The 55,708-nt window shown below is 63.8% G+C and carries 56 protein-coding genes and 1 tRNA gene (2 of these 57 only partly in view); 28 read left to right on the top strand and 29 right to left on the bottom strand.

What is annotated here, in order from left to right:
• A protein-coding gene (locus ADADO0_RS19475) for an ATP-binding protein (RefSeq protein WP_511306863.1) crosses the window boundary here: on the bottom strand, positions 1-696 show its 5' portion. It extends 201 nt beyond the left edge of the window; 696 of the gene's 897 nt are visible here — the first part of the coding sequence; its start codon is at positions 694-696; its stop codon lies beyond the left edge, outside the window.
• 244 nt (positions 697-940) lie between these two features.
• On the opposite strand from ADADO0_RS19475, the gene ADADO0_RS19470 reads away from it, so the two are divergent.
• Positions 941-1,807: a hypothetical protein gene (locus ADADO0_RS19470; RefSeq protein WP_511306862.1), complete on the top strand. Its 867-nt coding sequence runs from the start codon at positions 941-943 to the stop codon at positions 1,805-1,807.
• Between the two features lie 12 nt (positions 1,808-1,819).
• On the opposite strand, the gene ADADO0_RS19465 is transcribed toward ADADO0_RS19470, so the two are convergent.
• Positions 1,820-2,656 (bottom strand): sulfite exporter TauE/SafE family protein, encoded by an 837-nt coding sequence (locus tag ADADO0_RS19465; protein ID WP_511306861.1) that lies wholly within the window; start codon positions 2,654-2,656, stop codon positions 1,820-1,822.
• A gap of 119 nt (positions 2,657-2,775) precedes the next feature.
• Entirely contained in the window at positions 2,776-3,804 is a 1,029-nt protein-coding gene (gene dusA, locus ADADO0_RS19460; RefSeq protein WP_511306860.1) for a tRNA dihydrouridine(20/20a) synthase DusA, read from the bottom strand.
• A gap of 351 nt (positions 3,805-4,155) precedes the next feature.
• On the opposite strand from dusA, the gene ADADO0_RS19455 reads away from it, so the two are divergent.
• Both ADADO0_RS19455 and ADADO0_RS19450 read left to right on the top strand, forming a co-directional pair.
• Positions 4,156-6,285 (top strand): fibronectin type III domain-containing protein, encoded by a 2,130-nt coding sequence (locus ADADO0_RS19455; RefSeq protein ID WP_511306859.1) that lies wholly within the window; start codon positions 4,156-4,158, stop codon positions 6,283-6,285.
• Between the two features lie 119 nt (positions 6,286-6,404).
• On the top strand, positions 6,405-7,238 hold the full coding sequence (locus ADADO0_RS19450; RefSeq protein WP_511306858.1) for an aldo/keto reductase: 834 nt from the start codon (positions 6,405-6,407) through the stop codon (positions 7,236-7,238).
• A gap of 12 nt (positions 7,239-7,250) precedes the next feature.
• Here ADADO0_RS19450 and ADADO0_RS19445 read toward each other — a convergent pair whose 3' ends face one another.
• Genes ADADO0_RS19445 through cobS form a run of 3 tightly spaced genes read right to left on the bottom strand, consistent with a single transcriptional unit; the run spans position 7,251 to position 8,982 of the window.
• Positions 7,251-7,937 (bottom strand): TIGR02281 family clan AA aspartic protease, encoded by a 687-nt coding sequence (locus ADADO0_RS19445; RefSeq protein WP_511306857.1) that lies wholly within the window; start codon positions 7,935-7,937, stop codon positions 7,251-7,253.
• Positions 7,938-7,969: 32 nt separating this feature from the next.
• On the bottom strand, positions 7,970-8,176 hold the full coding sequence (locus tag ADADO0_RS19440) for a DUF1289 domain-containing protein (protein WP_511306856.1): 207 nt from the start codon (positions 8,174-8,176) through the stop codon (positions 7,970-7,972).
• 5 nt (positions 8,177-8,181) lie between these two features.
• Complete coding sequence (gene cobS / locus ADADO0_RS19435; RefSeq protein ID WP_511306855.1) at positions 8,182-8,982, bottom strand: adenosylcobinamide-GDP ribazoletransferase; 801 nt, start codon at positions 8,980-8,982, stop codon at positions 8,182-8,184.
• Between the two features lie 191 nt (positions 8,983-9,173).
• Between cobS and yajC the strand changes: the two genes are divergently transcribed.
• The 5 genes from yajC to ADADO0_RS19410 are packed head-to-tail and all read left to right on the top strand — an operon-like array spanning position 9,174 to position 13,498.
• Positions 9,174-9,518: a preprotein translocase subunit YajC gene (gene yajC, locus ADADO0_RS19430; protein WP_511306854.1), complete on the top strand. Its 345-nt coding sequence runs from the start codon at positions 9,174-9,176 to the stop codon at positions 9,516-9,518.
• 19 nt (positions 9,519-9,537) lie between these two features.
• The gene (gene secD, locus ADADO0_RS19425; protein ID WP_511306853.1) at positions 9,538-11,145 is read left to right on the top strand and encodes a protein translocase subunit SecD; all 1,608 of its coding nucleotides are present in this window, start codon (positions 9,538-9,540) and stop codon (positions 11,143-11,145) included.
• The gene (secF, locus tag ADADO0_RS19420; protein WP_511306852.1) at positions 11,106-12,215 is read left to right on the top strand and encodes a protein translocase subunit SecF; all 1,110 of its coding nucleotides are present in this window, start codon (positions 11,106-11,108) and stop codon (positions 12,213-12,215) included. Before secD ends, secF begins: the two co-directional genes overlap by 40 nt.
• A 9-nt stretch (positions 12,216-12,224) precedes the next feature.
• A complete protein-coding gene (locus tag ADADO0_RS19415) occupies positions 12,225-12,605 on the top strand; it encodes an Mth938-like domain-containing protein (RefSeq protein ID WP_511306851.1) in 381 nt (126 codons plus the stop codon).
• Entirely contained in the window at positions 12,605-13,498 is an 894-nt protein-coding gene (locus ADADO0_RS19410) for a phytoene/squalene synthase family protein (protein ID WP_511306850.1), read from the top strand. The genes ADADO0_RS19415 and ADADO0_RS19410 overlap by 1 nt, the downstream gene beginning before the upstream one ends.
• On the opposite strand, the gene ADADO0_RS19405 is transcribed toward ADADO0_RS19410, so the two are convergent.
• From ADADO0_RS19405 to uvrA, 4 genes are all read right to left on the bottom strand, one after another.
• Entirely contained in the window at positions 13,479-14,585 is a 1,107-nt protein-coding gene (locus tag ADADO0_RS19405; RefSeq protein WP_511306849.1) for a serine/threonine protein kinase, read from the bottom strand. The genes ADADO0_RS19410 and ADADO0_RS19405 overlap by 20 nt on opposite strands.
• Before the next feature lie 8 nt (positions 14,586-14,593).
• Positions 14,594-16,003 carry a methylenetetrahydrofolate--tRNA-(uracil(54)-C(5))-methyltransferase (FADH(2)-oxidizing) TrmFO gene (trmFO, locus tag ADADO0_RS19400; RefSeq protein WP_511306848.1) on the bottom strand — a complete coding sequence of 470 codons (1,410 nt, stop codon included), beginning with the start codon at positions 16,001-16,003 and terminating at the stop codon, positions 14,594-14,596.
• A gap of 174 nt (positions 16,004-16,177) precedes the next feature.
• Entirely contained in the window at positions 16,178-16,342 is a 165-nt protein-coding gene (locus ADADO0_RS19395; protein ID WP_511306847.1) for a DUF1127 domain-containing protein, read from the bottom strand.
• Between the two features lie 233 nt (positions 16,343-16,575).
• Complete coding sequence (gene uvrA, locus ADADO0_RS19390; protein WP_511306846.1) at positions 16,576-19,554, bottom strand: excinuclease ABC subunit UvrA; 2,979 nt, start codon at positions 19,552-19,554, stop codon at positions 16,576-16,578.
• Positions 19,555-19,942: 388 nt separating this feature from the next.
• Here uvrA and ssb point away from each other — a divergent pair, with 388 nt between their 5' ends.
• The 6 genes from ssb to ADADO0_RS19360 all read left to right on the top strand — a co-directional run bounded on the left by ssb (position 19,943) and on the right by ADADO0_RS19360 (position 26,224).
• A complete protein-coding gene (ssb, locus tag ADADO0_RS19385) occupies positions 19,943-20,488 on the top strand; it encodes a single-stranded DNA-binding protein (RefSeq protein WP_511306845.1) in 546 nt (181 codons plus the stop codon).
• A gap of 606 nt (positions 20,489-21,094) precedes the next feature.
• Positions 21,095-23,872: a DNA gyrase subunit A gene (gene gyrA / locus ADADO0_RS19380; RefSeq protein WP_511306844.1), complete on the top strand. Its 2,778-nt coding sequence runs from the start codon at positions 21,095-21,097 to the stop codon at positions 23,870-23,872.
• Positions 23,869-24,480: a LysE family translocator gene (locus ADADO0_RS19375; protein WP_511306843.1), complete on the top strand. Its 612-nt coding sequence runs from the start codon at positions 23,869-23,871 to the stop codon at positions 24,478-24,480. Before gyrA ends, ADADO0_RS19375 begins: the two co-directional genes overlap by 4 nt.
• Before the next feature lie 67 nt (positions 24,481-24,547).
• Positions 24,548-25,075, top strand: coding sequence for a pantetheine-phosphate adenylyltransferase (gene coaD, locus ADADO0_RS19370; RefSeq protein ID WP_511306842.1), 528 nt, complete (start codon positions 24,548-24,550; stop codon positions 25,073-25,075).
• Between the two features lie 64 nt (positions 25,076-25,139).
• Positions 25,140-25,715 (top strand): peptidylprolyl isomerase, encoded by a 576-nt coding sequence (locus tag ADADO0_RS19365; protein WP_511306841.1) that lies wholly within the window; start codon positions 25,140-25,142, stop codon positions 25,713-25,715.
• A 50-nt stretch (positions 25,716-25,765) separates the two neighbouring features.
• Positions 25,766-26,224, top strand: a complete 459-nt coding sequence (locus ADADO0_RS19360) for a peptidylprolyl isomerase (protein WP_511306840.1) — start codon at positions 25,766-25,768, stop codon at positions 26,222-26,224.
• A 100-nt stretch (positions 26,225-26,324) separates the two neighbouring features.
• Here the strand turns inward: ADADO0_RS19360 and lexA are convergent, their stop codons facing one another.
• The 7 genes from lexA to ADADO0_RS19325 all read right to left on the bottom strand — a co-directional run bounded on the left by lexA (position 26,325) and on the right by ADADO0_RS19325 (position 31,792).
• Entirely contained in the window at positions 26,325-27,029 is a 705-nt protein-coding gene (gene lexA, locus ADADO0_RS19355; protein ID WP_511306839.1) for a transcriptional repressor LexA, read from the bottom strand.
• Positions 27,030-27,165: 136 nt separating this feature from the next.
• The gene (locus ADADO0_RS19350; RefSeq protein ID WP_511306838.1) at positions 27,166-28,377 is read right to left on the bottom strand and encodes a molybdopterin molybdotransferase MoeA; all 1,212 of its coding nucleotides are present in this window, start codon (positions 28,375-28,377) and stop codon (positions 27,166-27,168) included.
• Between the two features lie 6 nt (positions 28,378-28,383).
• On the bottom strand, positions 28,384-28,863 hold the full coding sequence (moaC, locus tag ADADO0_RS19345) for a cyclic pyranopterin monophosphate synthase MoaC (protein WP_511306837.1): 480 nt from the start codon (positions 28,861-28,863) through the stop codon (positions 28,384-28,386).
• 2 nt (positions 28,864-28,865) lie between these two features.
• Entirely contained in the window at positions 28,866-29,282 is a 417-nt protein-coding gene (locus tag ADADO0_RS19340) for a DUF2147 domain-containing protein (protein WP_511306836.1), read from the bottom strand.
• A gap of 97 nt (positions 29,283-29,379) precedes the next feature.
• Positions 29,380-30,171, bottom strand: a complete 792-nt coding sequence (gene trpC / locus ADADO0_RS19335) for an indole-3-glycerol phosphate synthase TrpC (RefSeq protein WP_511306835.1) — start codon at positions 30,169-30,171, stop codon at positions 29,380-29,382.
• A complete protein-coding gene (gene trpD, locus ADADO0_RS19330) occupies positions 30,168-31,190 on the bottom strand; it encodes an anthranilate phosphoribosyltransferase (protein ID WP_511306834.1) in 1,023 nt (340 codons plus the stop codon). The genes trpC and trpD overlap by 4 nt, the downstream gene beginning before the upstream one ends.
• Before the next feature lie 2 nt (positions 31,191-31,192).
• Positions 31,193-31,792 (bottom strand): anthranilate synthase component II, encoded by a 600-nt coding sequence (locus tag ADADO0_RS19325; protein ID WP_511306833.1) that lies wholly within the window; start codon positions 31,790-31,792, stop codon positions 31,193-31,195.
• A 266-nt stretch (positions 31,793-32,058) separates the two neighbouring features.
• Here ADADO0_RS19325 and ADADO0_RS19320 point away from each other — a divergent pair, with 266 nt between their 5' ends.
• Positions 32,059-33,003: a LysR family transcriptional regulator gene (locus ADADO0_RS19320; protein ID WP_511306832.1), complete on the top strand. Its 945-nt coding sequence runs from the start codon at positions 32,059-32,061 to the stop codon at positions 33,001-33,003.
• 47 nt (positions 33,004-33,050) lie between these two features.
• On the opposite strand, the gene ADADO0_RS19315 is transcribed toward ADADO0_RS19320, so the two are convergent.
• The 5 genes from ADADO0_RS19315 to ADADO0_RS19295 form a co-directional block, all read right to left on the bottom strand.
• On the bottom strand, positions 33,051-33,440 hold the full coding sequence (locus ADADO0_RS19315) for a cupin domain-containing protein (RefSeq protein WP_511306831.1): 390 nt from the start codon (positions 33,438-33,440) through the stop codon (positions 33,051-33,053).
• Between the two features lie 85 nt (positions 33,441-33,525).
• Positions 33,526-33,948 carry a cupin domain-containing protein gene (locus tag ADADO0_RS19310; RefSeq protein ID WP_511306830.1) on the bottom strand — a complete coding sequence of 141 codons (423 nt, stop codon included), beginning with the start codon at positions 33,946-33,948 and terminating at the stop codon, positions 33,526-33,528.
• 62 nt (positions 33,949-34,010) lie between these two features.
• Positions 34,011-34,994, bottom strand: coding sequence for a Bug family tripartite tricarboxylate transporter substrate binding protein (locus ADADO0_RS19305; RefSeq protein ID WP_511306829.1), 984 nt, complete (start codon positions 34,992-34,994; stop codon positions 34,011-34,013).
• A 294-nt stretch (positions 34,995-35,288) separates the two neighbouring features.
• Positions 35,289-37,313 (bottom strand): DNA topoisomerase IV subunit B, encoded by a 2,025-nt coding sequence (parE, locus tag ADADO0_RS19300; RefSeq protein WP_511306828.1) that lies wholly within the window; start codon positions 37,311-37,313, stop codon positions 35,289-35,291.
• Between the two features lie 131 nt (positions 37,314-37,444).
• Entirely contained in the window at positions 37,445-38,488 is a 1,044-nt protein-coding gene (locus tag ADADO0_RS19295; protein ID WP_511306827.1) for a sensor domain-containing diguanylate cyclase, read from the bottom strand.
• A gap of 251 nt (positions 38,489-38,739) precedes the next feature.
• Here ADADO0_RS19295 and argC point away from each other — a divergent pair, with 251 nt between their 5' ends.
• From argC to ADADO0_RS19275, 4 genes are all read left to right on the top strand, one after another.
• On the top strand, positions 38,740-39,792 hold the full coding sequence (argC, locus tag ADADO0_RS19290; protein ID WP_511306826.1) for an N-acetyl-gamma-glutamyl-phosphate reductase: 1,053 nt from the start codon (positions 38,740-38,742) through the stop codon (positions 39,790-39,792).
• A gap of 312 nt (positions 39,793-40,104) precedes the next feature.
• On the top strand, positions 40,105-40,881 hold the full coding sequence (locus ADADO0_RS19285) for a TatD family hydrolase (protein ID WP_511306825.1): 777 nt from the start codon (positions 40,105-40,107) through the stop codon (positions 40,879-40,881).
• Positions 40,882-40,902: 21 nt separating this feature from the next.
• A complete protein-coding gene (locus tag ADADO0_RS19280; RefSeq protein ID WP_511306824.1) occupies positions 40,903-41,442 on the top strand; it encodes a CoA-binding protein in 540 nt (179 codons plus the stop codon).
• A gap of 25 nt (positions 41,443-41,467) precedes the next feature.
• The gene (locus ADADO0_RS19275) at positions 41,468-42,751 is read left to right on the top strand and encodes an O-acetylhomoserine aminocarboxypropyltransferase (RefSeq protein WP_511306823.1); all 1,284 of its coding nucleotides are present in this window, start codon (positions 41,468-41,470) and stop codon (positions 42,749-42,751) included.
• A 574-nt stretch (positions 42,752-43,325) separates the two neighbouring features.
• Here the strand turns inward: ADADO0_RS19275 and ADADO0_RS19270 are convergent.
• Positions 43,326-44,399 (bottom strand): COX15/CtaA family protein, encoded by a 1,074-nt coding sequence (locus ADADO0_RS19270; protein WP_511306822.1) that lies wholly within the window; start codon positions 44,397-44,399, stop codon positions 43,326-43,328.
• A gap of 140 nt (positions 44,400-44,539) precedes the next feature.
• Between ADADO0_RS19270 and ADADO0_RS19265 the strand changes: the two genes are divergently transcribed.
• Complete coding sequence (locus ADADO0_RS19265) at positions 44,540-44,770, top strand: DUF2842 domain-containing protein (protein ID WP_511306821.1); 231 nt, start codon at positions 44,540-44,542, stop codon at positions 44,768-44,770.
• A 33-nt stretch (positions 44,771-44,803) separates the two neighbouring features.
• Here ADADO0_RS19265 and ADADO0_RS19260 read toward each other — a convergent pair whose 3' ends face one another.
• Together ADADO0_RS19260 and ADADO0_RS19255 are read right to left on the bottom strand one after the other, a co-directional pair.
• On the bottom strand, positions 44,804-46,207 hold the full coding sequence (locus tag ADADO0_RS19260; protein WP_511306820.1) for a P-loop NTPase family protein: 1,404 nt from the start codon (positions 46,205-46,207) through the stop codon (positions 44,804-44,806).
• A gap of 84 nt (positions 46,208-46,291) precedes the next feature.
• On the bottom strand, positions 46,292-47,119 hold the full coding sequence (locus ADADO0_RS19255) for an enoyl-CoA hydratase (protein ID WP_511306819.1): 828 nt from the start codon (positions 47,117-47,119) through the stop codon (positions 46,292-46,294).
• A 92-nt stretch (positions 47,120-47,211) separates the two neighbouring features.
• Between ADADO0_RS19255 and ADADO0_RS19250 the strand changes: the two genes are divergently transcribed.
• The 3 genes from ADADO0_RS19250 to rpsI all read left to right on the top strand — a co-directional run bounded on the left by ADADO0_RS19250 (position 47,212) and on the right by rpsI (position 48,805).
• A complete protein-coding gene (locus ADADO0_RS19250) occupies positions 47,212-47,649 on the top strand; it encodes a PaaI family thioesterase (RefSeq protein ID WP_511306818.1) in 438 nt (145 codons plus the stop codon).
• A gap of 219 nt (positions 47,650-47,868) precedes the next feature.
• On the top strand, positions 47,869-48,330 hold the full coding sequence (rplM, locus tag ADADO0_RS19245) for a 50S ribosomal protein L13 (protein WP_511306817.1): 462 nt from the start codon (positions 47,869-47,871) through the stop codon (positions 48,328-48,330).
• A gap of 1 nt (position 48,331) precedes the next feature.
• Entirely contained in the window at positions 48,332-48,805 is a 474-nt protein-coding gene (gene rpsI, locus ADADO0_RS19240; RefSeq protein ID WP_511306816.1) for a 30S ribosomal protein S9, read from the top strand.
• A gap of 96 nt (positions 48,806-48,901) precedes the next feature.
• Here the strand turns inward: rpsI and ADADO0_RS19235 are convergent, their stop codons facing one another.
• Positions 48,902-49,240: a hypothetical protein gene (locus ADADO0_RS19235; RefSeq protein WP_511306815.1), complete on the bottom strand. Its 339-nt coding sequence runs from the start codon at positions 49,238-49,240 to the stop codon at positions 48,902-48,904.
• A gap of 256 nt (positions 49,241-49,496) precedes the next feature.
• Here ADADO0_RS19235 and ADADO0_RS19230 point away from each other — a divergent pair, with 256 nt between their 5' ends.
• Entirely contained in the window at positions 49,497-50,663 is a 1,167-nt protein-coding gene (locus tag ADADO0_RS19230; RefSeq protein ID WP_511306814.1) for a GGDEF domain-containing protein, read from the top strand.
• Between the two features lie 37 nt (positions 50,664-50,700).
• Complete coding sequence (locus ADADO0_RS19225; RefSeq protein WP_511306813.1) at positions 50,701-51,402, top strand: histidine phosphatase family protein; 702 nt, start codon at positions 50,701-50,703, stop codon at positions 51,400-51,402.
• A gap of 29 nt (positions 51,403-51,431) precedes the next feature.
• Here ADADO0_RS19225 and ADADO0_RS19220 read toward each other — a convergent pair whose 3' ends face one another.
• The gene (locus ADADO0_RS19220) at positions 51,432-51,650 is read right to left on the bottom strand and encodes a hypothetical protein (protein WP_511306812.1); all 219 of its coding nucleotides are present in this window, start codon (positions 51,648-51,650) and stop codon (positions 51,432-51,434) included.
• 357 nt (positions 51,651-52,007) lie between these two features.
• Here ADADO0_RS19220 and ADADO0_RS19215 point away from each other — a divergent pair.
• Together ADADO0_RS19215 and ADADO0_RS19210 are read left to right on the top strand one after the other, a co-directional pair.
• A tRNA-Lys gene (locus ADADO0_RS19215) sits at positions 52,008-52,083 on the top strand.
• 127 nt (positions 52,084-52,210) lie between these two features.
• Positions 52,211-53,377: a M20 aminoacylase family protein gene (locus tag ADADO0_RS19210; protein WP_511306811.1), complete on the top strand. Its 1,167-nt coding sequence runs from the start codon at positions 52,211-52,213 to the stop codon at positions 53,375-53,377.
• A 24-nt stretch (positions 53,378-53,401) separates the two neighbouring features.
• Here the strand turns inward: ADADO0_RS19210 and ADADO0_RS19205 are convergent, their stop codons facing one another.
• Together ADADO0_RS19205 and gltX are read right to left on the bottom strand one after the other, a co-directional pair.
• Complete coding sequence (locus ADADO0_RS19205) at positions 53,402-53,587, bottom strand: sulfurtransferase TusA family protein (RefSeq protein ID WP_511307227.1); 186 nt, start codon at positions 53,585-53,587, stop codon at positions 53,402-53,404.
• Positions 53,588-53,670: 83 nt separating this feature from the next.
• A complete protein-coding gene (gltX, locus tag ADADO0_RS19200; protein WP_511306810.1) occupies positions 53,671-55,086 on the bottom strand; it encodes a glutamate--tRNA ligase in 1,416 nt (471 codons plus the stop codon).
• Positions 55,087-55,234: 148 nt separating this feature from the next.
• Here gltX and ADADO0_RS19195 point away from each other — a divergent pair, with 148 nt between their 5' ends.
• On the top strand, positions 55,235-55,708 hold the start of the coding sequence (locus tag ADADO0_RS19195; protein WP_511306809.1) for a ComEC/Rec2 family competence protein. It continues 1,731 nt past the right edge of the window; the window shows 474 of its 2,205 coding nt (coding positions 1-474); it begins with the start codon at positions 55,235-55,237; its stop codon lies beyond the right edge, outside the window.

Below are 55,708 nucleotides of genomic sequence, written 5' to 3'. Positions count from 1 at the left end.
GCCGAGCCACAACCCGAAGCGGTCCGATAGAGACACCTTCTCCTCGATCGCCTCGCCGGGATTGATGGCGGTCGCCCGTTCGTTGTCCATCATATCGCGGGGCATCAGGTGCCTGCGGTTAGAGGTCGCGTAGAAGATCACATTGTCCGGCCGTCCCTCGATGCCGCCTTCGAGAACGGCTTTGAGCGATTTGTAGGTGGTGTCGTCGGAATCGAATGAAAGATCGTCGCAGAACACGATGAAGCGGTGCTGAGAGGATCGCATCTGCGTCATGAGTTCCGGCAGGCTGTCGATGTCCTCACGGTGGATTTCCACCAACTTCAGCCGCCCACCCGCTGCGCCGCCCGCAACGGTCCCGTTCACATGGGCATGAGCCGCCTTCACGAGCGAGCTTTTGCCCATGCCGCGTGCGCCCCACAGCAGGGCGTTGTTGGCGGAAAGACCGCGCGCGAATCGCTCCGTGTTCTCCACCAACTGGTCGCGGACCCGGTCGATGCCGTGCAGCAGTTCCATTTCGACCCGGTTCACTCGGGGTACCGGCTCGCAGCGGGGCGGCTCGGTATGCCACACGAAGGCGTCGGCCGCCTCGAAGTCGGGCTCCGGCACGCGCGCCGGGGCGAGGCGCTCGAGAGCGTCGGCGATGCGCAGCAGCAGCGCATGGGTGGCATCGGAGGCGGCGGGCGTATCTGGCGTCATGTCTATCTCCCTGCGAGGGGATTAGCGGGGCAGTGGGCGCGGAACAAGCGGCCGATTCGGGAGGCGCCGCGCAAAGGCATGAGCCAGACGCATGCGAGGATGCGTTCGCAGCCCATGTTGCGCTGCGGCAGGAAATCGTTAACGTCTTGCCAGTCTACTAGTGTCGCTGTCCCGGAGGCTGGGCCGGGCAGCATCCGAGGCCATCTGCGCGCCCTTGCGGGCGCCGGCACCTATGGAGAACGACATGCGAACCACCAGCCTGACCGGCGCCTTTGCGCCGGGTATTTTCCCGTTGATTATCCTGGCTTTGTCGGGGGTACCTGCCGCCGCGCAGGACACGACATCCGTGATCATCAAGCCAAGTCCCCAGAGCGGGGCGCCGGCAAATCTGTCCAACTGGAGTTGGGCCGAACTTGTCGTCGAGCCAGAGCCCGAGGATGCCGGCGAGACGCCATCCTATCTCTCGACGGCCACCACGGCGGGCAATACCGCCCGCGTCCCGGCCGGCACGGGTCTCAACACGCGGGTATCGAAAGTCGCAAATGCCAACGGCACCACGTCGGTCACGGCGGCGGGATCCTTCAAGGACTGGACCTGGACCGAGTTCGGGGTCGACATGTCGCTGACGACCGCGCAGCGGAGCGCGATCCTGCCCTACCAGACCTCGACCGTTACCGGCATGGACGGCTCCGGGGCCGTCGCCTGGGCTCATACAACCCTGCCCGGTGTTTCAAATTTCATGCTGTGGGAGCAGGGCAGCGTGGATGTGCGCGTCAATCCGCAGGATCAGAGCACGCTCGCTACGACGTTCAGCCGCCAATGGGCGCTGAGCGACAGCCTGACGGCCAGCCTCAGCGACAATTATGCCCTGGTTGTCCAGGCAGGTGGTGCGGAGCAGTGGCAGACCGGAAAGACCATGAGCCTCAGCCTCGCCCAATCCGGCACCAGCGTCAGCGTCGGAACGGCCACCAATAGTCTCGACCGTGCCTGGCTTCCTTCGCTGAGCGCCTCACAAAAGCTGATCGGCCCGGTGGTCGTGACCACCACGGTGGCGGACAACGGCGACACCATCAACAAATCCATCACCGCTGGATTTCGCCGCACTTGGTGATTGGGGTGCCGTTCAGCGCCAGATGATGGCTACGAGGAAACGCAGCGCCATCAGCAGTAGAAACAGGCCAAATCCGACCTCCAACTGGCGGCGCGTCAGGGCGTGGGCGATTCTTGCGCCCAGCGGCGCCGTCAGCGCGCTCACAGGCGCCATGCAGGCAAAGCCCAGGACGGAGACATATCCCAGCGAGAACGGCGGCAGGTCCGCCATGTGCGACCAGCCGCCGAGGGCATAGCCGATGACCCCCGGTATGGGGATGATCATGCCGATACCTGCTGCTGTGGCTACAGCAGCGTGGATCGGGACCCCGTAAAGGCTGAGCACGATCGTCGACATGCCCCCGCCGCTGATGCCAATCAGCGACGCGGCGAGGCCAATGAAGAAACCATAAGCCCACATGGCGGGCTTCCCGGGCAGGTGATCGCCAAGCTTCCAGCTTTCGCGGCCGATAATCGACTTGGTGCCCATGAGTCCGCCGATGACCACAAACGCCGCCTGAAGCACCCAGCCTTGCACCACGGCGGCAAGCGCACTTCCCGTGATGATTCCGATGATGGCGGGGACGCTCCACAGCCGGAGGATGCCGGGGATCACGGCCCCCCGCGCCTTATGCGCCCGATAAGACTGGAAAGAGGTGGGGACGATGATGGCGAGCGAGGTGCCGACGCACAATTGCATGCGGATGGTTTCGTCCACGCCGACCGCGCGGAAAACCTCGTAGAGCACTGGCACGATGACCGCACCGCCACCGACCCCGAGCATGCCGGCAAGTATTCCCGTCACCACGCCGCCAAGCAAAAGCGGAAGAACCAGGGAGACAATCTCGCCCCAGGAAAGGGAGGACAGCATCTGAAATGAGCCTTCGGAGGCGGCAGCGGCGGGAAAATCGCCGGGCATTGGGGCGCGAACACTGGCCCAAGGCGCATTGCCCTGTCCAGTTTGCGTAGCGTCAGCTTTTCATCGGTATCCTAGGCGGCGTCGCGACGGGCCGAATGGCGCACATCGTCGACGGCGGTGCGAAGCACATCGAGCCCGGCACCGGGTTGAACGCCTTCCGTCGCAAGCCGGCGGCGAAACCGCCGTGATCCCGGCTGTCCCCCGAACAAGCCCAGCATGTGCCGGGTGATGTCATGCAGCCGTCCGCCCGCTTGGATGTGGGCGGAGATGTAGGGCTCGAAGGCCGCGACCGCCTCGAACGCATCCGCGTGCGGCGCCTCATCGCCGAAAAAGGCGGTGTCCACCTGCAGCAGCAGTTCCGGATTCTGGTAGGCAGCGCGGCCCAGCATCACCCCGTCGAGCCCGGCGCCATTGGCTTGCGCCTGATCGATAGAGGCGAGGCCACCGTTCAGGCTGATCGGCACCTGCGGGAGGCGCACCTTCAGGCGGTGGACGCGGGAATAATCGAGGGGCGGGACCTCGCGATTCTCTTTCGGCGAGAGCCCCTGGAGCCACGCCTTGCGGGCGTGAACGATGAGGGCGTCCACCTTCACCGCCACCAATTGATCGGCGAGGGTGTCGAGCGCCTCTTCCGGATCCTGTTCATCGACGCCGATGCGGCATTTGACGGTGACGGGCAGGGACACCTCGGCCTTCATGGCGGCGATGCAATCCGCCACCAGCGCGGGCTCGCGCATCAGGCAGGCACCAAAATTTCCGCCCTGAACGCGGTCGGACGGGCAGCCGACATTCAGGTTGATCTCGTCGTAGCCGAATTCGGCACAGATCCGCGCCGCTTTGGCCAGCAGGTCTGGATCGCTGCCGCCGAGCTGAACGGCGATGGGGTGCTCGGCCTCAGCGTAGCCCAGCAGCCGCTCCCGATCTCCGTGAATGACAGCGAGCGCCGTGACCATCTCTGTATAGAGCAGCGCGCGGCGCGACAGCGTGCGGTGGAACGAGCGGCAGTGGCGGTCCGACCAGTCCATCATCGGGGCGACGGAGAAGCGGTGGCTTCCAGGGTATGTCGCGAAACTGTCGTTCACTTCAGGCACGGACGGCATGTCTGGCGGGCACTCTTTGCGATTGCGGTGTCGCGCCATTGTAGCACGCTGCTCGATGAATGGAGATGAACGGGAATCTGAACGCAAACGCGATGGTGGCGGCTGATATGCGATTTCGGGGGGAATGCTGCGTTCATTCAACCTGTAATTGGCGGTTAAACGCCTATTTCGGCGGTAGATCGAGGATTACGTAGGGAGAAACGGGTGAATTCAGGTGAATGAAATTTCACCAAAATGGTATTTAGATGCAGTTTCCGGAAAATAATTTTCAGAATCTACCCTCGCATGAGTTGAATATGAAAATTCGTTCATAGAGAGTGCGCCGCATTGGGATTTGGGCGAAGGGCAATCATGGCTACCGGAAAAACGACCACCATCAATTGGGCTTGGGGTACGAACGCGGTTATCACTTTCAATCCAAGCATCGACGTGCTGGATTTCGGCTGGTTTCAGGCCGACCAGTTCACCGTCACGGAAGTGAACGGATCGGTTGTTATCTCGATCCCCTCCAACAACCAGACCTATACGCTCTCAGGCGTCACCCTGAAGCAGCTTTCGCTTACCAATATTTCGGCAAAGGACAGCGGCGCCGCGTCTGAATGGGCGACGGCGCTGTCCTCTGCTGAGGGATCGGGAGGCTCCTCTGGGGGAGGCTCGACGGGCGGAACCACCGGTGGAACGACCGGCGGGACGACGGGTGGGGGCACGACGGGCGGCACCACCGGGGGCGACACCTCGCATGCTGCGACCACCACGGTCATCAACTGGGCGTGGGGCAGCAACACCAAGCTCGATTTCCACCCCGCCACCGACAAGCTGGATTTCGGCTGGTTCCAGGCCGACCAGTTCTCGGTTGCCGAGGTGAACGGCTCGGTCGTCATCTCGATCCCCACCAACAACCAGACCTATACGCTGACCGGCGTCACGCTGGCCCAGCTTTCGCTGACCAATATCGTCGCGAAGGATGCCTCCACCGTCTCCGAGTGGACGACGGCCCTCGGCACCCACACTGGTGGGTCCACGGGCGGGACCACCGGTGGAACAACAGGCGGCACGACTGGGGGCTCGACCGGGGGGACGGAAACCGGGGGCACCACGGGTGGTTCGACGGGCGGCACGACCGGCGGCGGCACCGAGACGACCTATGCGCCGGCCTGGTCTGCCGCGTCTGTCTATACCGCCGGCGACCACGTCAGCATCGGCAACGCCGTCTACACCGCCAACTGGTGGAACCAGAACGACAATCCTTCCACCGACAACGGTGCGGGCCATGTCTGGGCGTTCGTCGGATATATGAGCACGGACCCCGTGGTGCCCGAAGCACCGCAGGACTTGTTCGCCGCCAGCACCAGTGACACCACCACAGTTCTGATCTGGGATGCCGCGGAGGTGCACGGCATCGGCACGGTCTCCGCCTACAATATCTATTCCGGCACCACCCTGGTCGCCACCACCACGGACACGCACTTCAAGGTGACGGGCCTCGACGCCTCGACCACCTACCACTTCACAGTGGTGGCGGTGGATGAGGCCGGCGCATCAGCCCAGGCAACGCCGATCGACGTCACGACCCATGCGGCCGGTACCGACAACATCGATCAGCATTTCTCGCCCTACATCGATATGTCGCTGTCCAGCAGCCAGAACCTGGCGCAGATCGCCCACGATTCCGGCGTCACCGATTTCACCCTCGCCTTCGTTCTCAGTTCCGGCACGAACCAGATCGGCTGGGGCGGGATGGGGACCATCGAGAACGACACGCTGCCGAACGGCTCCAGCATGCTGGAGCAGATCGAAGCCGTGCAGGCCATGGGTGGCAACATCACCATCTCGTTCGGCGGTGCCAATGGGCAGGAGCCGGCGTTGACTTTCACGAGCGTCCAGGCCCTGACCACCGCCTACCAGTCGGTGATCGACCGCTATCATGTGAACTCCCTCGACTTCGATATCGAGGGCGGCGCCATCGCCAACACGGCTGCCAACCACCTGCGTGACCAGGCCCTGGTCGCCTTGGAGGAAGCAAACCCTGATCTTCAGGTATCCTTCACGCTGGCGGTGATGCCGACCGGCCTGACCTGGGACGGCATCAACATTCTCAAGCAAGCCATGGCTGACGGCGTGCACATTGACGTCGTGAACATCATGGCGATGGATTACGGCGCGGCCGCCGACAGTGGCGACATGGGTAAGGATGCGATCAGCGCGGCGCTCGCCACCATCCAGCAGCTCCATGACATCGGGCTCGACGCCAAGGTCGGTATCACGCCGATGATCGGCATCAACGACGTCCAGAGCGAAGTGTTCACGCTGGAAGACGCGCATGAGCTGATGGCCTTCGCGAAGGACAATCCCGACATTGCCTCGATCGGCATGTGGTCCATCGGCCGCGATAACGACAGCGAGATCGGGCACGTTTCGCCGACCGCCAGCGGCATCGAACAGGACCAATATGCCTTCAGCTCGATCTTCGGTTATCTCTGATTAAAGTTGTGTGGGGGAGCGTAGGGCCCGTCGCGCGCAAGCGCGGCGGGCTTTTTCTTGTCCGGCGTTGCACCGCTTCGCCGCGCGATTAAGGTCGCAGCCGCAACGGAGGCGCGATCATGATCAAAATAGTGACCCTTCCCGGCGGGGAAAGCGTTCCAGCCCTCGGGCAGGGCACTTGGTTCATGGGCGAGCAGGCCGCGCGCCGCACCGACGAGATCGCCGCCCTGCGCCTGGGCGTAGAACTAGGTGCGACCCTGATCGACACCGCCGAAATGTATGGCGATGGCCACACCGAGAGCATGGTGGGCGAGGCGCTCGACGGGATACGCAACCAGGTTTTCCTAGTCAGCAAGGTCTATCCGCACAATGCCAGCCGGCGTGGCGTGGTGGAGGCCTGCGAGCGCAGCCTCAAGCGCCTGAACACCGAGCGCATCGACCTCTATCTGCTGCACTGGCGCGGCAACCATCCGTTCGAGGAGACCATTGCCGGATTCGAGGCGCTGCAAAGCGCCGGGAAGATCCGCCACTGGGGCGTCAGCAATCTCGACACCGACGATATGGCGGAGCTTCTGGAGGCCGGCGGCGGCGCGTGCGCGGCCAACCAGATTCTCTACAACCCCCGCCGGCGCGGCCCGGAATTCGACCTGATGCCCTTCTTGGCGCAGCGGGGCATCCCTGTCATGGCATATAGCCCGATCGAGCAGGCCAATCTCCCGCGCGACGGCGCCCTCGGCAGTGTCGCGCGCAAGCACGGCGTCGATCCGTTCCAGGTCGCCCTGAGCTGGGTGATGCGGCGTCCCGACGTTATCGCCATTCCCAAGGCGGGACATCAGGACCATGTGCGCGCCAATATCGCCGCAGCTGCGCTGGTGCTGGATGCTGAGGATTTGGCCGCAATCGATGCGCAATTTCCCCCGCCGCGCCGCAAGCGGTCGCTGGAGATGCTGTGAGGCACCGGCAGCTTAGCGGGCCGGGCCGCGCAGGATCAGCCGGTCGCCTTTGATCTCGAAGCCGTCGAGTCGGGAAAGAAAGGTCATGCCCAGCAGGCTGGTGCGCAGCGCGCCGGGCGCCGAGACGAGCGCGTTGACCTTGCGCTCGGTGATGCCACCGACGCTCAGTCTGTCGAGCGTCACCTGAGCGGCGCGGGTGCGGCCATTGGCGGTCTCCACCGGCACGTCGTAGCGCAGGGTGTCGATGGCAAGTCCGGCCGCCCGGGCGGCCTCTTGGGTCAGCACAACGGCCGAGGCGCCGGTGTCGAGCATCATGGTAATGGATGCATCGTTCACCTGCGTGCGCACCGCGAAGTCTCCATTGGCGGAACGCGCGACCTCAACCGAGCGTGTCGCGCCTCCAGACGCCGCCACATAGCCCGGCACCAGTTCCGACATCACCCGCTCGCCAACCTCCCGGAGTGGGATGCGATAGGTGTAGGCGACGGCGAGGCCGGTGATGATCACACCCCAAAACATGGCGGCCTTGAGTGCCTGCACGAAACGCCCCCGGAACATGCGCCACGCGCCGACGCCCACGACCGCGATCAACGAAAGCTTGACGACGAGGCTAGCGAATTGGCCCAGTTCCAGCCCCATGACCTCGCCCGCATCGTGATTGGCGGCCAGAATCACCACGCCGATTAAAAGGACGGCCAAAAGAACCCAAAGGAAGCGGTCACCGCGCATCGTTAGTCCGGAAAATTGTCGATGCCGCGGGCGCGCAGCGCCTTCAGTCGGCCGGGCAGGGCGGACATGATTGTGGCGCGATGCTCGGCCGAGAAGGCGAGCCAGGACCCGATCTCCTGAAGGGAGCGCCCGCAGCCGATGCATAGCCCGCTGATATGATCAACGATGCACACTTTGCTGCATGGCGTTTTCACGGGCGTGTCTGTCATTTGCCTCATTGGCCTCGTGCAAAGATAAGCACGGCCAGAAGGAAGGCAATCTCTGCAACCTGCTGGGTTGCACCGGCGACATCTCCGGTTTGCCCGCCGATCAGGCGGCGCGCGAGGCGATGCATGACGAGCCACGCGAGTGCCGGGGCGATCAGGCCGGCAAACGCCGCGCTGACACCCAAGGTGAGAATGAGAATCACCGACGTCACCAGAGTTGCCACCATCACGGCGCGGGCGGCCGCATCCGGCCCTGGTACGCCGGCACTCGCCCCTGCGCCGTCAAGTCGCGCAGGCGGCAGGCTCTGCATCAAGAAGAGGCCGGCAGCACGCGATGCCGCGCCGGCCGCGGCCAGCACCAGCGCCGCCCGTCCGGGTCCCGCCCATTCGAGCAACGTCTCCAGAGCCGCAACACGCAGCAGAATCGAAAGCGCCAGCGCGCAGCCGCCATAGGTGCCGATGCGGCTATCGCGCATGATGGTGAGGCGTGAGGCCCGGTCGCGTCCACCGCCGAATCCATCCGCAGTGTCGGCAAGGCCATCCTCGTGGAACGCGCCCGTGGTCATCACAAGCGCAGTAACCGCAAGCGTCGCTGCGAGAAACGGGGGAAAGCCGAGCCCGTGCGCAACCATCAGGACAACCCCGCCGACCAGGCCGATGACGCCGCCCGCCAGAGGGATCGCATAGGCGATGCGGGCCAGCGGCGGCGCGGCGAAGGGCGCGTCCTCGGTGCGCAGGGCGGGCAGGGGAATGCGCGACAGGAAGCGCAACGCGAGCGAAATGTCCTGCGCGATTCTGTTGGTTTGCATGTCCAGATCTCGTCGCCGCCCAGCCCGAAAGGCCGCTTCCTTGGGAGCCCTATTCGCGCCCGAGGTCAAGCCTGCGTGCGATGGCGGCCGGTGTCGTTTGCATTCCCCGGCTCCGCCAGTATAGTCCGCGCCGCTTCCGCAGGCTGAACGCATGCGGCCCGACTTTCACCAATCAGAAGAACGAGGACGCCATGTTCATTACCCCCGCGTTCGCCCAGGGCGCTTCGGCTGCCGGCGGCGGGACCGACATGATCATCCAGCTGGCGCCGTTCCTGCTGATCTTCGTCGTGATGTACTTCCTGATTCTGCGCCCGCAGCAGAAAAAGGCCAAGGCACACCAGGAGATGGTCAATTCGCTTCGTCGCGGTGACACCGTGGTGACGAGCGGCGGTCTGGTTGGCAAGGTCGCCCGTGTCGTGGACGAGACCGAAATCGAGCTTCAAGTCGCTGAAGGCGTAAAGATCCGCCAGATGCGCGGCCAGATTTCCTTGGTTCGCTCGAAGGCCGAGCCGGCCAAGGACGAGCCGTCGGCCTGAGGCGGCGGAAACACAGGCGATGCTGCATTTTTCCAGACTAAAGACCGTCCTGATTCTGGGGATCACCTTCCTCGGAATCCTGTTTGCGATCCCGAACCTGCTTCCCGCCTCGGTGCTGCAAGTTCTGCCGCATTGGCTGTCGTCGAGCCGGGTTACTCTCGGCTTGGACCTCCAGGGCGGATCGCACATCCTGTTGGAAGTGGACGGCAGCGCGCTGCGCAAGGAGCGGACCGAGCAGATCCGGGACGAGGTCCGCAAGATCATGCGCGACCAGCGTATCGGTTACACCGGCCTGACCTTGCGCGACACGACGGTGCAGCTTCGCCTGCGTGACCCCAATGACACACAGAAGGCGGTCGCAGAGCTGCGCAAGCTCGCGACCCCCATTACCAATACTCTGCTGGGCACCGGTAGCGGTGAGATGGACCTCAACGTCGCCAGCGCGGCGGATGGGACGGTCAGCGTCTCGCTGACGGAAGCCGGTATTAACGCCCGCGTCCGCTCGGCTGTGGACCAGTCCATCGAGATCATCCGCCGCCGTATCGATCAACTCGGAACCGTCGAGCCCAACATTCAGCGCCAGGGCGCCAACCGCATCCTGGTGCAGGTGCCCGGTCTCCAGGACCCGCAGCGCCTCAAGGCCCTGCTGGGCCAGACCGCCAAGCTGTCGTTCCGCATGGTGGACCAGTCCATGTCGCCGCAGCAGGCGCTGGAAGGCCGTCCGCCGCCGGATTCCGAAGTGCTTCAGTCGCCGGAGGGCGTGCCCTATCTGGTCGAGAAGCAGGTTCGCGTTTCCGGTGAGGACCTGACAGACGCCCAGCCCGGCTTCGACCAGCAGTCAAGCCAGCCGATCGTCTCTTTCCGGTTCAATTCCAACGGCGCCCGCCGCTTCGCCGCGACCACCCAGGAAGCCGTGGGGCGACCGTTCGCGATCGTCCTCGACAACCAGGTGATTTCGGCTCCGGTGATCCGCGAGCCGATCGTGGGCGGTTCGGGGCAGATTTCCGGCTCCTTTACCGTCCAGCAGGCGAACGATCTCGCCATTCTGCTGCGCGCCGGCGCCCTGCCGGCACCGCTCAAGGTGATGGAAGAGCGCACCGTCGGCCCAAGCCTCGGCCAGGATTCGATCAACGCCGGCAAGACCGCCGCCTATGTGGCCGCCGCCCTCGTCGCGGTGTTCATGGTCGCGATCTACGGCTTGTTCGGTCTGTTCGCGCTGATCGCGCTCGCGGTCCACATCACGCTGATGTTCGCGCTGCAATCGATTCTCGGAGCAACGCTGACATTGCCCGGTATAGCCGGCGTGGTGCTCACCATCGGCATGGCGGTGGATTCCAACGTCGTGATCTTCGAACGTATCCGCGACGAGGCGCGAGAGGGCCGTTCCGCCATCTCCGCCATCGACAAGGGCTTTACGCACGCGCTCGGTACCATCCTCGATGCCAACGTCACCGCGCTCGCAACCGGTTCTATCCTGTTCCTGCTTGGCGGGTCCGGTCCTGTCCGCGGCTTCGCGGTTACCTATATTCTGGGTCTTCTGACCACCGTGTTCACTGCCTACACTCTCACACGCCTCATGATCGCGTGGTGGGTGAGGTGGCAGCGCCCGGCGAAGCTGCCCATCTGAAGGCGCCGCTCATGCCCTTGATCGATTATATCCCGTCGCAGACCAACATCGGTTTCATGCGTCTGCGCCATGTGACCTTCCCGCTGTCCGCAGTGGCGATGGTCCTCGCGATGCTGTGCTTCCTCACCTTCGGCTTCAACCTCGGCATCGACTTCCGGGGCGGGACGCTGGTGGAAGCGCAATCCAGCCAGCAGCAGGCGGACTTGCGGGTGCTGCGCGAACACCTGACGGACATCGAACTTGGTGACGTCCAGATCCAGGAGTTCGGCTCGCCCCGTGACGTGTTGATCCGCGTGGGTCAGACGGGCAGTTCAGACGAGGCGCAGCAGGCGATCATCGCCAAGATCAGCGCCGCGCTCGGCACCGAATACACCATCCGCCGCGTCGAAACCGTTGGCCCAAGCGTTTCTGGCGAACTGGTCCGCCAGTCCATCGTCGCGCTTCTGCTGGGCGCTGTCGCGGTCCTGTTCTACCTGTGGTTCCGCTTCGAGTGGCAGTTCGCACTCGGCGCATTGGCCACTACAGCCCACGATATCTTCGTCACCCTGGCGATCTATTCGTTGCTCGGCATCGACTTCGACCTGACCTCGATCGCGGCGATCCTCACCATCATGGGCTATTCGCTCAATGATACAGTTGTGGTGTATGATCGTATTCGCGAGATGCTGCGGCGCTACAAGAAGATGCCGGTGCCGGAGATGCTGGACACTGCTGTGAACGCGACGTTCTCGCGGACCATCATCGTCTCGCTGACCACCTTCCTCGCCTGTCTCGCGCTGTATTTCTTCGGCGGCGAGGTCCTGCGCGGCTTCTCGCTGGCCATGTCGGTCGGTGTCGTCATCGGCACCTATTCCACCATCTTCGTCGCAGCGCCCATGCTGATTCACCTCGGCTTGCGGGCTCCCAAAGCGGAGCCGAAGGCGGAAGAGAAAGACGTGGAAATCCTCCCGCCCGCCACCGAGGCGCTGCCCGAGCGTTTCGTGTCGCAGGACCCCACGATCCCCGAGCCGCCCGCCGCACCCCGGCGCACCGGAAAAGGCCGTTCGCGGCCGCGTCCGGCCCGGACCTGAGGCGCTGAAATGGCGGAGCGGCTGGATGCTCCCTTCCTGCCGCGCCGCGTGCCGATCGACGGATACGCGGAGAATTTCTTCCACTTCGCCGGCATGTCCCATAACGGCTCGCTCCTGGCGCTGCCGTCGGGCATCCGACCCTGGAGCGTGGCGCGCTTTTCCGACCTGACCACATCTTCGCTCGCGCCCATCCTGGCCGAGGCCGGCGAGTTTGAGCTGCTGTTCATCGGCACCGGCCGCGACCCCGCGCATCTGCCGGAACTACAGAAGCAGGCCCTTCGCAATGCCCGGCTGCGCTTTGAGCTGATGCCGACGCCCGCCGCAGCGGCCACCTATAACGTCCTGCTCGGCGAGGGCCGCCGGGTGGGCGCAGCCCTCATCGCATTCTGATGGCACCCCCGGTTGCCGATCTCGCTGCTGCTTATGCCCATTGCACGAGCCTGATCCGCACCCACGACCGTGATCGCTTCCTCTCCACCTTGTTTGCGCCCGCCGGGCCGCGTCGCGACCTCGGCGTACTTTACGCCTTCAATTTGGAGGTGGCGCGCGTTCGCGAGGTGGTGCGCGAGCCGCTTCCGGGCGAATTGCGCATGCAATGGTGGCGCGACCTGATCGAGGGATTGGGACGGGGCGAAGTGGCCGGGCATCCGGTGGCGGCCGCGCTTCTTGACCTGTTGGAGCGGACCGATACGCCGCGCGGCGCGCTGCTCAACCTGATCGAGGCGCGCACCTTCGACCTTTATGACGATCCTATGCCCTCGCTCAATGATCTTGAGGGATATGCAGGCGAGACCGCCTCGGTGCTGATCCAGCTTTCCGTCGGGCTTCTGCGCGGGCGTCAGGATGCATCGCTCTCCAACGCGTGTGGGCATGCCGGTGTCGCCATCGCGATGACCGGCCTGATGCGCGCATTGCCGTTGCAAGCGGGGCGCGGCCAATGCTTCCTGCCCATGGATATTCTGCGGCAGCATGGCGTTTCTCGCGAGGATGTGGTTGCACGTCGCCTCACGCCGGCCCTTCGGGCGGTGCTGGCGGCCTTACGGGCGCGGGCCGCGCATCATCTGGCTGCGGCACGGGCAGCTCTGCATGGTGTTTCTGACGATGTCTCGCCCGCCTTCCTGCCGCTGACGCTGGTGGCCGGCGACCTTGAGGCGCTGGCGCGGGCAAGCAATCCGTTCGAGCGGGTGGTGGGCACGCCGCCGCTGAAGCGTCAATGGCTGCTGTGGCGCGCAGCACGAAGGGCGCGCGCGGGGAAAGCCTGGATCAGGCTGCCGGCCGGGTAATCCGGTCGGTCAAATTCAGCCGCTCGCGTGCGATATCGGCAACAAGATCGCGGGTCTCCGGCGAGCCGGAAAGTGCATCCAGCATTTCGATCTGGTTGCGCGCCACCAACAGCAGAAGATCATCGCGCACCGCGCCATCAGTTCCACGCGGCAGGCGTGACACGATCTGCAGATGGTCGAGGTGCGGCCGATCCGGCAATTCGGCCACAAGATGGGCTCGCAACGCCTGGACATCGACCGGGCCATTGCCCTCGACAAAGGCGTAAAGTCCAACCTTTCCGCCCAAGGTCTGGAAATCCGCCATGTGCACGGATGCGACAGAGGGGTGCGTTTCTAGCGCGGCCGCGATGCGCGGTGCCACCTGCGTCACCCGCGGTCCTCGCCCTTCGGTGTCCGAATAGGACATGAGGCGACGCGTCACGAAGCGATACACCTTCTTGCCGGTGGCCATCCATGTGCGCGCAATGATGCTTTTCTGCGCCAGCATGCGCAGTTCTCGCGGGGTCAGTGCCTCAGGGCAATAGGTGCGCTTGTGCTTGAGAAGATGGCGCAGATCCTCATAGGCCAGCACACGCCCCAGGCGACTGCGGCGACGGTCGACAGGCAAGGCGAGCTGAAAATCCATGAGCCAGGCTTCCCCGTCCGCCCCGCGCAGCCAGTTCTGTTGCTTGGCAAGGTCGTTATGGGCGAAGCCCAAGGCGTGAAGCGTGCGCAGGGCGGATTTTGCCGAGCGGAAGAAATGCAGGTCGCCGTGGGGACGCGCGATCTGCAGCGGCACGCCTTCGACCCAGCCTCGCACCAGGAAGCGACGGCCCACGGCCAGCAGCGGCGTCGTTACACCCGAGGACGACACCTTGGATAACGCGCGGGATTCGTGTGCCGCGAGAACACGCGCGATCAATGAAAACCATGGCGAGACGTCGTTCCAGCGACGACGCACACCCGGATAGGCGTGACCGTCCGCGGCTGTCCAGGTGCCACGCTCCACGGTCGAGAACACATCGCGCTTGAGCACGGTGTCCACGACGAAACGCTTGGGGTCGGCGTTCTGCTCGATGGGCGGAACGAGATACTGCTGCCTGGGCATAGGCGCTCTTAAGCTGCCTTCGCGGTGCTGTCGAGCCAGCGGTCGGTATCCGCAAGCGCGCGGGCGGCGATCGCCTTCTTCTTCAGCAGAGTCTTCTCGGGGCCGCGCAGCCGTTTGCCGTCCGGCGGCTTTGGCGCGGCGTCGAGCGGGGGAAACAGGCCGAAATTGATGTTCATGGGTTGGAACGAGCGCGGACCCGGCTCTATCACCTCCACATGGCCACCGGTGATGTGGCCGAGCAATGCGCCGTGAGCCGTGGTGAGCGGGGGCAGGGAGGGTTCCTCGCCCAGGCGCTCCGCAGCGGTGAACCGGCCGCAAAGCAGGCCGATGGCGGCGCTTTCCACATAGCCCTCGCAACCGGTGATCTGGCCGGCGAAGCGAAGGCGCGGATCAGCTTTCAGGCGCAACGTGCCGTCCAGCAGGCGGGGAGAGTTGAGATAAGTGTTGCGATGCAGGCCGCCGAGTCGCGCGAACTCCGCGTTTTCGAGACCGGGAATGGTGCGCAGCACCCGCACCTGATCGCCGTGGCGCAGCTTGGTCTGAAAGCCGACCATGTTGTAGAGCGTGCCCAGCTTGTTGTCCTGGCGAAGCTGGATGATGGCGTGGGCTTTGACAGTAGGGTTATGCGGATTTGTGAGACCCACCGGCTTCATGGGGCCGAACCGCAGGGTTTCGCGGCCGCGTTCCGCCATAACCTCGATCGGCAGACAGCCATCGAAATACGGGGTCTTGGCCTCGAAGTCGCGGATCGGCGCCTTCTCTCCGGCCAACAGCGCATCAACGAAAGCTTCGTACTGCTCCTTGTCGAGCGGGCAATTGATGTAGTCGGCCCCCGTGCCGCCCGGCCCGACTTTGTCGTAGCGCGACTGAAACCATGCCTTGCTCATGTCGACGGTATCGAAGTGGACGATCGGTGCGATGGCGTCGAAAAAGGCCAACGCTGTCTCGCCCGTGAGGCCGAGAACCGCCTCAGCCAGGGCGGGCGAGGTGAGGGGGCCGGTGGCGACGATCACCTTATCCCAATCGGTCGGCGGAAGCCCTGTGATCTCTTCGCGGCGGATCTCAATGAGCGGGTGCTCCTGAAGCGCCTGCGTCACCGCATCGGAGAAGCCGACCCGGTCAACCGCAAGCGCGCCGCCGGCCGGAACTTGGTTGGCGTCCGCGCAGCGCAGAATCAGCGAGCCCGCGCGGCGCATCTCCGCATGGAGAACGCCCACCGCATTACCCTCTGGGTCATCGGAACGGAAGGAGTTGGAACAGACCAGTTCGGCGAGACCCTCGGTGTGGTGTGCCTCGGTGGAGCGCACAGGGCGCATCTCGTGCAGCACCACCGGGACGCCACGCTCGGCCAATTGCCAGCAGGCTTCAGAGCCGGCAAGTCCGCCGCCGATTACATGCACCGGGTCAAGACGCGTCATCTATTTCTCGCCGCCTGGGGTCTTGCCCCTGCTGTCCATCCGCCGTGTTTGTCGGCACGGAAGGTCTGTGCCTCAACATGGCGGCAGGTTCAAGGAGCGCGGCGGTCTCAGCGGGCCCTACAAACGAAAATGGCCCCCGAGGGGGCCACGTTCGCGAAACCAGTTGGCCTCGGATCAGACGACGTGAAACATCGCCCGACGAGCCACGGCCCGGATTTCACTACGCACGATGTTGATATCGCCGAGGGTGCGGTCATCGAGCCCGGAAAGCTCGGCAACGGTGCGGTTGTAGGCGTGCCAACGGCGAGCCTGGCGGGCCAGGAAACCCCAAAGCAGCATTTTCTGTCTCCTTCAAATCAGCGCGTGTCAGGCGCCGCAGTTCATTTGAAGAGGAACATATGCTGACCTATCGAGGCGGCCAAGCGTGTTTGCTGCATTGCAGCGTTGCGCCATCCGCATGTTGTGCGCGAAGCATTACCAATTGTTTCGCAGTGTTCAACGCGGCTTTAATGATTCCTTAAATCCCTTCCATCTCGCAACTGCATATCGCAGGGGCGAGATGCTCGCGGACGCTATTCCGCCGCGCTTCGACGCTTGCGCTCCGCCTTTGGGGCGGCGGTCTTGGAGGCAGCGGTTTTGGAAATCGGCATCGGCCGGCGGGCCAGGACATCCGCGAGGAAGGCGCCGGTGTGGGATCTCTTGCTTGCGGCGATTACTTCCGGTGGTCCCGCCGCGACAATCTCGCCGCCCCCGTCGCCGCCTTCCGGGCCGAGGTCCACCACCCAGTCGGCGGTCTTGATGACTTCGAGATTGTGCTCGATCACCGCCATGCTGTTTCCCTGATTCACCAGTTCGTGGAGCACCTCAAGCAGCTTCGCCACATCGTGGAAGTGCAGGCCGGTGGTGGGCTCGTCTAATATATAGAGTGTGCGGCCGGTGGCGCGCTTCGCCAGTTCCTTGGCCAGCTTCACCCGCTGCGCCTCGCCGCCGGAAAGCGTCGTCGCCTGCTGGCCCACTTTGATGTAGCCGAGCCCGACGCGGGCCAGCGTCTCCAGCTTGTCGCGCACGCTCGGTACGGCCTTGAAGAAGGCCACGCCCTCATCCACGGTCATGTCGAGCACGTCGGCGATCGACTTTTCCTTGAACGTCACCTCGAGGGTCTCGCGATTGTATCGCTTGCCCTTGCAGATATCGCAGGTGACGTAGACATCCGGCAGGAAGTGCATCTCGATCTTGATGACGCCATCGCCCTGACAAGCCTCGCAGCGCCCGCCCTTCACGTTGAACGAGAAGCGCCCCGCACCATAGCCGCGCGCCTTCGCCTCCGGCAGGCCGGAGAACCACTCGCGAATGGGGGTGAAGGCGCCGGTATAGGTCGCCGGGTTCGAGCGCGGCGTGCGGCCGATGGGGGATTGGTCGATGTCGATCACCTTGTCCAGGTGTTCGAGCCCTTCCAGCTTATCGAACGGGGCAGGGGCTTCGGAGGCGTTGTTCAGCCGCCGCGCCACCGCCTTGTAGAGTGTGTCGATGAGCAGGGTGGACTTGCCACCGCCCGATACCCCGGTGACGCAGGTGAACAGGCCAAGCGGAATTTCGGCGGTCACGTTCTTCAGATTGTTGCCGCGCGCGCCGGTGAGCTTGAGCATCCGCTTCGGATCGGGCTTGCGCCGTGTCGGCACGCCCACTGACATCGCGCCAGTGAGATATTTGCCGGTGAGCGAATTGGGATTGGCCATGATTTCGGCCGGCGTGCCCTGGGCGACGATGCGCCCGCCATGGATGCCGGCACCCGGCCCCACGTCCACCACATAATCGGCGGCGAGGATGGCGTCCTCGTCGTGCTCCACCACGATCACCGTATTGCCCAGCTCACGCAGGCGCTTCAGCGTCTCCAGCAGCCGCGCATTGTCGCGCTGGTGCAGGCCGATGGAGGGCTCGTCCAGCACATAGAGCACGCCGGAAAGGCCCGAGCCGATCTGCGAGGCAAGGCGGATGCGCTGGCTCTCGCCGCCCGATAGGGTGCCCGAGGCGCGGGCGAGGGTCAGGTATTCCAGCCCCACATCCATCAGGAAGCGCAGGCGGTCGCGGATTTCCTTGAGGATGCGGACCGCGATCTCGGTCTGTTTCTGTGAGAGATGCGCCGGCAAATCCTCGAACCATTGGGACGCACCGCGCACGGAGAGTTCGCTCACCTCGCCGATATGCTTGTGCGCCACCTTCACCGCCAAGGCCTCCGGCTTCAGCCGGTAGCCATGGCAGACGGCGCAGGGAACGGTGGAGAAATATTTGCCGATCTCCTCCCGCGCCCAATCGCTTTCGGTCTCTTTCCAACGCCGGTCGAGATTGCGCACGATGCCCTCGAAGGTCTTCGTGGTGTCGTAGGCACGCAGGCCGTCGTCATAGGAAAAGGTGATGGTCTCCTCGCTTGAGCCGTAGAGGATTACCTCCTTCGCCTTCTCCGGCAGGTCGGAGAACGGCACGGTGAGCTTGAAATGATAGTGCTTGGCGAGCGCGTTCAGGGTCTGCCCATAATAGGGCGACGTGCTCTTCGCCCAAGGGGCAATGGCGCCCTGCTTCAGCGAGCGCGACTTGTCGGGCACCACGAGTTCGGCATCGATGGTCTGCTCCACCCCGAGACCGTCGCAGGCCGGGCAGGCGCCGAAGGGATTGTTGAACGAGAACAGGCGCGGCTCGATCTCGGGGATCGTGAAGCCGGAAACCGGGCAGGCAAATTTCTCCGAAAACAGGATGCGACGGGCGTCCCCGTTCTCATCTTTCTCGTCAGCGAACTCGGCCACCACGATGCCGTCGGCAAGGCCCAGCGCGGTCTCGAAGCTGTCAGCGAGGCGGGTCTTCAGATCGGCCCGGACCACCAGGCGGTCGACCACCACGTCGATGTCGTGCTTCAGCTTCTTGTCGAGCGGCGGTGCCTCGGCGATCTCGTGAAAGACGCCGTCGATCTTGACCCGCTGGAACCCCTTCTTGAGGAATTCCGCCAGTTCCTTGCGGTATTCGCCCTTCCGGCCGCGCACTGCGGGGCCCAACAGATAGAGCCGGGTGCCTTCGGGGAGCGCCAGCACCTTGTCCACCATCTGGGAGACCGTCTGGCTCTCGATTGGCAGGCCGGTGGCCGGGGAATACGGAATACCCGCGCGCGCCCAAAGAAGGCGCATGTAGTCGTGGATCTCCGTGACGGTGCCGACTGTCGAGCGCGGGTTCTTGGAGGTCGTCTTCTGCTCGATGGAGATAGCCGGGGAGAGACCGTCAATCTGGTCCACGTCCGGCTTCTGCATCATCTCAAGGAATTGGCGCGCATAGGCCGAAAGGCTCTCCACATAGCGCCGCTGCCCCTCGGCGTAGATGGTATCGAACGCGAGCGAAGACTTCCCCGAGCCGGAGAGCCCAGTGAACACCACAAGGCTGTCACGCGGGATTTCCAGGTCCACATTCTTCAGATTGTGCTCCCGCGCGCCGCGCACGGACAAGACGCGGGCGTCGCGCCGGGGGGCGGCATCGGGACGGGCGCGGGGAGGGGTTGATCGGTCGTTCATCAGGTCAGATCGGCTCTGCGGCTGGTTGCAACGGGCGGGAAAACCATTGGAGGCACGAACACCGGGTTCCCGAAGCATCGTCGGAGACGATCCGGGGCACGAATGTCCTGCGCCTTTCTGGCAATGACCTCAATTTAGGTCTCGGCGTGCGATGCGGTAGGGAACATATCAAGAACAATGAGCCGGTCTAGTAAAAAAGCAAAAACCGGTAGCTTGAATCACGCAAATGGGTTTGCTAGAACATAATAGGAACATTAAGGATTGGTGCGCCTTTCATGCTTTTTGGTGGACAAGGCCTTTCGAGGCCTCGCTTCGCCGGGCGGGATGGGTAGGGTGCAAAATTCCGTCGCCGCCCTTGGCTGGCGGGCGGACAGCTATGGAGGCGAAGATGGCCGGCAGCGTCAACAAAGTGATCCTGATCGGAAATCTGGGCCGTGATCCGGAAATCCGCTCCTTCCAGAACGGCGGGCGGGTGGCCAATCTCAACATTGCCACCTCCGAGACCTGGCGCGACAAGGCATCTGGGGAGCGCAAGGAACGCACCGAATGGCACCGTGTGACGGTTTTCAATGAAAACCTGGTCGGCGTCGTGGAGCGTTTTCTGAAGAAGGGAAGCAAGGTCTATATCGAAGGCCAGCTTGAAACCCGCAAGTACGAGAAGGATGGCCGCGAGCAATACACCACAGAGGTGGTGCTGCGGCCTTACCGTGGCGAACTCACGCTTCTTGATGGCCGCAGCGGCGGCTCCGAGGGTGGTGACGATTATAGCGGCGGCGGCGGATCGGACTTTGGCTCATCGAGCCCCATGAGTGGTGGTGGTGGTGGCGGTGGTGGTGGTGGTGGTGGCTTTGCGGGAGGGGGCGGTGCACCCGCGCGACGCCCTGCGCCGGCCAGTCGCCCTTCTGACGACATGGACGACGAAATCCCTTTCTGATTTCGCCTGCCTCGGAAGCGAATAAAATTCAGGCTTCTCGTTGAAGCCTCAGGCTCTGCGTGCCCTTCGCCCGTTGCCTCCGTGGGGAGGCAACGGGCGAAATTTATTTTGACGTGCCGGATGTGCGGCATCTCCAAGTTACATATTGGTACGCTTCGGGTGTTTTTCCGAACGGTGTATCGACCCGCATCATCTTCCTTGGCGGCTGATCTGCCTTGCTTTGGCGTGGACGGCGACCGCCTTTTCCGGGCGCTCTGGACGAGCGCGCCCACTTTCATGCTCCGGGTTCCCCTTCGGCGGCACGCCATTGTCGGTCAACCTGGCGCCTGCATCGATACGCGTGGGTCACCGCCGTTTGCGGCGTTGGGGCCGATCATGAAGGCAGACAAGATCAGCGGCGGAACTCTCGATTCCGGGGGCGATAAAGCGCTTTTCCGCATCTTTTTCCTCTCGCGAGCCCAGCAGTAGGGGTCCACACGAGCAGGGTTCCGTTAAGTCGTTGATTTAAATGGTATAAATTAAAAGTTCGTTTGCGCCTTTCACTGGCGCCCCATGGGTGAATCGGCTAGAAGAAACTCTGCCTTTTCATAGGGAAAGATACGCGTTTTGGCTGAAAACGACACGTCCGGCGCCGGGGGCGGCCTGCCTTCCGAGATCCGGCCCGTATCCATCACCGACGAACTGTCCCGCTCGTATCTCGATTACGCCATGAGCGTCATCGTCTCGCGGGCGCTGCCGGATGTGCGCGACGGGCTCAAGCCGGTGCATCGGCGCATTCTCTTCTCGATGCACGAGAACGGCTATCTCTGGAACAGGTCGTATCGCAAGTCGGCGCGCGTGGTTGGCGACGTCATCGGTAAGTATCATCCCCACGGCGACCAGTCGGTCTACGACGCCCTGGTGCGTATGGCGCAGACATTCTCCATGCGCGTGCCCCTGGTGGACGGCCAGGGCAATTTCGGCTCGGTGGACGGTGATCCACCAGCGGCCATGCGTTACACCGAAGTGCGCCTTGAGAAGATCACCCAGTCCTTGCTGGACGATCTCGACAAGAACACGGTCGACTTCCAAGAGAATTACGACGGCAGCGAGCGCGAGCCCACGGTTCTTCCGGCGCAGTTTCCGAACCTTCTGGTGAATGGAGCGGGCGGCATTGCGGTGGGCATGGCCACCAATATTCCCCCGCACAATCTCGGCGAAGTGATCGATGGGGCTTTGGCGCTCATCGATGACCCTGAGATGGAGCCGGAGGCTTTGCTGGATATCGTCCAGGGGCCGGACTTCCCCACCGGGGGGCTTATTCTCGGCCGTTCCGGCATTCGCCAGGCGCTGATGACCGGGCGCGGCTCGATCATGGTGCGGGCGCGGGTGACGATCGAGGCGATCCGCAAGGAGCGTGAAGCCCTCATCATCACCGAGATTCCGTATCAGGTGAACAAAGCGACGATGATCGAGAAGATCGCGGAGCTGGTGCGCGACAAGCGCCTGGAGGGTATCTCGGAAATCCGCGACGAGTCCGACCGCGACGGCATGCGTGTCGTGATCGAGATCAAGCGTGATTCCCAGGCGGATGTGGTTCTAAACAACCTCTATCGGATGACCCCGCTGCAGTCCTCGTTCGGTGCCAACATGGTGGCGCTGTCCGGTGGAAAGCCGTCCATCATGACGCTGCACGACATGCTGACGGCCTTCATCGCGTTTCGCGAGGAGGTCATAAGCCGGCGAATAAAGTTCCTTCTGCAGAAGGCCCGCGACCGGGCGCACGTCTTGGTGGGCCTGGCGATCGCCGTCGCTAATATCGATGAAGTTATTCGCTTAATTCGGACATCTCCCGATCCCGCGACCGCACGCGACGCTCTTATGGCGCGTTCTTGGCCGGCTAAGGATATGGCGCCGCTGATCACCCTGATCGCCGACCCGCGGCACACCTTGGCCGAAGACGACACCTATAGACTCTCCAATGAGCAGGCTCGAGCGATCCTCGACCTGCGGCTCCAGCGCCTCACCGCCATTGGCCGCGACGAGATCGCCGAGGAACTCGACAAGCTCGCTGCCGAGATTGCGGACTATCTGGATATTCTGGCCAGTCGTGCACGAATCCAGGAGATCGCGCGCTCGGAGATGCGGGCAATCAAGGAGGAGTTCGGCACCCCCCGGAAGTCCGAGATCGTCGAGGGCTTCGGTGATCTGGAGGATGAGGACCTCATCCAGCGCGAAGAGATGGTCGTGACTGTCTCGCATGCCGGCTACGTCAAGCGCGTTCCCCTGTCGGCCTATCGCGCCCAGCGGCGCGGCGGCAAGGGTCGCTCCGGCATGAGCACGCGGGACGAGGATTTCGTCACCCGCCTCTTTGTGGCGTCGACCCACGCGCCGGTGCTGTTTTTCTCCTCCAAGGGCAAGGTCTACAAGCTCAAGGTGTGGCGTCTGCCGGCCGCTGCCCCCCAGGCGCGCGGCAAGGCGCTCATCAATATCCTGCCGCTTGAGGCTGACGAGAGGATCACGTCGATCGTCCCCTTGCCGGAGGAGGCGAACGAAGAAGGCCGCGTGCAGATCATGTTCGCCACCACCGGCGGCACTGTGCGGCGCAACGCGCTCGCCGATTTTGCCCAAGTGAACCGCAACGGCAAGATCGCGATGAAGCTGGAGGACGGCGACGCCATCGCCTCAGTCCAGCTTTGCACCGAAGACGACGATATCCTGCTCACCACGGCAGACGGTGCGTGTATCCGCTTCCCGGTCACCGAAGTGCGGGTGTTCAAAGGCCGCGATTCGGTGGGTGTACGTGGCATTCGGCTGGAGAAGGATGATCGCACCATCTCTATGGCGATCATCCGACACCTCGACGCCACGGCCGAGGAGCGCGCCGCCTACCTGCGTCTGGCAGGCGCGGTGCGGCGCAGCATCGGCGTAAGTGGCGAGGCGGGCGAGGAGCCAGTTGTTGCGGATGTGGATGCCGAGGAGCCTGTTGCGCTCGACACCGGCTTGCCGGAGGAGCGTTACGCCCAAATGGGCGCTGCGGAGCAGTTCATCCTGACTCTGTCGGAGAACGGCTACGGCAAGCGTACGTCGTCTTATGAGTATCGTGTCACCGGCCGCGGCGGCAAAGGCATCGTCGCCATGGCCGTGAACGAGCGAAACGGCCGGCTCGCTGCTTCCTTCCCGGTGGAGGACCAAGACCAGATCATGCTGGTGACGGACGGGGGCCAGCTCATCCGCTGCCCGGTGAAGGGCATTCGCATCGTCGGTCGCGCGAGCCAGGGTGTCATCGTGTTCGACACCGCCGAAGGCGAGCATGTGGTCTCGGTGGAGCATATCCCCGAGGAAGAAGGCGACACCGCCATCGAGGGTGACGTCGCGCCCGACGAAGGGGACGGTGCGGCGTGATCTCCGCCGAGAGCCTCGTTCTCTTCGTCCTGGCCTGCCTCGCTCTCGGGGCGACGCCGGGGCCGAACGTGGCCCTCATCGTCGGCACCAGCCTCAAGCACGGCCGGCGTGCCGGCCTGCTCACGGCGGCTGGTGTCAATGTCGGCCTCGTGCTTCAGCTCGTTGTGGTGGCGGCAGGTCTTGCTTGGCTGGTGGAGTTGTTTGCCCGGCATTTTGATCTCGTGCGCTATTTCGGAGCGGGCTATCTCGCCTGGCTTGCGGTACTTCAGTGGCGCAGTGCAGGTGCGGATGTCCAGGCACCTACGCCCTCGGGACGAACAGCGTTCGCCCGCGGCCTGGCGGTCGCTTTCGCCAATCCCAAAACCCTGTTGTTTCACGCGGCGTTTCTTCCGCAATTCGTCACTGATCTGGCCCATCCAGGGGGGCAGATCGCGCTTCTGGCCGCGATCTTTGCGGCGATCGCCTTGGTGGGCGACGTGATCTGGGCGCTCGCGGCCGACCGCCTGCGAGTGGCTGTGGCAGGGCGTTTCGCCCGCATGGCGGATCGGGTTTCAGCGGGGATATTGATGGGCGGCGCTTTGGTTCTGCTGGCGGCGGGCCGGCGCTGATGAACCTCGCCGGTTCAGGGATGTCCCCATTGCGCGGGCGCGCGAGGCGGGCTAACGCTTCCGCCCCATGAGCGCCGTCGTCCACACTCCCCGCACCGCCATCTATGCCGGGTCATTCGACCCGCCCACCAACGGGCATCTGGACGTGGTGCGTTCCGCGTGCCGCCTTGCGGATCGCCTGGTGCTGGCGGTGGGAATCCATCCGGGCAAGGCGCCGGTTTTCTCGCCTGCCGAACGGCTTGAGATGCTGGAGGAGGTCTGTGGACCCCTGGCGGCGGAGGCCGGCACGACACTCGAGGTCATCACATTCGATAATCTGGTGGTCGATGTGGCGCTTAAGATCGGTGCAGGACTGTTGATCCGGGGCCTGCGCGACGGCACCGACCTTGATTATGAAATGCAGATGGCGGGCATGAACGGAACGCTTGCGCCGGCTATTCAGACCGTGTTCCTGCCGGCCTCGCCCGCTGTGCGCCCCATCACCGCCACCTTGGTACGGCAAATCGCGGCCATGGGCGGCGATGTCTCGGCATTTGTCCCGCCGGCGGTGCTCAGCCGCCTGAAAGTGAAATTTCCCAAGGGCGGACCTGCCTGACAGGCGGGCAACGCCCCAAACCAGCATGACCGCGCCACAGGCGCGGCATCCCAAGGAGAGCTTCATGCGCAGTGTCCTCGGCCGGATCTCCGGCGGCCTCGTGATCGCCTTCGCGCTCATGCTCGCCGCCGCATTGCCGGCAGCCGCCCAGGGCAAGACGGACCCTGAGAACACGCTGTTCCTCGATACCACCTACGGCCGCGTGGTGATTCAGTTGCGCCCAGATCTCGCCCCCAAGCATGTGGAACGGCTGAAGCTGCTGACCCGCGAGGGCTTCTATAACAACGTGCCATTCCACCGCGTCATCGACGGCTTCATGGCTCAGACGGGCGACGGTCAGTTCGGGAACGGCACGGGCGGCTCGAAATATCCGAACGTGCCGGCGGAATTCACCTCCACCCCGTTCAAGCGCGGCACCTTGGGCATGGCCCGCTCGTCCTCGCCCGACAGCGCCAATTCGCAATTCTTCATCTGCCTCGACGCAGCGCCCTTCCTCAACGGCCAGTACACTGTTGTTGGTGAAGTGGTGTCCGGAATGCAGTTCGTGGACAAGATCAAGAAGGGCTCTCAGGCTCAGAACGGCAGCGTGGCCAATCCCGACCGTATTCTGAAGATGCAGGTCGCGGCCGACGTGAAATAAGCCGCCATTGTCGCGTCATCCCATTCCCCTCCCAGCAAAGGAGCAGCCCCATGGCTGAAGAAGTGATCGTTCTCGAAACCACCAAGGGCGATGTCGTCATCGGGCTGCGGCCGGACCTCGCGCCGGGCCATGTCGCCCGCATCAAGGAACTGGTGTCGGAAGGCTTCTACAACGGCACCCCGTTCCACCGGGTGATCGACGGCTTCATGGCCCAGACCGGTGATCCCACCGGCACCGGCATGGGCGGCTCGGGCAAGAAGCTGAAGGCCGAATTCAACAAGCAGCCCCACGTCCGTGGCACGGTCTCCATGGCCCGCGCTTCGAGCCCTGATTCGGGCGACAGCCAGTTCTTCATCTGCTTCGGCGATTCCCGTTTCCTCGACGGCCAGTACACCGTGTGGGGCGAGGTGATCTCGGGCATGGACAATGTCGACAAGATCAAGCGCGGCGAGCCGGTGCGCGAGCCCGACAAGATCGTCTCCGCGAAGCTTCAGGCAAAAGACGCCTGAGGGTTTTCTTGAGGCAAATGCGTCAACGCCCGGGCCATTGGCCCGGGCGTTTTCGTTTCTGGCGTCGATAGAAGGTCAATAAGGGCGCAGAGGATGCCCCTCAATATCGCCGCATGAGCCCGATGAGGCGGCCCTGGATGCGGACGCGGTCGGGGCCGAAGATGCGTGTTTCGTAGGTTGGATTGGCGGCTTCCAGGGCGATCGAGGCGCCCTTCTTGCGCAGCCGCTTCAGGGTGGCTTCTTCATCGTCCACCAGCGCAACCACGATGTCGCCGGTGTCGGCCGTATCGCATTTGCGGATCAGAACCGTGTCGCCGTCGAGGATGCCGGCCTCGATCATGCTGTCGCCGCGCACCTCTAGAGCATAATGCTCGCCTGAGCCCAGCATCTCCGCGGGCAAATTCAACGTGTGGCTGCGGCTCTGAATGGCGGAGATGGGCGTTCCAGCAGCGATGCGGCCCATAACAGGCACCGCCACTGTCTGGGGAGCCTCTTCGTCTTCGACGACGGGGCGAACCCGCCCGAGGCTTCCCTCGATGACGCTGGGGGAGAAACCGCGCCCGCGTGTCGAAGCAAGGCCAGGGGCCACACTATCTGGAAGGCGAACGACCTCCAGGGCGCGTGCGCGGTTGGGCAAACGGCGGATGAAGCCGCGCTCTTCTAGGGCCGTGATGAGGCGGTGAATACCGGACTTGGAGCGCAGGTCCAGCGCCTCCTTCATCTCGTCGAACGAGGGCGGCACGCCGGTCTCTTTCAGGCGCTCGTGGATGAAGCGCAGGAGATCGTATTGCTTGCGTGTGAGCATGGCCCGCCCCGTTCCTTCAGGCATTCCCGGTGTTTTGCGCCGTTGTGGAACGCCACAAGGATGCGAAACAAATCAGGAACACGGTTTACCTGTTCCTTTTGTGTTCCGCAAGCATGAACATGCCGTAAACGCAGGCTTAGGCCAGCAATGATATGGCTTCGCACGTCGTTCCGGCTTCGGCGGCGGGGGCATTTGCTTCGCGAATCAGCAGGCAGTCGGCGGCGGCGAGTGCCGAGATCATAGAGGAATCCTGCACCGGCAGGGGGGTCACGATTCGTGCGCCGGTGTCCGAGATCACGCTTTGGGCGCGCACGTAGTCTCGCCGCCCATCATTTGGCTTTACGTCCAGGCCAAGTTGCGCGGCGAAGCGTAAGGGGCCGGGCGTGGCGCCCTGAAGCGCTTTCAGCAGTGGCACGAGAAACAGTATCGAACAGACATAGGACGATACGGGATTGCCCGGCAGGCCCAGCACGCGCATCGCATCCTTCCGCCCGAACATCAGCGGCTTGCCGGGACGAAGGGCGATCTTGTGGATAGCGAGTGCGACACCTTCCTCGCGCAATGCCGGCGCCATCAGGTCGTGTTCGCCCACCGAAGCACCACCCGAGGTAACCAGCAGGTCAAAGCCGCCTTCGGCAGCGGCGCGCACGGCGGCGCGGGTCGCCTCCATCGTGTCGCCCACAAGGCCAAGGTCCTCGACCTCCGCGCCGGCGGCGCGAGCAAGGGCGGCGATGCCGTAGACGTTCGAGACGACAACCTCCTCGGGGGCCCCCGAGGCTGCGCCTGGGCGCACCAACTCATCTCCGGTCTGGAGAATACCCACGCGCGGGCGGCGACGAACCGGCACCTCGGCATGATTGGCAGCAGCGGCGAGCATGACGGCGGCGCCATCCAGGCGGCGGCCTGCCTGAAGCACCACTTGGCCGGCGCTGAAGTCGAAGCCCGCCTTGCGGATATGGCGTCCGTGGGCGGTCGGCTCCGTCACCATCATAAGGTCGCCGGTGCGGGTCGTGTTCTCTTGGATCACCACCGTGTCCGCGCGATCAGGCACAAGTGCACCGGTGAAGATGCGTGTTGCCTCGCCCCGCCTGATGCGGCCTGAAAAGGGTCGGCCGGCCGCAGATTCGCCGATCACCTTCAGCGTCGCGGGAAGGGTCGTGATGTCAGCACCCGCGAGGGCATAGCCGTCCATGGCCGACATGTCGGCGGCGGGCTGACTGCGGCGCGCGGCAAGGTCCTCGGCAAGAATCCTGCCGTGGGCGTGCGCGATGGGCACGAACTCGACGGGGAGGGGGATGACATCCGCCAGGGTCAGCGCCATGGCATCGTCGACAGGCATGAGAGCCATAGTCGCCTAGCCTTCCACAACCCAATGGCCCGAACGTCCGCCGGATTTCTCCAGAAGGCGTATGCCTTCGATATGCATGCTCCGGTCCGCCGCTTTCGCCATGTCGTAGATGGTGAGGCACGCGACGGAAACCGCCGTCAGGGCTTCCATCTCCACGCCGGTTTGTCCGCTGGTGCGCACGCGGGCGCTAACGCGCAGGCCGGGCAGGGCGGCGTCGGGAGCAATCTCCACCTCCACCTTCGTCAACATCAGGGGGTGGCACAGGGGGATGAGGTCATGGGTGCGCTTGGCGGCCATGATGCCGGCGATGCGCGCAACGCCCAGAACATCGCCCTTCTTGGCATTCCCGAAGAGGATCAGATCAAGCGTTGCCGCCGCCATCTCGACGCGTCCCTCGGCCAGCGCCTCGCGGGCGGTGATCTCCTTGTCGGAGACATCCACCATGCGGGCGGCGCCGGAGGCGTCGAGATGGGTCAGGGTCGCCATGGCTATTTCGCGCGGGTCCAGGTCTGCGTCTCGCACAGCGGGAAAACTAAACAGCCTCTGACCTTCAACGTGTTGTCGCCGTCCAGCGTCAGGGTGGCGCTGTAAGTCTTGCCATCCTCGGGATTGTAGATTTTGCCGCCGGTCCAATTGCCCCCACTGCCGGTGAAGCCTTCGAGGAACAGCATATTTTTCAGCAGGCGGCTGCGCTGTGCGGGGTCGGCATTCTTGGAATCGGCGAGATTGGGATTGGCCGCGATGTCGTCGGTGGTGACGAGGCGGCCGCACACCGAACTGCCGCAGGCCGTCACCTGCACGACACCCTGATGGTCCGGGGTGCGCCAAGTGCCGGTGACATCCGCCGCGAAAGCGGGCACCGCGACTGTTGAGAGAATTGCTGCCACCAAGGCCGTCCTGCGCATCACCAGTCTCCCAAATCGCGCCGGGATTCGCCTCCCGGCGTCGCGGCGGCACTATGGCAGAGCCCTTCCGCTGCCGAAAGCGGGCAGGGCCTCAGCCCTACGCTGCCAACAAGGTGCGCGTCGCCGCCGTAACGTCAGTCTGCCGCATCAGGCTTTCACCGACGAGGATGGTGCGGATGTCGACAGCCGCGAGCCGTGCCACGTCGGCTGGCGTAAAGATGCCGCTCTCGCCGATGCACATGCGGTCTGCCGGCACGCGCGGTGCCAGGCGCTCGCTGGTGGTGAGCGTCGTCTCGAAGGTGCGCAGATTGCGGTTGTTGATGCCGACCAGTGTGCAGGGCAGCGCGAGCGCCCGGTCCAACTCGGCGTCGTCATGCACCTCGACGATGGCGTCCATGCCCCAATCGGCAGCGGATGCCAGAAGATCCGCCGCCAGCGCGTCGTCCACGGCGGCCATGATGACCAGGATGCAGTCGGCACCCCAGGCGCGCGCTTCCGCCACCTGGTAGGTGTCGTGCATGAAGTCCTTGCGAAGGGCCGGCAGGTTCGTCGCCGCGCGCGCCGCGGTGAGGAACTCGGGTGCGCCCTGGAACGAGGGGCCGTCGGTTAGCACCGAAAGGCATACGGCCCCACCCGCTTCATAGGCGCGGGCGAGCGCGGGCGGGTCGAAATCCGCGCGGATCAGGCCCTTGGAGGGGCTGGCCTTCTTCACCTCGGCAATCAGCCCGGTCCGGCCGGCGGCCAGAGCCGCACGCAACGCGCCAGCGAACGGCCTCACGGGCGATGCGGCGCGGGCGGCGGCTTCCACTTCGGCGAGCGGCCGCGCCGATTTGGCGGCGGCGATTTCCTGGCGCTTATAGGCCTCGATGCGGGTGAGGATGTCGCTCATGGCGCGACCTTCTCTGAAACGTGGATGAGGGTTTCCAGCCGCGCGCGGGCTGAGCCGGTATCGAGGCTGGTGGTCGCCATGCCGACCCCTTCTGCGAGGTCCGACGCCCGGCCGGAAATCAGCAGGGCGGCGCCTGCGTTGAACACTGCGACGTCGCGATAGGCGCCGGGCTCTCCGTCCAACACTGCGCGCAGCGCGAGGGCATTGTGGGCGGCATCCCCGCCCTTCAGCGCCCCCGGCTCGGCTTGGTTCAGGCCAACAAGCTCGGGGGCGATCTCGAAGATGCGGATTTGCCCGTCCTCCAGAGACGCGACATCGGTCGGGCCTGATATGGTGATCTCATCCAGCCCATCTGAGCCGTGCACCACCCAGGCGCGCTCGGAGCCGAGCGCCTTGAGCACTTCCGCCAGGGGTGCCAGCCACGCCTTGGAATAAACCCCCACCATCTGGCGTTTCACGCCGGCGGGGTTCGAGAGCGGGCCGAGTAGATTGAAAATTGTGCGGGTGCCCAATTCCACGCGGGTCGGCCCCACATGCTTCATCGCAGGGTGGTGCGCGGGGGCAAACATGAAGCCGATGCCGGCTTCAGCGAGGCAGCGAGAGATGCCGGCGGGCGTGAGATCGATGCGCACGCCCAAAGCCGCGAGCACGTCCGCCGCGCCGGATTTAGACGACAAAGCCCGATTACCGTGCTTCGCCACCGGAACGCCGGCACCCGCCACGATGAAGGCGGCGCAGGTGGAGATGTTGTAGGAGCCCGAGGCATCCCCGCCCGTGCCGACCACGTCGACCGACCCGTCCGGGGCCTCCACAGGCAGCATCTTGGCGCGCATGACGGAAACGGCGCCGGTGATCTCCTCCACCGTCTCGCCGCGCACCCGCAGGCCCATGAGCAGCGCGCCCATCTGCGAGGGTGTGGCATCGCCCGACATCATCACGTCGAAAACGTAAGCGGATTCCTCGCGGGTCAGCGCTTCGCCGGTGGCGACCTTGGAGAGGAGGGGGCGAAACTGCTCCATTCCTATCCCCTCCGGCTCTGGTTGAAGGCGGTTGCGATCTCCAGGAAGTTGCGCAGCAGCGCGTGACCGTTCTCGGAGGCGATGCTTTCCGGGTGGAATTGGACGCCATGCACCGGCAGCGTGCGGTGGGCGAGGCCCATCACCAGCCCGTCGTCGGTATGCGCGGTCACTTCGAGCACATCGGGGAAGGTGCTGCGCTCAACGATCAGCGAATGATAGCGTGTCGCCTGGAAGGCGTGGTTGAGCCCCCGGAACACCGAACGGCCCCCGTGGTGAATCTCGGACATCTTGCCGTGCATGGGAATCGGCGCGCGCACCACCTCGCCGCCGAACACCTGGCCGATCGCCTGATGTCCCAGGCACACGCCGAACAGCGGCACGTCGGCGCTGGCGCGGGCAATCAAATCGAGGCAGATGCCAGCTTCGCTGGGCGTGCAGGGACCGGGGGAGATCACCAGAGCATCCGGCTTCTCGGCCAGAATCGCCTCTACGTCGCGCGCATCATTGCGATGCACGGTCACGGTCGCGCCAAGCTCTCCGAGATAGTGCCAGAGATTGTAGGTGAAGCTGTCGTAATTATCGATCAGCGTGACGGCGGTCATCTTGGCTCCAGCATCTCGGCCCCGGACCCGGCGTCTCCGGGCGATGCGGCCGCGCATTCCCCTCGCAGGCCGCGCTTCGACTTAATCCTTCCGGAACGGTGCGGCAAGCTTGGGGTGTCGCCGCGCCCGCAGCAAGGCTTCTCATCAAGGCGAATGCGCACATTGCCCGTGTGGGCGTGCCCCATGTAGGTTTGCTGCGGGTCATGCTGCTGAAGTCGTGCCGCCGAAGCGGGCAGGGCAGCGAGAGGCATGACAGGGAGAGGAATTTGTCCGACAGCCTGCGCGGCATCCGCCTGTTCGTCGCCGCCTATGAGGAACGCTCCTTCACCGCTGCGGCGCGGCGGGAAAATGCGACCCAATCCGGTGTTTCTCAGCATATTCGCCGGCTTGAGGAGACATCCGGTGTGCTGTTGTTCTCGCGCGGAACATCCAGCGTCAGCCCCACGCCAGCGGGGGACGGCTATTATCGCAAGTGCCTGGAAATTCTGCGCGTGCACGAGGAGGCCAATGCGATCCTCGGAAGCTACGGCGGGGGGCTGGTCGGCGAGATCAAGATCGGTCTGATGCCGACCCTGAGCCGCCGGGCGCTCGCACCGGCCTTGTCCCGCTTCCTGGACTCGAACCCGAACATCGTGGTGCGCGTCCACGAGGCGGAAAGCGCCGTGCTGAGGGAGCAGGCGCAGGCAGGCGAGGTGGATTTCGCGGTCGTGCCGGCGTTCGACTGCCCAACGGGCCTGCGGGTGCGCAGCTTCATGCGGACGCCGGAAGTTCTGGTGTCCTCGAAATCGTCGCCCCTTGAACCCCTGGTCCCGGTGCGGCTGCGCGATTTGGGGCCTCTCAAGATGGTGGTCCCCCAGGCGAAGAATACCCGCCGGACCACACTGGACACATATTTCGTCTCTTCCGGCGCAAGGATCGAGCGGTTGGTTGAACTGGATGCCACCCTGGGCACGCTGGACATGGTGCTCTACGGCAACTGGCAGACCATATTGCCCGGCGTCATGTTCACGCCGCTGAACAATCAGGATCGCTTCACGGTGAACCCGCTATGCGATCCCCCTCTGTTCACCGAGCAGGTGGTGATTTCTCCCGTCAAAAGCTCACTGAGTGCCGCTGCAGAAGCATTTTCGGACCTTCTGAAGCTTGAGACGGAGCGCATCAACTCGATCTGGGACGGCGTGTTCGAAACCGGAACGAACCGCAACCGCTGAGGCATTTCTCGCACGGCTGCGGACCGACCAGATATCGGGGCTTAACCCTAGCCGAGAGCGCCGAGCCGGCTCTTGAGCGCCGCCACATCGTTGACCGGGTTGTAGTCCTGGCTCAGCTTGCCGTCGCCCACCGGGCTCTTGCAGGCAAAGAAGACGCACGGCCCTTCCAGAACCTTCAAGCCATGTTCGGTGCCGCGCGGAATGTGGACGATGTCCCCGTAGGACATCTGCCGGGTCTCGTCGCCCAGGAGAAAGTTGACCTTCCCCTTCAGCATGAGGATGAACTGCTCCTCATTGGGGTGGAAGTGCGGGTCCGGGCCTTCGCCGACCTCATAGACAACAATGCCGATCTTGATCAGTTCGCCTGCGACCATGCCTTTGCTGGGGCCGAGCGTATCCTCGGACTTCTCCATGCTGTCCATATTGTAGAAAGCCACCGGTCGTTCCCTTCATATCTGTGAATGCAATGTCGGCGGGCCACGCGTTCGCGGGCCCGCCGTTGTTATCAATCCCGCCGGGGCGTCAGGAGACGTGCTTGATCCCATGGAGGCCGTGCGAGGCGTCCTTGCAGGTGAAGAACATCGCGTCCTGGCCTGCGGTGGCGCCACCCTGATGGATGGTGTTGGCAGGGATGTAGATCACATTGCCCGCGCCGCACTTGTGGGTCTGGCCGTCGAGGCGGATTTCAAATTCGCCTTCGAGCACGAAGATCCACTGTTCGTTGGGATGAGAATGGGGTTCGCCCATTTTGCCCGCCGGTGCCCGCATCAGGGCGACGATCATCCGCTCGCCCTCGACGCAGCCGCCATAGACCGGCGAATAGGCCGGGCCACCCATGATCTCATTCACCTTGTGCATGTCGAAGACATATTCGCCTTTTTGAGCGCGGTGAGCGCCGGGCGTACGTGCCGCTCCTTCAGGCTTTGCAGCAGTCATCGTGTTCATACTGATCTCCATTTTTTCTGAGAAATAATACGGGTGTCGCGGGGGCGGTCAGGCAGTCGCCGTCAGTCCAGCTCGACCTTGACCTGGGTGGTGATGGTCCGCCATTTCGCGAACTCGGATTCCTGCCACTCCTGCGCCTGCTTGGGCGAAGAGGAGGTGGAGATGATGACGCCTGCCGGCTCCAGCGTGCGGGCGGTCTGCTCCGAGCGCATGACGTCGCCCGCAGCCTTGAACAGGGTATCGACGATGGCCTGCGGTGTGCCGGCACGGACGTAGAGCGCCTGCCATTGCATGGTACCGACGTTCGGGAAGCCCGCTTCGGCCATGGTCGGGATATTCGGCAGCGTCTTCAGCCGCTCGGGCGCCACGACCGCCAGCCCGCGCAAGCGGCCGGCCTTCATCATGCTTTCGGCGGTGGCCACGTTGACGAAGCCGTATTGGGTCTCGCCCGAGATCAAGCTCGTCACCATTTCCGAGGCGCCGCCCTTCAGGGGGATGTGCAGCACGTCGATGCCCGCGGCGCGGTCGAAAATTTCCGTATCGTAATGGGGGTAGCTGCCAATGCCGGGGCTGGCGTAATTCAGCTTTCCGGGGTTCTTCTTGGCGTAGTCGATCAGTTCGGCAACCGTCTTGGGCTCGAAATTCACCGTCGTCGCAACAAGAACGCCGGGGATTTCGGCCAGCTTGGTCACAAGCTGCATGGACTCGTCATATTTGAACGGCATCTTCTTCGAGAAGAGGACCGGCGTGATCCCGTTGGTCGAGACGTTGCCAACAAACAGGTTGTAGCCGTCGGCCTTCTGCCGGACGATCTCCTGCATCCCGGTCATCCCGAATGCGCCGGGTTTGTTGGAAACGATGAAGCTCTGGTTGAACATCTTGCCCAACTGGTCAGCCAGTGTCCGCGCGACGATGTCCGTAGCGCCGCCCGGGGCATAGGGCACGACGATTGTCACAAGGCGGTCGGGGTATTTTTCGGCGTGTCCAAGACCGGTCATCGCCAAAGACAGGGCCGCAATCGCCAAAAGGCGCGTTCTTATCTTCATTTCACTCCCCTTTTATTTTTTGTCTTATGATTTTGATGTTTATGCGTCTCATTGTGCGCATAAATACTGATTTATCTTTTGATAAATAAGAGAATAGGCGTTCTGAATTCTCGTTTGTATTTCGCAATTACCCTATGGTCGCGCCGTGGTAAGCGCCAATTATATTTTGTGTGCCAGCCAATCACGCACCCTTATGCTGCGACTGCGCACGAACGCCGAAAACTCCCGCTGCGGGCGCGAGTGCTGCACTGCAAAAAAGCTGAATGCAGAAGACTTGGAGCGCCGTGCGGCGGCTCAGATATCCAGCAATTCGTCATCCGCGAACGCCGCGCGCTCGGAGATGAAGGCGAAGCGGGCTTCCGGCTTGTTGCCCATCAGGCGCTCGACAACGTCGGCGGTAGCGGCCACGGCGGCGGCTTCTATCGTGACCCGCAGCATCATGCGCGTCTGTGGGTTCATGGTGGTTTCCTTCAACTGCGCCGGCATCATCTCGCCGAGGCCCTTGAAGCGGCCAATATCCACCTTGCCGCGCCCGTTGAACTCCTTTTTTAGGAGTTGGTCCTTGTGGGCATCATCGCGCGCATAGAGCGTCTTGGCGCCCTGCGTGATGCGGTAGAGCGGCGGCACTGCCAGGAACAGATGGCCTTCATCGATCAGCTTGGGGGTCTGGCGATAGAAGAAGGTGACGAGGAGGGAGGCAATGTGCGCCCCATCCACGTCGGCATCGGTCATGATGACCACCTTCTCGTAGCGCAGGTCCGCCTCCCGATAATGGGAGAGGGTGCCGCAGCCAAGCGCCTGCATCAGGTCGGACAATTGCTGGTTCTGGGCCAGCTTGTCCCGCCCCGCGCTGGCGACATTGAGAATCTTGCCGCGCAGCGGCAGCACCGCTTGGGTCTTGCGGTCGCGTGCCTGCTTGGCGGACCCGCCGGCCGAGTCGCCCTCGACGATGAAGATTTCTGAACCCGCCGCCTCGGTGTTCGAGCAGTCGGCGAGCTTGCCAGGCAGGCGCAGCTTGCGCACTGCGGTCTTCCTGGAGATTTCCTTCTCCTGTTTGCGGCGCAGGCGTTCCTCGGCGCGGTCGATCACATGATCGAGCAAGCGCATGGCCTGGACAGGATTGGCCGCAAGCCAGTGGTCGAATGGGTCGCGCAGCGCCTGCTCGACAATGCGCGACGCTTCGCTCGTGGCGAGACGATCCTTGGTCTGGCCCTGGAACTCCGGCTCGCGCACGAACACGGAGAGCATGGCCGCGCAGCCGGCGGCAATATCGTCGCCGATCAGCACCGCTCCGCGCTTGCCCTGGCCGGTGCGCTCGGCGTGATCCTTCAGGCCCTTCAGCAGCATCAGCCGCAGGCCGTTCTCATGGGTGCCGCCGTCCGGGGTCGGGATGGTATTGCAATAGGAGGATATGCCGCCATCACCGTCGGCGATCCAGGCCACCGCCCATTCCACCGAACCATGGCCGCCGGTCTTCTGAATGCGGCCGGAGAAAAGATCTCCGTGCACCAAGGTCTGCCCCTCCAGGTCGGCGGCGAGGTAGTCGCGCAGACCGCCCGGAAAGCGGAAGGTCATTTTCTCCGGCACGCCGGTGACGCCGACCAGCAATTGCGGGTCGCACGACCAGCGGATTTCCACACCGCCGAAAAGATAGGCTTTCGAGCGCGCCATACGGAACACGCGCGCTGGCTCGAAGCGGGCGGTGGGGCCGAAGATTTCCGGGTCGGGATGGAAGCGGATGCGCGTGCCACGCCTGTTGGGCGCGCGGCCGACCTCCTTCAGCTTGTCCACGGGGTGACCCTTGGAAAAATTCTGGCGGTAAAGCGTCTGGTTGCGCGCCACCTCCACTTCCAGGTGGTCGGAGAGCGCATTCACCACCGAAACGCCGACACCGTGCAGTCCGCCGGACGTCTCATAGACCTTGCTGTCGAACTTTCCGCCCGCATGAAGCGTCGTCATGATGACTTCGACGGTGGATTTCTTCGGGAATTTCGGGTGGGCCTCCACGGGAATGCCACGCCCGTTGTCGGTCACGGTGATCGAGCCATCCGTGGACAGCTGAACTTCGATGAAGGTGGCATGCCCGGCCACCGCCTCGTCCATGGAATTGTCGATCACCTCGGCGAACAGATGGTGCAGCGCCTTGGCGTCAGTGCCGCCGATATACATGCCCGGCCGCCGGCGCACCGGCTCCAGCCCCTCCAACACCTCGATATGCGCGGCGGTATAATCGTTCGCCATTTGTGGAACGACCGGCACGGCAGCTTTGCGGCCGCGGGCTGGGGGAGGACTGGAGAAGAGATCGTCGGGATCGGACATGGAAGCGGATTGGTCTCGCGAATCGGTCGGGTCAACGCAGAGCGTCGCCCCTCCACATATGGGGCTTCTCGCCGAAGTTTGGAATCACGTCGTTGCGGCACGCGCCGGCGGCAAGCCTTCGCCGCCGCTGATCAGCGCGCTTTAAGCCCCAGCGCAGCGCGCCGGGCCTGCTTGTTGGCATACATCAGCGCATCCGCGCGGCGCAGCATGTCCTCGGCGGACCCTTCCCCAGGATCGGCATCGATGACGCCAAAGCTTGCGCCCGGATACTCAATGGTGGCGACGCCGAGGTTGAAGGTGCCTTTGAGGAGCGGGGCGAGGCGATGTTGCGCAGCCTCGGCGGGCGCGACCTCGCCCTTTTCGGCGGGAGAGGTCAGCCCCACCACCACGAATTCGTCCCCACCCAGCCGGCCAAGCACGTCGCTGGCCCGCAGACCGGCGGAGAGGCGCTTGCCGACCTCGATCAGGAACACGTCGCCAGCTTCGTGCCCGTAGGCATCGTTGATGCCCTTAAAGCCATCAAGGTCGATAAAGGCCACCAGCACCCTTTGGCCGGTCCGGCCCGCCATTGCGACGAGGCGCTGGAGTTCGTCAAGCACGAAGCGCCGGTTCGGCAGACCGGTGAGCGCGTCTGTGAAAGAAATGGCTTCCAGCTTGGCATTGGCCTCCTGAAGTTCGCTCAGGAGGTGCTCGCGCTGGATCTGCTGACCGATAAGAGCGGAAAACAGAGTGAGGACTTCCTTGCCCTCGCTCGGCATGGGCTTCTGTTCCGAACTGGCGGCGCAGAGCGTGCCGTAGAGCGCGTTTCCTTCAAGATAGACCGGCGTGCTGGCATAGGTCTGGATGCCAAGGGCCCGCGCGGCATCCGAATCCCCCCAGCACTCCGCGACGTTGTCGGTATAGACCCGGCCCTCGTCCATGGCCCGTTTGCACAGCGTATCGCCCCAGGGCACCGATAGCCCCTCGGGGATCTGCAGCGTCTTGGTGTTGCGGGAATAGACGATGTTCTGAATGCCAGCGGCCAGGTCGATGCGCGTCAGATAGGTGCTTTCAAGCCCGGTAACGAATTCCAGCAGTTCCAGCAGCGGCCGCGTGACCTCTTCGACCGTGCGCGCGGACGAAAGGCTTTCGGAAATCTTCGCGAGGAAGAAATCGCGCAGGCCGTGCTGATCCATCATTGAGGGTCCGTTTCGCGTATCGAGAATTCGCAGGTACTCAAGCTTAAGGAGTGTCGGTCGATTTCGGAAGCCTGGCGGCGAGGGCGGCGGGGCGCAGTGGGAATAGAGTTCCGTCTTTTGCCCGACATGGGATGGGTGTACAGACCTTCGCCCTTATATAGCTGTTTTGTGATCCGCAGTTTCGCTGCGCTGCGTGTTTCGGGGCGGTCCCGCGCGCCGGGCGGCAGAAGGTCGGGCAGGAGAAGGTCATGTCGGAAGCAAAGGCACGGATCGCGGTTTTGGGCGCCTCGGGCTACACGGGCTCCGAACTTGTGCGCCTGCTGCTGCGTCATCCCCGCGTCGAGATCGTCGCCCTGACGGCCGACCGCAAAGCTGGACAGTCCATGGCGGACGTGTTTCCGCAATTTGCGCCGTTCGCTTTGCCCAAGCTCATCACCATCGACGAGGTGGATTATTCCGCCGTCGATCTGGTGTTCTGCGCCCTGCCGCACGCGACCACGCAAGAGGTCATCAAATCCGTGTTCCAGACCGCCCCTCATGTGAAGGTGGTGGATCTTTCCGCCGACTTCCGGCTGAAGGACCCGGGCATGTACGAGAAGTGGTACGGCCACCCCCACGGCGCGCTCGATCTCCAGAAAGAGGCGGTGTTCGGCCTGGTGGAGATTTATCGCGACGACATCCGCAAGGCGCGGTTGGTGGCCAACCCCGGTTGCCACACCACCACGGCCATTCTCCCGGCCGTTCCTCTGCTTGAGGCGGGGGCGATCGACCCCGAAGGCATTGTTATCGACAGCAAGACCGGCATGTCCGGGGCGGGACGCGCGGCCAAGGAGGCCATGCTGTTTTCGGAGGTATCTGAGGGCATTCACGCCTATTCGGTCGGCTCGCACCGCCACATGGGCGAACTGGACCAGGAGTTCTCCAAGGCGGCAGGTCGTCCCGTGGCTCCGACCTTCGTGCCGCATCTGGTGCCCATGAACCGGGGCATCTACGCGACGCTTTATGTCCGCATGACCGGCGCTAAGGCTGAAGACCTGCACAAGCTGCTCACCGATTATTATCGCGGCGAGCCCTTCGTGCACATTTTCCCCTTTGGCCAGGTGCCGCAATCCCGGCATGTGCGCGGCTCCAATATGGCCATGTTGGGCGTGGTGGCGGACCGGGTGAGCGGGCGCGCGATCATTGTCTCGACCACTGACAATCTGGTGAAGGGCGCGTCCGGCCAGGCGGTTCAGAACATGAACCTCGTGCTGGGCTATCCCGAGACGCTGGGCCTGGAGCAGATCGCTCTGATGCCGTGAGGCGAGCGGACGGGGCTGCGAAAGCTCCGTCCCTTTCCCAACGGCGACGGCGAAGCCGGAGCGCCGAGCCGGGGTCCAGCGCAAGGAGACCGCCGAAGGCGCTTCAACCCATCTCCGACGCCACACGGCGGAGATGGGGGGCGCTGGTCGCGGATTGCCGGCTTCGCCGGATTTTCCGCTGGCCCCTGGATCCGCGCTCAGCCTTCGGCCTCGCTTGTCCGGGGCAAGGGCGGTGTATCGCGTAGGATAACCACCCATCTCGACGGTTGCCTCCCGACCGCTTATCAAAATCATCCCTTTGCCGAGGCCCCGATGCTCGTCGACAGCCATTGCCATCTCGATTTTCCCGACTTTGCCAGCGAACTCGACGCCGTGGTGGCGCGCGCGGAGCAGGCGGGGGTGTCTCACCTCGTAACCATCTCGACGCGGGTGCGCAGGTTCGATGAGATCAGGGCGATCTCCGAGCGGTTCGAAAATGTCTTCTGTTCGGTCGGCACCCACCCCCACCAGGCGGCGGAGGAGCCTGATATCACCACCGCCGATCTGGTGGCGCTCTCTGCCCATCCGAAAGTGGTGGCGATCGGCGAGGTGGGCCTCGATTATCACTATGACAAGAGCCCGCGCGATGCGCAGGCGCATGGTTTTCGCACCCATATCGCCGCCGCACGGGAAACCGGATTGCCCCTCATCATCCATGCCCGAGAGGCGGATGACGACGTCGCCGCGATCCTGGAGGAGGAAAGCGCGAAGGGCGCGTTTCCGTTCGTGCTCCACTGCTTCACCGGCGGTGCGGACCTCGCCCGGCGGGCGGTGGCGCTGGGAGGCTATGTCTCCTTTTCCGGCGTTTTGACCTTCAAGAACGGGGCGAACCTGCGCGAGATCGCGGCCAGTCTGCCTGCCGAGCGCATATTGGTGGAAACCGACGCGCCATTCCTGGCGCCCATCCCCAATCGCGGGAAGCGCAACGAGCCCGCCTTCGTTCGCGAGACCGCAAAGATACTGGCGGACACGCGCGGGGTAAGCCTCGAAGCGATCGCCGCCCAGACCACCGACAATTTCTTCACCCTGTTCTCGAAGGCCCGCCGCTGATCCGGCGTGGAGATTAGCCCCATGAACCACGACCGCTACGACGACGGCTACATCAGGGGCATCCTGACGGACGTGAAGAGCGTGGCGATCGTGGGCGCCAGCGCCAATCCCGCGCGCCCGTCTTATTTCGTAACCAAATATCTGAGCGAGCGCGGTTTCGAGGTCTACCCGGTCAATCCGGGGCAGGCGGGCAAGACCATCGCCGGCCGGATGACCTATGCCCGCCTCGCGGACGTCCCCGCGCCCATCGACATGGTGGACGTGTTCCGCGCGGCCGAGCATCTGCCGGCGGTGCTGGATGAGGTGTTGACCCTTTTGCCGCTACCGAAGGTGTTGTGGATGCAGCAGGGCGTGCGGCATGAAGAAGCCGCCATCCAGGCGGAAGCCGCCGGCATGCAGGTGGTGATGAACCGCTGCCCCAAGATCGAATACGGCCGGCTATCCGGTGAAATCGGTTGGACCGGCGTGAACAGCCGCACCATTTCGTCCAAGCGTCCCCAGCGCCTCGTCTCAGGCGTGCAGCGCCTTGCGCTGTCGCGCACGCCGCCGGGCACAAAATAACAAACCTCCAGGAGGAGAGAGCGCCATGACCCATCGTGAACCCGGCTTTGCGACCCTCGCCGTGCATGCCGGCGCCCAGCCCGACCCGACCACGGGCGCGCGGGCGACGCCGATCTATCAAACCACGTCCTTTGTGTTCGACGACGTGGACCACGCCGCTGCGCTGTTCGGCCTCCAGACGTTCGGCAACATCTACACCCGCATCGGCAACCCAACGAATGCCGTGCTTGAGGAGCGTGTCGCGGCGCTGGAGGGCGGCACGGCCGCGCTGGCGGTGGCTTCAGGCCATGCGGCCCAGCTTCTGGCCTTCCAAACCATCATGTCGCCGGGTGATGAATTCGTCGCCTCGCGAAAGCTCTACGGTGGATCCATCAACCAGTTCACCCACGCCTTCAAAAGCTTCGGCTGGAACGTCGTGTGGGCCGACCCGGATGAGCCTGCCTCGTTCGAGCGCGCCATCTCAGACAAGACCAAGGCGATCTTCACCGAAAGCATCGCCAATCCCGGGGGCGTGGTTTGCGACATCGCCGCGATGTCGGCCATTGCCAAGCGCGCAGGCGTGCCGCTGATCGTCGACAACACCCTGGCGACGCCCTACCTGTGGCGGCCGATCGAGCATGGCGCCGACATCGTCATCCATTCCGCCACCAAATTCCTCGGCGGCCATGGCAATTCCATCGGCGGCGTGATCGTGGATGCCGGCTCGTTCGACTGGTCGGCCTCCGGGCGCTACCCGTTCCTGTCGCAGCCGCGCCCGGAATATCAGGGCATCGTGCTGCACGAGACCTTCGGCAATTTCGCCTTCGCCATCGCCGCCCGCGTGCTCGGCCTTCGCGATCTCGGCCCGTCGCTGTCGCCGTTCAACGCCTTCCTGATCCTCACCGGCATCGAGACGCTTCAACTGCGCATGAAGCAGCATTGCGAGAATGCGCTGGCGGTGGCGAAATATCTGGCGAAGCATCCCGCTGTGGAGTGGGTCAGCTACCCCGGCCTGGAAGGCGACCGCTATTATGGTCTCGCGCGCAAATATCTGCCGCGCGGGCAGGGGGCGGTTTTCACCATCGGCCTGAAGGGCGGCTATGAGGCCGGCGTCGCGCTGGTCTCCAAGGTGCAGTTGTTCTCGCATCTCGCCAATATCGGCGACACACGCTCCCTCATCATCCACCCCGCCTCCACCACCCATCGCCAGTTGACCGATGCGGCCAAGACGGCCTCGGGCGCCGGACCTGAAGTGGTGCGCCTTTCAATCGGCATCGAGGATGTGGGCGACATTATCGCCGATCTGGATCAGGCGCTCGTCGAGGGTTGAGCGACGCTCGCAGACATCTCGCGTGAGTGCGAGCCAGGCGCGGACCTCCGAGAGGTAGCCGCCCCGCCGCCAGATGGGTGCCATGTTCCAGTCGGTATCGGCTCCGCCAGAAACATCTGCGCAACCGCCGGGTGCGCAGATGTTGCGTGATCATGCGGGGCAAGAGGCTCCTGCCGAGCCTCGCCCCTACCAGCGCCATGCCATGTCGGAAAGCTTTAGACTCACTTTGTTGAACGCGGCAACCCTCTTGAGGAAGATGAGGATATGGGGTTCAAGATATTGAAAATATAAGTATTTTGCATTTTAGCAAAGATGGATCTGCTGCAATAGACCAGCGAATTCAAGCGCCCGCCCCCATCGCGTTCATTCGGTGCCAATGGAAGATTTCGCCGTGGATACGCCGGCCAGGAGTAGCTTCTCGAGCCGTTCAACCTTGCTCGCTGACCGGCTTTAGCGCGCTACGGACAATCGCCCATTGCGCCGTCCGCCAAGCCTTGGCTCAGAGCGAAGAGAGGTTCGTCGCGGATCTGGCGTTGATCCCCGCAGGGCTGTTGAACCTTCTACCGACCCGACATCATGCTGGAGCTGAACTGAGGCTGGGCGCCGCCACAATCGCTGCGTTCTCTTTACGGCAGAGGTCGCTCAGGTGCACCGTCGCCATGATGAGCACCACAGTCGCGCCGAACTGATGGGTTAGCGCAACGTCAAGCTTCACGAAATACAGCAGCGTCATCACGCCAAGGGCAGCCTGGCCCGTCACCATGGCGAAGAGCAGCCACGCCTGTTGGGCGGCAAAGCCACCAACCCGGTGCGCATGGATCGCGTGGGCGAGGGTCGCGAGCCACAGGGTGTAGGCGATCATCCGGTGCTGAAATTGCACCGTCAGCACATTCTCAAACACGTTGCGCCACACCGGGTTCAGCAGCCCCAGCTTTTCCGGATCGGGAATCAGCCTGCCGTCGATTAGAGGCCAGCTATTGAAGGTCATTCCGGCATCGAGGCCGGCGACCAGCCCGCCGGCGAAAATCTGCACGAAAATCAGAACCAGGATCGCGCCGGCCCCCATTGCGAGGCCGCGGCTGCTCGTTCCCGAAGGCCGAGGCGTGAGCCCGCGCGCCACGGCGACGGTCGCGGAGAGGATCAGGCAGGCGAGAGTGAGATGGATGGCGAGCCGGTATTGGCTGACGGAGACACGCCCCGACAGGCCAGACGCCACCATCCACCAGCCAACCGCGCCCTGGAGGCCGCCCAGCACGAACAGGCCAAGGCTGCGCACCAGCAATGTGCCCCGCAACGTCCCCCTGATAACGAAATAGATGAACGGCAGGGCGAAGGCGAAGCCGATCACCCGGCCGAGCAGGCGATGCGCCCATTCCCACCAAAAAATCCGCTTGAAGCCATGAATATCCATGCCCTTGTTCAGCAGCTCGTACTGGGGAATGGCCTTGTAATTGTTGAATTCAGCTTGCCACTGGGCCTCGGAGAGTGGCGGCAGGACGCCAGTCACAGGCTTCCATTCGGTGATCGAGAGGCCCGATTCCGTCAGGCGTGTCGCGCCCCCTACCACCACCATCAACACGACGAGTGCAGCCACGGCGTAAAGCCAAAGGCGAACCGCGCGCAGTCCGCTGCCGGTGGGCTGTGTCATCGCTTCGCCTCGCGTCATGCCAACGCGCTCCAGAATTTCGTCCCCCGGCCAGTTCCGATATAGAGCAGGTGCGACATGCGCAACAGACGCACTGTCGCCCCTGCTGCGGCCGTTTTGCCGCTGCCCATAGAGGAGATGAAATGCCCCAGCGCCTGCGCAAGTTTATCGGAACCGTGCTGCTGCTGCTTCTGATGACCTTCTGGGCGCTCGGCGCCATGGGCGCCGCCCAAGGGCGCGTCACGGAACTTCACTGGGCGCTTCAGACCGTTTGCTACATCCTGCTGGGCGTATCTTGGGTCGTGCCGGCGGCTTTTCTGATCCGCTGGATGGAGCGTCCGGATCGCGTGAAGAATGACCTCAGAAAACCCTGATAAATAACTGTTTTTATGAGATATTCTTCTACTTTAAGCGGCAGATAAGGACGGAATGAGACGCTGCGCTTCGCCGCTTTCATCCCCCGTCGCCCGGGGCGGCTCAGCATCGATCCGCAGCATCAGCACGCGGCCGAACCCGAGGGCGGCGAGCGCATCATAGGCTTCCACATTCGGAGCCGCGTCTGCGTCCATGTCCTCGATGCACACGACCAGCGGCGAGAATTGCGCAAGCCGGGCGGCACTCACCGTGCCGCCAAGCACCGGGGCTGCGACGACGACAAAGTCATAGGTCTGCCGCAGCGCGTTGAGAATCAGCAGAAGGCGGTCGGCGCCGACAACGCTTGCACCCCCGCGTGCATCCCGTCCGGGAGGGATGACATGAGCGCGAGATTGCGGGTCGCGATGGATCGCCTCGCCGAAGCCGGCGACGCCGAACAGCATTTCCCCCATACCAGGCGCCCACGGGTCGGACACCAGGGCGCCAAGATCTCCGGACGCACCATCCAGGGCCACCAGGGCCACCCGATGCTCGTCCGCGAGGTGGCGCGCCAGGCCGATGGCGCATGTGGCGGAGGCGCTGCACGCCACCTCCGAGGTCAGCACGACAAGGCGTGCATCGCCTTTGTCCCGCTCGGAGATGACCTGTTCAGCAAGACGCTGGACAGCGTCTTCACACGTCAGGCCCGCGCCTCTTCCTGCGTCCATCCAGGCAACCCGACGTGCTGGTTGGGTTTGGGAGGGAAGGTCATGCCGCGTCCGGACCGGGAGCAGCGTGCGCTGGCGTCTTGCGTGAATGGTGAGGATGGCAAGGGCAAGCGCGAAACCTGCAAGACCAAGCCCTGCCGACAGCGGCGGCAGGTCGCGGAACCTCGGCTCAAGCGCCGGCGCCCCTGGAGCGAGTGGTGGAATAGCCGCTTCTGCCATGCCAGGAGCGCGGCTGCGCGCGCCCGCCTGCAGCGCGGCGAACGTGTCGAAATAGGTCTGCATCACACGCGTGGCGAGGCCCGGCCTCTCTGCGGTGAAGGCGAGTTCCAGGGTGCGCCCGCCATGGCGGGGGGTGATGGAGAGATCGTCAGTCAGCCGACTGGCGGCGCGGTCGCGGGCAGGGCGATCCTCGCCACCAAGCCATTGCGGCAATGGAATGAGGCGGCGCTGCACCCCGAGCAAAGCGGCGTCCGCGCGCGACAGGCGATCCAGCACCTCGAAGGCCATTTCCTTGGAGGTCAAGACCTGCGCCATGCCCCGAACCGTCGTTGCAGCCGGCTGCGCCGCGACATCGAAGGAGAGGGTGCTGCGGACGGTATAGCGGGCTGGAACCAGCAAAATCAGGGTCGCGCAGGCAAGAAGGACCCAGGCAAGAAGGAGAAGACGCGTGGAAGCGCCGTCCCTCGAAGGGGTGCGGGAGGCAAGCCGTTCCGCCCATCCATAAGCCATGTGTCCCATCCCGGACCTGTCGGCACCACGGCCGCGCATGCGTCAGAATGGCTGTTTATGGTTTAGGAGAAGTAAATATTCGCCTCAACGGTCCTCCCAAACCGGCGGCCGCTTCGAGAGAACCGCGGAAATGCCCTCGTCCGCGTCACGCGCCAGCATATTGGTGGCCATGACATCGGAGGCGAAGGCATAGGCTTGGTCCAATGTCATTTCCGCTTGCTGATAGAATGCGGCCTTCCCAAGCTTCACCGGCACCTGGGATTTGGCTGCGATGCGGCGGGCGAGGGCGGTCGCCGCCGCAAGCGCCTCGCTTTCGGGGACAACGCGGTTGACCAGGCCCATGCGGTGGGCTTCGTCCGCCTCCACCCATTCGCCGAGCAAAAGCATCTCCAGGGCATGCTTGCTGGACACGGCGCGCGAGAGAGCCACCATGGGTGTGTGGCAAAACAGGCCGATGTTGACGCCCGGCGTGCAGAAGCGGGCGGCGCGGCCGGCAACCGCCAGGTCGCAACTCGCCACCAACTGGCAGCCGGCCGCCGTCGCCATGCCCTCCACCGCGGCGATGACCGGCTGTGGCAGTCGCACGATGGCCGTCATCAAAGCCGCGCAGCGCTTGAGGACGCCTTCGTAATAAGCGCGGCCGTGATCGGCATCGTCGCGGTGGGCCTGGATTTCCTTGAGATCGTGACCGGCTGAGAAGACCGGCCCTTCCGCCGTCAGCACCACAGCCCGCACCGATGTATCGCCCGCTATGTCGGCGAGATGACCGGAGAGCGATGCCATGGCGGCATCGGACAGGCTGTTGCAGCTGGCCGCGCGCGCCAGTGTCAGTGTCGCAATTGCGTCCGCATCTATGCGAAGCACGGGTTCCTGCACTGCATGAACGCTCGCAGAGGCGCTGGCTGAAGACATCGGACGTCCTTCCTGAACGCGTTGATCTTTTGTGCTCCTACTTTATGCAAGAGCCGAACAAGACGCGAGGCGTCGGCGACAGGGAGCGAAAGATGGAACCGGCGCGCGATACCGTGGTGACGATCGAGGAACTTGAGGTTTTCCTGGCCAAAGAATTCCCTCAAGCGTTCGGGCCCGGACGTCCCCACTCCATCGTCTCGCTTGGCCTCAATACCGCAACCGTGCGTCTCGATGCCGGCGAGGAGCACCTGAGGCCGGGCGGCACGGTGTCGGGACCCGCGCTCATGATGTTGGCGGATGTGGCGACCTATGTCGCGCTGCTGGGCCAGATCGGGCTTGTCCCGCTTGCGGTTACGACGAACCTCTCGATCAACTTCTTGCGCAAGCCGACTCCCGGGCAGATCTACGCGTTCGCGCGCCTGATCAAGGTGGGTAAACGGCTGGCGGTGGGGGACGTGGGGCTGCGCGGTGCGTCGGATACCGACCTTGTGGCGCATTGCGTCGCCACCTATTCGATCCCTCAACGCTGAGGTACCCGAGGGCGCAGGGCGCCAACCGTCATTTTTCGTCGTAAAAACAGGGTTTGAGTCACGGTGTTAAAATACCATTTTTCTAAACCATTGTTTTATAATGATAATTTATGCCTAGATTGCGTTGACCCGACGAGGGGGGTGAGGTAGAAACCCGCCATCGCTGCACGGCTCTGCGTCATTCGTGGAGTTGCGGCCTTCATATCCGGAAACCAATCCATGAAGACGTATTCGGCCAAGCCTGCCGAAATCGAGAAGAAGTGGGTGGTAATCGATGCCAGCGGCCTCGTTGTGGGCCGTCTCGCGAGCATCATTGCCATGCGCCTCAAGGGCAAGCATCGCCCGATCTACACCCCGCATGTGGACTGCGGCGACAATGTCGTCGTGGTGAATGCCGACAAGGCGGTTCTGACCGGTCGCAAGCGCGAGCAGAAGGTCTATTACCACCACACCGGCTTCCCCGGCGGCATCAAGGAGCGCACTGCAAAATTCATTCTCGAAGGCCGCTTCCCCGAGCGGATCATCGAGAAGGCGGTAGAGCGCATGCTTGCCCGCGGCCCGCTCGGCCGCAAGATCATGGGCAACCTGCGTGTCTACAAGGGTGCGTCCCATCCGCATGAGGCTCAGCAGCCTGTCACGCTCGACGTGGCGAGCCTCAACCGCAAGAATGTGAGGAACTGACATGTCCGACCTTCAGTCCCTCGACGCCCTGAACACCCTTTCGTCGGGTCAGCAGGAAGCTCCCGTTCATGTCCAGAAGCTGGACAAGTTCGGCCGCGCGTATGCTACTGGCAAGCGCAAGGACGCTGTCGCCCGCGTATGGGTTCGCCCCGGCACCGGCAAGATCACGGTGAACGATCGCGACGTGGTGGTGTATTTCGCCCGTCCCGTGCTGCGCCTGCTGATCAATCAGCCGTTCCAGGCGGCCGCCCGCGAAGGCTCCTATGACGTTGTGTGCACGGTTGCCGGCGGCGGCCTCTCCGGCCAGGCCGGCGCTGTGCGGCACGGTATCTCTAAGGCGCTGACCTACTACGAGCCCGAGCTTCGCTCGCCGCTTAAGAAGGGTGGCTTCCTGACCCGCGACAGCCGCGTCGTCGAGCGCAAGAAGTACGGTCGCGCCAAGGCTCGCCGGAGCTTCCAGTTCTCGAAGCGCTGATCGAAAGCGTTAATCAAAACGAAAAGGCCCGGCAAATTGCCGGGCCTTTTTTGTTTGTTTGCTTGGTTTTGTTGCCTGCCTGGGGTCCGCCGGCTTTTAGAAGCTCGGTGTGTCGCCGGGGAGAGGGCTCCACTGGCCGTCCGCCGTGGGATCTCCCGGAGGCGAGGCGCCCATGAAGCCGCCATCGTTCGGCGGGAACACATAATCCTCGTTCCGACCATCGCCAATGCTGACATCCGGCTTGATGGCGGCGCCGGGACCCGGATCGAGATAGCTGCCCTGCGGGATCACCGGCAGGTTGATGATGTTCGGATTGTGCGGCGTGATGGGGATATGCGGCGCGCCGGTGCTCTGCGCCAGGGCCGGCAGAGACAGGGCCGTGCACAGGACCATGCTGAACCCGAAGGCGCCGCCGCTGATCCAAGAGTAAGCCATCCGCATCGAAACCCCCTGATATCGCGTCGCTTCGCATAGGCGAGGGCGCGGGGATTGGCAAGCGACGGCCGCCATCATGGCTAAGACCCGGCACCCTCCCGGAGATTTGTGAACGGGGGTGTTCTCGCCGGTCGCATTTCTCAATATGCTCCGGATTCAGCTTGCGGCTTGTCAGGAAGACGTCGGCAAAACAACATGCTGTTCCCAGGTGGTCGATGTTCCACCTCGGGAAGCGGGAGTCCGTGATCCGGGCCTCATGAAGATCGATATTTATACGATCCAAGTCTTCCTGCTTTTTCTCACCGCCACCTTCACAGTTACGTGGGGGGTCCTCTGGCGCTCTTATCCCCATGTGCCCGGTATCCCCGCCTGGATTTCGGCGACCGTGCTGATGATCCTTGCCGCGGTCGGCATCATGAATACCCATCCCGAAGGCACGGGGTTGGTTTCGATCGGTGCTCACGTCATCGCTGCCTTCGCCATGTGCATGCTTTGGATCGGCATCCGGCAGTTTTACGGTTTCAAGCCCCCCTGGATCGAAACCCTCGTTATCACGCTGGCGACGATGCTGGGTATCGTGGCGGCCGGAGAGAACGGCATCCTGCTAAATCTGGCCTACAGCCTGAGCGCCGTCGTTCCGTTTGCCTTGATCATCAAGACACTCTTCCGGCGTATCGCGTTGTCTCCCGCCGCGCGGCTGTGTGCCATTTCGATGGCCGTGGCCATCGTCGGCCAGACCATCCGCATTGGCGGTGCGATCGCCTTCAGCATGGAGGTGCTGCCAGACACCATAACACGGCCCATCGGCCTGTTCGCGGTGCTGAGCATCATCTTCGGCCTCGTTACCTGCCAGCTCGGTTTCATGCTGGCGGTGATGGAGCATGTTCGCTTCGAATTGTCGTCGCTGGTGGTGGTGGACGAACTGACCGGGCTTTCAAGCCGTCGCCATTTTCTGGAACGCCTGAACCAGGCATGCGCCAGCACACGACGTGTGCGACGCCCATTCTGCCTCCTCGTAATCGATCTTGACGGCTTCAAGTCCATTAATGACGCCCACGGGCATGCGGCCGGTGACCAATGTCTTCGCAGGTTCGGCGAGGTCGCGTCGATGCGGATGCGCCGCACAGACGTGATCGGACGGATCGGTGGCGATGAGTTCAGCGTGATCATGCCGGATACGCGCTTGACGGACGCGCTGCGCGTTGCCGAGGATTTGCGCCGCGAGCTTCGAGCGCAACCTGTGATTTGGAAAGGCAGCGAAATCGTCGTCGCTGCCTCCATCGGAATCACCGAATGGGACCCGCAACGCCTGCAGACGCCGGCAGAACTAGTCGCGGATGCCGATCAGGCTCTCTATCAGGCGAAATGTAACGGACGCGACCGGGTCGCATACTTTCCCATCTCGGCCGGCGTCACCGTATAATGAGGGAGCGTGCACTTTGAGACGGTCAGGCTTTTGGGTGGCACTAGGTGCATGCGCCCTGCTTCTTCTCGATAGCGGAATCGCCGCCGCAGCGCCCGCGCGCGTCATCATCCTGCGCCATGGCGAGAAAAAGGATGATTTTCGCCTGTGTAAGCTGGGCATCGAGAGGGCGATGGCCCTTGTGAAGACCTATCTGGGGCAGGGCGCGAAGGATTCCTTCTTCGCTGCGGGTGAAAGGCCGGCGGCCTTCGTGTCGATTACACTGCACGCCCTTGAATTAGCTGCGCCCGCGGCCACGAGTTGGGGGCAGCCTGTCGTTCTCTTCACGGTGCTGCCGGGCGAAACCCGCATGAAGGGTCTCGCGGGATTCCGGGCGGCACTCGCGACCCACACGGAAGAGGCGGCGCGGCTGGTGATGAACGAGCCAAGCTTCAATGGCAGGACGGTGGTCATGGTCTGGGAGCACGAGCACATCGCCAATGCGAAGCTCGAGGCCCAGTCTCCCAACCGCAAGATCAGTCTGCGCCAATTGCTTCGCCTCGATATCCTGCCGGATGTCCCCACGACATGGCCGACCGAGACCTATGATTATTTCTGGATCGTCGATTTTAACCCCGATGGGACGCCGACCCGATTCGCCATGAAGAAGCAGGTGTTTGACGGACCCTTTGCCAATTTGCCTGCCAATGACTGGGACAAGACAGATGGTCTTGGGAAGGCGAGCGGGTGCCTGAGATAGGCACCCGCTCACGATCTTTTATTCCGTGTTCAGCGTACCCAGCGACCAGGGACGTATACCCATGTGCCGCCACGGTTGTTCCAAGCCGGGCCCACATAGCGGAAGCCGGGACGCACACGCACCCATTGGCCGGGAATCCAGACATAGCGCCAGGCGCGGCTGTTCCAGGTCCAATGGCCCGGCGACCAGACATATCCCCGGCGCGGCGGAGGAGCCCTTTCAAACCGCAGCGGGGGCGGCGGCGGCATGGGTCGCCGGAAACCGGGAGGCGGCGGACCTGGAGGCCCCCACTGCGCCTGGGCCTCGTTCGCCGCGAACGTGGCAAGGACCGGTGCTGCTGCCCCTGCGGCAAGGATTGAGCTTAAAAAACGACGACGCGATAACATGGACGTTCTTTCTGGGTGCGACGGAATTCTCCCGCTGCGAATATGGAAGTATCAAACCATGGCCTAATGAGGCGTTTAACGCGCCGGATTTGAGAATGAGGTGGTAAGCACTCGGGACGGAGGCTGATCTGAAAGCTGTGTCCCGTGGGTCTGATGCGCGTAAGGCGTCGCCGCTACTTGACCCTGCGCCGCCAGCGGCCTACCTACGCCCCCATTAGTGAGCCCGTAGCTCAGCCGGTAGAGCACGTGACTTTTAATCATGGGGTCTCGGGTTCGAATCCCGACGGGCTCACCATCGAAATGCCAAGCGTTTTTCAACGCCTAGCCTTTCGACTCATGAAAATAGCTCCTTCCAAAGCGCCCTTATGCGCCATTGACCCCCATACCGCGCGCGCGCACCATCCCTCGCCAAGGAGCGCGACATGCCAGTCATCAACCGCATCGCCGACGCCGCAGATGAGCTGACCGGGTGGCGGCGACATCTGCACGAGACGCCGGAGCTGATGTACGACTTGCCCAATACCTCCGCGTTCGTGGCGGAACGGTTGAGGGAATTCGGCTGCGACGAGGTGGTGACGGGTATCGGCCGCTCCGGCGTTGTCGGGGTGATCCGAGGTCAGGGCGAGGACGGGCGCGTGATCGCTCTGCGCGCCGACATGGATGCATTGCCGGTCCTGGAGCGGACCGGTGCGGAATACGCCTCGAAGACCCTTGGAAAAATGCATGCGTGTGGTCACGACGGCCATACCAGCATGCTGCTGGGCGCCGCACGCCACCTTGCCGAGACACGGGCGTTCTCAGGCACTGCCGTGATGGTGTTCCAACCTGCGGAAGAAGGCGGCTTCGGCGCGCGCACCATGCTGGAAGACGGCCTCATGGAGCGGTTCGGCGTCCACGAGGTCTATGGCATGCATAATCTTCCGGGCCTTCCGGTGGGCCACTTCGCCATGCGCGAAGGCGCCATCATGGCCTCGGCCGACCATGTGGAGATCACGGTGGAAGGGCGCGGCTCTCACGCCGCAAAGCCGAATGAGGGAATCGACGTGGTGCTCACCGGCGCCTCCATCGTCACCGCCCTTCAGCAGGTCGTGGCGCGCAATGTCGATCCACTCGCCTCCGGCGTCATCTCGATTTCAATGTTCCACGCAGGCGAAGCCGACAATGTGCTGCCGCCACGGGCGGAACTGGTTGGCACCATGCGCAGCCTCAGCCCGGCAGTACGACTCCAGCTTCGCGACCGGGTCAAGCAGGTTGCCGAGGGGGTGGGCGCCGCCTTCGGTGCGACGGTGAAGGTCAAGATCATTGAGGGTTACGCAGTGACCCTCAATCATCCCACCCAAACCGCCTTCGCCCAGGAAGTTGCGGAGGATGTTGCGGGCGCTGCCAACGTCGACGGTCAAGCCCCGCCTTTGATGGCGGCCGAAGATTTTGCCTACATGCTGGAAGCGCGCCCTGGCGCCTATATTTTCATCGGCAACGGCGACAGCGCCGGCCTGCACCATCCGGCCTATGATTTCGACGACGCGGCGTTGCCGCTCGGCGCCTCATTCTGGGTGAGGCTGGTTGAGCGCGCACTGCCGATCGGGTGACGAAATTCTAGCAAAACCGATTCGCTAGACGGTTTTCCTAAGGCGAAACGTGAGGACGCCCGCTTCCGTTTCTTTGCCCTCGAAGACATTCCCGGTCTCGTGCGCGAGATGGGGAATATCGATCACCGACATCGGGTCGGTGCATGTCACCACCAGACGTGTTCCCGGTGGCAGCCCCACGAGCGCTTTGCGGGTGCGCAGCGCGGGCATGGGACATTTAAGACCTTTCAGATCCAGATGAACGACCGGCGCGGCATCGGCCGCATTGGTCGCCGCGCCTTTTTTGGGCCCTGTCACGCAGCCTGGTCCATCAGACGGGCAAGGCTTTCCGCTTTTCCAAGCACGGTCAGCACATCGAACACCGGCGGCGAGGTGGTCTTGCCGGTCAGTGCCACGCGCAGGGGCTGAGCCACTGCGCCGAGCTTGATGCCGGCCTCCTGGGCATAGGTGCGCACAGCCTCCTCGGTGGCCGCCGCCGTCCAATCGACCGCTGAAAGGTGCGGCAACAGATTGGCGAGGTGACCCCGCGCCTCATCCGTCATCAGCGCGGCCGCCTTGTCCTCAAGCGCGAGCGGGCGCTCAGCGAACAGGAAGGCGGCGTTGTCGATCAATTCCACCAGTGTCTTCGCGCGCTCCTTAAGGCCCGGCATAGCGGCGAGCAACTGGGCGCGGCGCTCGGGCGTGAAGCGGGCAAGGCGCGCCTCGGCATCCGGCAGGTGGGGCAGCAGGTCTTCCACGGCGGCCAGCATGTCTTCATCGCTGGTGGCGCGCATGTAATGGCCGTTGAGGTTCTCCAGCTTCTGGAAATCGAAGCGGGCCGCCGAGCGACCGACGCGGTCGAGATCGAAATAGGAGACCATCTCCTCGGTGGAGAACATTTCCTGGTCGCCGTGGCTCCAGCCCAGGCGCACGAGATAATTGCGCAGCGCCGCAGGCAGATAGCCCATGTCTCGATAGGCATCGACACCCAGCGCACCATGGCGCTTGGACAGCTTGGCGCCGTCCGGCCCGTGGATCAGCGGAATGTGGGCCCAGGCCGGCTCGGCCCAGCCCAGCGCACGATAGATCTGGGTCTGCCGCGCGGCATTGGTCAGGTGATCGTCGCCGCGAATGACATGGGTGACGCCCGCGTCATGGTCGTCCACCACCACCGCCAGCATATAGGTGGGGTTGCCGTCCGAGCGCAGCAGGACAAGGTCGTCGAGATCCTTGTTCGGGAAGGTCACGTTGCCCTGAACCATGTCCGCGATCAGGGTCTCGCCTTCGCGCGGTGCCTTCAGGCGGATCACCGGTTTGCGGTCTGTCGGGGCCTCGGACGGGTCGCGGTCGCGCCAGCGGCCATCATAGCGCGGCGGACGACCCTCTTTGCGCGCGGTTTCGCGCATCTCTTCGAGTTCCTGGGCGGTGGCGTAGCAGGGATATGCGTTGCCGTGCGCCAGCATCTCCGCCACCGCCTGCCGATGCCGCTCGGCGCGGGCGAACTGGTAGATCACATCGCCGTCCCAATCGATGCCGAGCCACTTTAGCCCTTCGAGGATCGCGTCGATGGCTTCCGTCGTGGACCGCTGGCGATCGGTGTCCTCGATGCGCAGCAGCATCTTGCCGCCCTTGGCCTTGGCGTAGAGCCAATTGAACAGTGCGGTGCGCGCGCCGCCGATGTGCAGGAAGCCGGTGGGCGAGGGAGCGAAACGGGTGACGATCTCTGACATGGAATCCGGTCGATGCGGCGAGAATTGGCGGAGTTGCGCGCTGCGGCCATGGCGCGCGGGCGGCGCCCATGTAGCATAGGCGGGCTGTTTGGGGAACGCGGCCGTGGACAGGGACGGGCAGGGGCCAGCGCAAAGCCGGGCGCGCGCGATGCCGCGCGCCGGAAGCGCGGGCGCGCGGCCCTATCCTGCCCTGGTCTGGGGCTCCCGGGACAGGCTGTTCCACGCGCTCCCCGGCAAGCTTGCGGGAGATATCAGGGCCGAGGCGGATGCGGGCCGGCTCATCCTGTGGCTTCCCGTGCTCATGGCGGCCGGGATGCTGGCCTATTTCGGCGCAGAGCAGGAACCCTCCCTGGTCGCAACGGGCACACTGACGCTCTTTCTCGCCACGCTCTCGTTCCTTGCACGCAGGCGGCTGGTCTCGTTTGCGCTTCTGGTTGCGCTCACCGCGTTGGCCACCGGCTTTGCCGTCGCGACGTTCCAGACGGCGCGGATCGCACATCCCGTGATTCTGCCCCCGGCCGGCGCCGTGAAACTGACCGGATATGTCGAACAGGTTGAGCGCCGCGCCACCGCCGACCGTATCCTCCTGCGGGTGATAACGGCCGAAGGGCGAGGACTTTCC

The sequence above is a fragment of the Aquabacter sp. genome, assembly GCF_965279295.1.
Lineage (GTDB): Bacteria > Pseudomonadota > Alphaproteobacteria > Rhizobiales > Xanthobacteraceae > Aquabacter.
The sequence above is the reverse complement of the archived record's forward strand: the minus strand, read 5'-3'. Positions and strand labels throughout refer to the sequence as shown.

Coding starts and splice junctions, on each gene's coding strand:
- ADADO0_RS19310 (WP_511306830.1), bottom strand. CDS start 33,948: ATGAACACGATGACTGCTGCAAAGCCTGAAGGAGCGGCACGTACGCCC.
- ADADO0_RS19365 (WP_511306841.1), top strand. CDS start 25,140: ATGCGCAGTGTCCTCGGCCGGATCTCCGGCGGCCTCGTGATCGCCTTC.
- uvrA (WP_511306846.1), bottom strand. CDS start 19,554: ATGAACGACCGATCAACCCCTCCCCGCGCCCGTCCCGATGCCGCCCCC.
- dusA (WP_511306860.1), bottom strand. CDS start 3,804: ATGCCGTCCGTGCCTGAAGTGAACGACAGTTTCGCGACATACCCTGGA.
- ADADO0_RS19325 (WP_511306833.1), bottom strand. CDS start 31,792: ATGACCGCCGTCACGCTGATCGATAATTACGACAGCTTCACCTACAAT.
- ADADO0_RS19275 (WP_511306823.1), top strand. CDS start 41,468: ATGACCCATCGTGAACCCGGCTTTGCGACCCTCGCCGTGCATGCCGGC.
- ADADO0_RS19470 (WP_511306862.1), top strand. CDS start 941: ATGCGAACCACCAGCCTGACCGGCGCCTTTGCGCCGGGTATTTTCCCG.
- ADADO0_RS19395 (WP_511306847.1), bottom strand. CDS start 16,342: ATGCTGCTTTGGGGTTTCCTGGCCCGCCAGGCTCGCCGTTGGCACGCC.
- ADADO0_RS19410 (WP_511306850.1), top strand. CDS start 12,605: ATGGCACCCCCGGTTGCCGATCTCGCTGCTGCTTATGCCCATTGCACG.
- rplM (WP_511306817.1), top strand. CDS start 47,869: ATGAAGACGTATTCGGCCAAGCCTGCCGAAATCGAGAAGAAGTGGGTG.
- ADADO0_RS19455 (WP_511306859.1), top strand. CDS start 4,156: ATGGCTACCGGAAAAACGACCACCATCAATTGGGCTTGGGGTACGAAC.
- lexA (WP_511306839.1), bottom strand. CDS start 27,029: ATGCTCACACGCAAGCAATACGATCTCCTGCGCTTCATCCACGAGCGC.
- ADADO0_RS19360 (WP_511306840.1), top strand. CDS start 25,766: ATGGCTGAAGAAGTGATCGTTCTCGAAACCACCAAGGGCGATGTCGTC.
- ADADO0_RS19440 (WP_511306856.1), bottom strand. CDS start 8,176: ATGACAGACACGCCCGTGAAAACGCCATGCAGCAAAGTGTGCATCGTT.
- ADADO0_RS19450 (WP_511306858.1), top strand. CDS start 6,405: ATGATCAAAATAGTGACCCTTCCCGGCGGGGAAAGCGTTCCAGCCCTC.
- ADADO0_RS19230 (WP_511306814.1), top strand. CDS start 49,497: ATGAAGATCGATATTTATACGATCCAAGTCTTCCTGCTTTTTCTCACC.
- moaC (WP_511306837.1), bottom strand. CDS start 28,863: ATGGCGACCCTGACCCATCTCGACGCCTCCGGCGCCGCCCGCATGGTG.
- ADADO0_RS19465 (WP_511306861.1), bottom strand. CDS start 2,656: ATGCTGTCCTCCCTTTCCTGGGGCGAGATTGTCTCCCTGGTTCTTCCG.
- ADADO0_RS19405 (WP_511306849.1), bottom strand. CDS start 14,585: ATGCCCAGGCAGCAGTATCTCGTTCCGCCCATCGAGCAGAACGCCGAC.
- trpC (WP_511306835.1), bottom strand. CDS start 30,171: ATGAGCGACATCCTCACCCGCATCGAGGCCTATAAGCGCCAGGAAATC.
- ADADO0_RS19260 (WP_511306820.1), bottom strand. CDS start 46,207: ATGGCTTATGGATGGGCGGAACGGCTTGCCTCCCGCACCCCTTCGAGG.
- ADADO0_RS19350 (WP_511306838.1), bottom strand. CDS start 28,377: ATGGCTCTCATGCCTGTCGACGATGCCATGGCGCTGACCCTGGCGGAT.
- ADADO0_RS19340 (WP_511306836.1), bottom strand. CDS start 29,282: ATGCGCAGGACGGCCTTGGTGGCAGCAATTCTCTCAACAGTCGCGGTG.
- parE (WP_511306828.1), bottom strand. CDS start 37,313: ATGTCCGATCCCGACGATCTCTTCTCCAGTCCTCCCCCAGCCCGCGGC.
- coaD (WP_511306842.1), top strand. CDS start 24,548: ATGAGCGCCGTCGTCCACACTCCCCGCACCGCCATCTATGCCGGGTCA.
- secD (WP_511306853.1), top strand. CDS start 9,538: ATGCTGCATTTTTCCAGACTAAAGACCGTCCTGATTCTGGGGATCACC.
- ADADO0_RS19415 (WP_511306851.1), top strand. CDS start 12,225: ATGGCGGAGCGGCTGGATGCTCCCTTCCTGCCGCGCCGCGTGCCGATC.
- cobS (WP_511306855.1), bottom strand. CDS start 8,982: ATGCAAACCAACAGAATCGCGCAGGACATTTCGCTCGCGTTGCGCTTC.
- ADADO0_RS19280 (WP_511306824.1), top strand. CDS start 40,903: ATGAACCACGACCGCTACGACGACGGCTACATCAGGGGCATCCTGACG.
- ADADO0_RS19255 (WP_511306819.1), bottom strand. CDS start 47,119: ATGTCTTCAGCCAGCGCCTCTGCGAGCGTTCATGCAGTGCAGGAACCC.
- ssb (WP_511306845.1), top strand. CDS start 19,943: ATGGCCGGCAGCGTCAACAAAGTGATCCTGATCGGAAATCTGGGCCGT.
- ADADO0_RS19235 (WP_511306815.1), bottom strand. CDS start 49,240: ATGGCTTACTCTTGGATCAGCGGCGGCGCCTTCGGGTTCAGCATGGTC.
- ADADO0_RS19305 (WP_511306829.1), bottom strand. CDS start 34,994: ATGAAGATAAGAACGCGCCTTTTGGCGATTGCGGCCCTGTCTTTGGCG.
- argC (WP_511306826.1), top strand. CDS start 38,740: ATGTCGGAAGCAAAGGCACGGATCGCGGTTTTGGGCGCCTCGGGCTAC.
- trmFO (WP_511306848.1), bottom strand. CDS start 16,003: ATGACGCGTCTTGACCCGGTGCATGTAATCGGCGGCGGACTTGCCGGC.
- ADADO0_RS19265 (WP_511306821.1), top strand. CDS start 44,540: ATGCCCCAGCGCCTGCGCAAGTTTATCGGAACCGTGCTGCTGCTGCTT.
- ADADO0_RS19270 (WP_511306822.1), bottom strand. CDS start 44,399: ATGACACAGCCCACCGGCAGCGGACTGCGCGCGGTTCGCCTTTGGCTT.
- yajC (WP_511306854.1), top strand. CDS start 9,174: ATGTTCATTACCCCCGCGTTCGCCCAGGGCGCTTCGGCTGCCGGCGGC.
- trpD (WP_511306834.1), bottom strand. CDS start 31,190: ATGGAGCAGTTTCGCCCCCTCCTCTCCAAGGTCGCCACCGGCGAAGCG.
- ADADO0_RS19295 (WP_511306827.1), bottom strand. CDS start 38,488: ATGGATCAGCACGGCCTGCGCGATTTCTTCCTCGCGAAGATTTCCGAA.
- ADADO0_RS19210 (WP_511306811.1), top strand. CDS start 52,211: ATGCCAGTCATCAACCGCATCGCCGACGCCGCAGATGAGCTGACCGGG.
- ADADO0_RS19285 (WP_511306825.1), top strand. CDS start 40,105: ATGCTCGTCGACAGCCATTGCCATCTCGATTTTCCCGACTTTGCCAGC.
- ADADO0_RS19220 (WP_511306812.1), bottom strand. CDS start 51,650: ATGCCGCCGCCGCCCCCGCTGCGGTTTGAAAGGGCTCCTCCGCCGCGC.
- ADADO0_RS19205 (WP_511307227.1), bottom strand. CDS start 53,587: ATGCCCGCGCTGCGCACCCGCAAAGCGCTCGTGGGGCTGCCACCGGGA.
- ADADO0_RS19250 (WP_511306818.1), top strand. CDS start 47,212: ATGGAACCGGCGCGCGATACCGTGGTGACGATCGAGGAACTTGAGGTT.
- gltX (WP_511306810.1), bottom strand. CDS start 55,086: ATGTCAGAGATCGTCACCCGTTTCGCTCCCTCGCCCACCGGCTTCCTG.
- rpsI (WP_511306816.1), top strand. CDS start 48,332: ATGTCCGACCTTCAGTCCCTCGACGCCCTGAACACCCTTTCGTCGGGT.